At 60.6% G+C, this 54,171-nt stretch carries 61 protein-coding genes and 1 tRNA gene (2 of these 62 cut by a window edge); 25 read left to right on the top strand and 37 right to left on the bottom strand.

From position 1 onward, the window contains the following. The 3 genes from Q0677_RS06480 to Q0677_RS06470 form a co-directional block, all read left to right on the top strand. A protein-coding gene (locus tag Q0677_RS06480) for an alpha/beta hydrolase (RefSeq protein WP_298907330.1) crosses the window boundary here: on the top strand, positions 1-416 show its 3' portion. The gene continues 340 nt to the left of window position 1, outside the view; only the last 416 of its 756 coding nucleotides appear in the window; its start codon lies beyond the left edge, outside the window; its stop codon occupies positions 414-416. A 20-nt stretch (positions 417-436) separates the two neighbouring features. Continuing rightward, a complete protein-coding gene (locus tag Q0677_RS06475) occupies positions 437-1,381 on the top strand; it encodes an alpha/beta fold hydrolase (RefSeq protein ID WP_298907328.1) in 945 nt (314 codons plus the stop codon). 65 nt (positions 1,382-1,446) lie between these two features. Then, positions 1,447-2,172 (top strand): alpha/beta fold hydrolase, encoded by a 726-nt coding sequence (locus Q0677_RS06470; protein ID WP_298907325.1) that lies wholly within the window; start codon positions 1,447-1,449, stop codon positions 2,170-2,172. A 75-nt stretch (positions 2,173-2,247) separates the two neighbouring features. Here Q0677_RS06470 and phaZ read toward each other — a convergent pair whose 3' ends face one another. Further along, complete coding sequence (phaZ, locus tag Q0677_RS06465; protein WP_298907322.1) at positions 2,248-3,564, bottom strand: polyhydroxyalkanoate depolymerase; 1,317 nt, start codon at positions 3,562-3,564, stop codon at positions 2,248-2,250. 111 nt (positions 3,565-3,675) lie between these two features. On the opposite strand from phaZ, the gene phaC reads away from it, so the two are divergent. The 3 genes from phaC (at position 3,676) to phaR (ending at position 6,812) form a co-directional block, all read left to right on the top strand. Beyond that, a complete protein-coding gene (gene phaC / locus Q0677_RS06460; protein WP_298907319.1) occupies positions 3,676-5,481 on the top strand; it encodes a class I poly(R)-hydroxyalkanoic acid synthase in 1,806 nt (601 codons plus the stop codon). 151 nt (positions 5,482-5,632) lie between these two features. Next, positions 5,633-6,076, top strand: a complete 444-nt coding sequence (locus Q0677_RS06455) for a phasin family protein (RefSeq protein ID WP_133486283.1) — start codon at positions 5,633-5,635, stop codon at positions 6,074-6,076. Positions 6,077-6,251: 175 nt separating this feature from the next. Further along, the gene (phaR, locus tag Q0677_RS06450) at positions 6,252-6,812 is read left to right on the top strand and encodes a polyhydroxyalkanoate synthesis repressor PhaR (protein WP_298907314.1); all 561 of its coding nucleotides are present in this window, start codon (positions 6,252-6,254) and stop codon (positions 6,810-6,812) included. Positions 6,813-6,886: 74 nt separating this feature from the next. Here the strand turns inward: phaR and lexA are convergent, their stop codons facing one another. The 6 genes from lexA to Q0677_RS06420 form a co-directional block, all read right to left on the bottom strand. Then, positions 6,887-7,585 (bottom strand): transcriptional repressor LexA, encoded by a 699-nt coding sequence (gene lexA / locus Q0677_RS06445; RefSeq protein ID WP_298907312.1) that lies wholly within the window; start codon positions 7,583-7,585, stop codon positions 6,887-6,889. Between the two features lie 143 nt (positions 7,586-7,728). Beyond that, positions 7,729-8,901 (bottom strand): gephyrin-like molybdotransferase Glp, encoded by a 1,173-nt coding sequence (glp, locus tag Q0677_RS06440; protein WP_298907309.1) that lies wholly within the window; start codon positions 8,899-8,901, stop codon positions 7,729-7,731. Then, positions 8,901-9,383 carry a cyclic pyranopterin monophosphate synthase MoaC gene (gene moaC, locus Q0677_RS06435; protein WP_298907308.1) on the bottom strand — a complete coding sequence of 161 codons (483 nt, stop codon included), beginning with the start codon at positions 9,381-9,383 and terminating at the stop codon, positions 8,901-8,903. Before moaC ends, glp begins: the two co-directional genes overlap by 1 nt. Continuing rightward, positions 9,380-10,180: an indole-3-glycerol phosphate synthase TrpC gene (trpC, locus tag Q0677_RS06430; protein ID WP_298907305.1), complete on the bottom strand. Its 801-nt coding sequence runs from the start codon at positions 10,178-10,180 to the stop codon at positions 9,380-9,382. The genes moaC and trpC overlap by 4 nt, the downstream gene beginning before the upstream one ends. 150 nt (positions 10,181-10,330) lie before the next feature. Then, positions 10,331-11,347 carry an anthranilate phosphoribosyltransferase gene (gene trpD / locus Q0677_RS06425; protein WP_298907302.1) on the bottom strand — a complete coding sequence of 339 codons (1,017 nt, stop codon included), beginning with the start codon at positions 11,345-11,347 and terminating at the stop codon, positions 10,331-10,333. After that, positions 11,344-11,925 carry an aminodeoxychorismate/anthranilate synthase component II gene (locus tag Q0677_RS06420; protein ID WP_163035433.1) on the bottom strand — a complete coding sequence of 194 codons (582 nt, stop codon included), beginning with the start codon at positions 11,923-11,925 and terminating at the stop codon, positions 11,344-11,346. Before Q0677_RS06420 ends, trpD begins: the two co-directional genes overlap by 4 nt. A 130-nt stretch (positions 11,926-12,055) precedes the next feature. Here Q0677_RS06420 and Q0677_RS06415 point away from each other — a divergent pair, with 130 nt between their 5' ends. Next, complete coding sequence (locus Q0677_RS06415; RefSeq protein ID WP_298907297.1) at positions 12,056-13,435, top strand: polysaccharide deacteylase family 2 protein; 1,380 nt, start codon at positions 12,056-12,058, stop codon at positions 13,433-13,435. Here the strand turns inward: Q0677_RS06415 and Q0677_RS06410 are convergent, their stop codons facing one another. Further along, the gene (locus Q0677_RS06410; protein WP_298907294.1) at positions 13,436-13,861 is read right to left on the bottom strand and encodes a cupin domain-containing protein; all 426 of its coding nucleotides are present in this window, start codon (positions 13,859-13,861) and stop codon (positions 13,436-13,438) included. A 123-nt stretch (positions 13,862-13,984) separates the two neighbouring features. Here Q0677_RS06410 and Q0677_RS06405 point away from each other — a divergent pair, with 123 nt between their 5' ends. Beyond that, entirely contained in the window at positions 13,985-14,311 is a 327-nt protein-coding gene (locus Q0677_RS06405; RefSeq protein ID WP_298907291.1) for a GYD domain-containing protein, read from the top strand. An 81-nt stretch (positions 14,312-14,392) separates the two neighbouring features. Here the strand turns inward: Q0677_RS06405 and Q0677_RS06400 are convergent, their stop codons facing one another. The 5 genes from Q0677_RS06400 to Q0677_RS06380 all read right to left on the bottom strand — a co-directional run bounded on the left by Q0677_RS06400 (position 14,393) and on the right by Q0677_RS06380 (position 18,372). Continuing rightward, positions 14,393-14,545 carry a hypothetical protein gene (locus Q0677_RS06400; RefSeq protein ID WP_166636203.1) on the bottom strand — a complete coding sequence of 51 codons (153 nt, stop codon included), beginning with the start codon at positions 14,543-14,545 and terminating at the stop codon, positions 14,393-14,395. 170 nt (positions 14,546-14,715) lie between these two features. Next, the gene (eno, locus tag Q0677_RS06395; protein ID WP_298907285.1) at positions 14,716-15,990 is read right to left on the bottom strand and encodes a phosphopyruvate hydratase; all 1,275 of its coding nucleotides are present in this window, start codon (positions 15,988-15,990) and stop codon (positions 14,716-14,718) included. Positions 15,991-16,074: 84 nt separating this feature from the next. Next, on the bottom strand, positions 16,075-16,947 hold the full coding sequence (locus tag Q0677_RS06390; protein WP_298907282.1) for a DMT family transporter: 873 nt from the start codon (positions 16,945-16,947) through the stop codon (positions 16,075-16,077). Positions 16,948-17,055: 108 nt separating this feature from the next. Continuing rightward, positions 17,056-17,472: a Fur family transcriptional regulator gene (locus tag Q0677_RS06385; RefSeq protein ID WP_298907279.1), complete on the bottom strand. Its 417-nt coding sequence runs from the start codon at positions 17,470-17,472 to the stop codon at positions 17,056-17,058. A 78-nt stretch (positions 17,473-17,550) separates the two neighbouring features. After that, positions 17,551-18,372 (bottom strand): oxidoreductase, encoded by an 822-nt coding sequence (locus Q0677_RS06380; RefSeq protein WP_298907276.1) that lies wholly within the window; start codon positions 18,370-18,372, stop codon positions 17,551-17,553. 119 nt (positions 18,373-18,491) lie between these two features. Here Q0677_RS06380 and Q0677_RS06375 point away from each other — a divergent pair, with 119 nt between their 5' ends. After that, on the top strand, positions 18,492-19,154 hold the full coding sequence (locus Q0677_RS06375) for a TetR/AcrR family transcriptional regulator (RefSeq protein WP_298907273.1): 663 nt from the start codon (positions 18,492-18,494) through the stop codon (positions 19,152-19,154). Here Q0677_RS06375 and Q0677_RS06370 read toward each other — a convergent pair. The 7 genes from Q0677_RS06370 to Q0677_RS06340 all read right to left on the bottom strand — a co-directional run bounded on the left by Q0677_RS06370 (position 19,151) and on the right by Q0677_RS06340 (position 25,472). Next, the gene (locus Q0677_RS06370; protein ID WP_298907270.1) at positions 19,151-19,987 is read right to left on the bottom strand and encodes a PhzF family phenazine biosynthesis protein; all 837 of its coding nucleotides are present in this window, start codon (positions 19,985-19,987) and stop codon (positions 19,151-19,153) included. The genes Q0677_RS06375 and Q0677_RS06370 overlap by 4 nt on opposite strands. After that, positions 19,987-21,249 carry a sodium:proton antiporter gene (locus tag Q0677_RS06365; protein WP_298907267.1) on the bottom strand — a complete coding sequence of 421 codons (1,263 nt, stop codon included), beginning with the start codon at positions 21,247-21,249 and terminating at the stop codon, positions 19,987-19,989. Before Q0677_RS06365 ends, Q0677_RS06370 begins: the two co-directional genes overlap by 1 nt. A 91-nt stretch (positions 21,250-21,340) precedes the next feature. Next, a complete protein-coding gene (locus Q0677_RS06360; RefSeq protein WP_298907264.1) occupies positions 21,341-22,024 on the bottom strand; it encodes an endonuclease/exonuclease/phosphatase family protein in 684 nt (227 codons plus the stop codon). A gap of 24 nt (positions 22,025-22,048) precedes the next feature. Next, positions 22,049-22,495 carry an N-acetyltransferase gene (locus Q0677_RS06355; protein WP_298907262.1) on the bottom strand — a complete coding sequence of 149 codons (447 nt, stop codon included), beginning with the start codon at positions 22,493-22,495 and terminating at the stop codon, positions 22,049-22,051. Next, entirely contained in the window at positions 22,492-23,430 is a 939-nt protein-coding gene (locus Q0677_RS06350) for a nucleoside hydrolase (protein WP_298907259.1), read from the bottom strand. Before Q0677_RS06350 ends, Q0677_RS06355 begins: the two co-directional genes overlap by 4 nt. Positions 23,431-23,439: 9 nt before the next feature. Then, positions 23,440-24,219, bottom strand: a complete 780-nt coding sequence (xth, locus tag Q0677_RS06345; protein WP_298907257.1) for an exodeoxyribonuclease III — start codon at positions 24,217-24,219, stop codon at positions 23,440-23,442. A gap of 62 nt (positions 24,220-24,281) precedes the next feature. Beyond that, entirely contained in the window at positions 24,282-25,472 is a 1,191-nt protein-coding gene (locus tag Q0677_RS06340; RefSeq protein ID WP_298907254.1) for an NAD(P)/FAD-dependent oxidoreductase, read from the bottom strand. A 141-nt stretch (positions 25,473-25,613) separates the two neighbouring features. Here Q0677_RS06340 and Q0677_RS06335 point away from each other — a divergent pair, with 141 nt between their 5' ends. Beyond that, positions 25,614-26,030 carry a hypothetical protein gene (locus Q0677_RS06335; protein ID WP_298907252.1) on the top strand — a complete coding sequence of 139 codons (417 nt, stop codon included), beginning with the start codon at positions 25,614-25,616 and terminating at the stop codon, positions 26,028-26,030. A 3-nt stretch (positions 26,031-26,033) separates the two neighbouring features. On the opposite strand, the gene Q0677_RS06330 is transcribed toward Q0677_RS06335, so the two are convergent. Next, positions 26,034-26,357: an iron-sulfur cluster assembly accessory protein gene (locus Q0677_RS06330; RefSeq protein ID WP_298907524.1), complete on the bottom strand. Its 324-nt coding sequence runs from the start codon at positions 26,355-26,357 to the stop codon at positions 26,034-26,036. 139 nt (positions 26,358-26,496) lie between these two features. Between Q0677_RS06330 and Q0677_RS06325 the strand changes: the two genes are divergently transcribed. The 7 genes from Q0677_RS06325 to Q0677_RS06295 all read left to right on the top strand — a co-directional run bounded on the left by Q0677_RS06325 (position 26,497) and on the right by Q0677_RS06295 (position 33,598). Continuing rightward, positions 26,497-27,720 (top strand): deoxyguanosinetriphosphate triphosphohydrolase, encoded by a 1,224-nt coding sequence (locus Q0677_RS06325; protein WP_298907250.1) that lies wholly within the window; start codon positions 26,497-26,499, stop codon positions 27,718-27,720. Positions 27,721-27,885: 165 nt separating this feature from the next. Further along, a complete protein-coding gene (gene argS, locus Q0677_RS06320) occupies positions 27,886-29,607 on the top strand; it encodes an arginine--tRNA ligase (RefSeq protein ID WP_298907248.1) in 1,722 nt (573 codons plus the stop codon). A 187-nt stretch (positions 29,608-29,794) separates the two neighbouring features. After that, on the top strand, positions 29,795-30,898 hold the full coding sequence (locus Q0677_RS06315) for an SPOR domain-containing protein (protein WP_298907246.1): 1,104 nt from the start codon (positions 29,795-29,797) through the stop codon (positions 30,896-30,898). 3 nt (positions 30,899-30,901) lie between these two features. Then, a complete protein-coding gene (locus Q0677_RS06310) occupies positions 30,902-31,933 on the top strand; it encodes a glycoside hydrolase family 3 N-terminal domain-containing protein (protein WP_298907244.1) in 1,032 nt (343 codons plus the stop codon). After that, the gene (locus Q0677_RS06305) at positions 31,920-32,714 is read left to right on the top strand and encodes a ScpA family protein (RefSeq protein WP_298907241.1); all 795 of its coding nucleotides are present in this window, start codon (positions 31,920-31,922) and stop codon (positions 32,712-32,714) included. Before Q0677_RS06310 ends, Q0677_RS06305 begins: the two co-directional genes overlap by 14 nt. Next, positions 32,704-33,384 carry an SMC-Scp complex subunit ScpB gene (gene scpB / locus Q0677_RS06300; protein ID WP_298907238.1) on the top strand — a complete coding sequence of 227 codons (681 nt, stop codon included), beginning with the start codon at positions 32,704-32,706 and terminating at the stop codon, positions 33,382-33,384. The genes Q0677_RS06305 and scpB overlap by 11 nt, the downstream gene beginning before the upstream one ends. A gap of 4 nt (positions 33,385-33,388) precedes the next feature. Continuing rightward, complete coding sequence (locus Q0677_RS06295; protein WP_298907235.1) at positions 33,389-33,598, top strand: hypothetical protein; 210 nt, start codon at positions 33,389-33,391, stop codon at positions 33,596-33,598. Between the two features lie 31 nt (positions 33,599-33,629). On the opposite strand, the gene Q0677_RS06290 is transcribed toward Q0677_RS06295, so the two are convergent. The 8 genes from Q0677_RS06290 to Q0677_RS06255 form a co-directional block, all read right to left on the bottom strand. Beyond that, the gene (locus Q0677_RS06290; RefSeq protein WP_298907232.1) at positions 33,630-34,703 is read right to left on the bottom strand and encodes a 2'-deoxycytidine 5'-triphosphate deaminase; all 1,074 of its coding nucleotides are present in this window, start codon (positions 34,701-34,703) and stop codon (positions 33,630-33,632) included. Between the two features lie 97 nt (positions 34,704-34,800). After that, a tRNA-Pro gene (locus tag Q0677_RS06285) sits at positions 34,801-34,877 on the bottom strand. A 100-nt stretch (positions 34,878-34,977) separates the two neighbouring features. Continuing rightward, positions 34,978-36,003: a MerR family transcriptional regulator gene (locus tag Q0677_RS06280; RefSeq protein WP_298907229.1), complete on the bottom strand. Its 1,026-nt coding sequence runs from the start codon at positions 36,001-36,003 to the stop codon at positions 34,978-34,980. 52 nt (positions 36,004-36,055) lie between these two features. Further along, a complete protein-coding gene (gene ihfA, locus Q0677_RS06275; protein ID WP_133486348.1) occupies positions 36,056-36,358 on the bottom strand; it encodes an integration host factor subunit alpha in 303 nt (100 codons plus the stop codon). Between the two features lie 185 nt (positions 36,359-36,543). Further along, complete coding sequence (locus Q0677_RS06270; RefSeq protein WP_298907226.1) at positions 36,544-37,518, bottom strand: beta-ketoacyl-ACP synthase III; 975 nt, start codon at positions 37,516-37,518, stop codon at positions 36,544-36,546. After that, complete coding sequence (plsX, locus tag Q0677_RS06265) at positions 37,515-38,603, bottom strand: phosphate acyltransferase PlsX (RefSeq protein ID WP_298907223.1); 1,089 nt, start codon at positions 38,601-38,603, stop codon at positions 37,515-37,517. Before plsX ends, Q0677_RS06270 begins: the two co-directional genes overlap by 4 nt. Before the next feature lie 56 nt (positions 38,604-38,659). Then, the gene (rpmF, locus tag Q0677_RS06260; protein WP_108856658.1) at positions 38,660-38,869 is read right to left on the bottom strand and encodes a 50S ribosomal protein L32; all 210 of its coding nucleotides are present in this window, start codon (positions 38,867-38,869) and stop codon (positions 38,660-38,662) included. A gap of 244 nt (positions 38,870-39,113) precedes the next feature. Next, positions 39,114-39,710 carry a DUF177 domain-containing protein gene (locus Q0677_RS06255; RefSeq protein ID WP_298907220.1) on the bottom strand — a complete coding sequence of 199 codons (597 nt, stop codon included), beginning with the start codon at positions 39,708-39,710 and terminating at the stop codon, positions 39,114-39,116. Positions 39,711-39,853: 143 nt separating this feature from the next. Between Q0677_RS06255 and bamE the strand changes: the two genes are divergently transcribed. From bamE to Q0677_RS06240, 3 genes are all read left to right on the top strand, one after another. Beyond that, a complete protein-coding gene (bamE, locus tag Q0677_RS06250) occupies positions 39,854-40,324 on the top strand; it encodes an outer membrane protein assembly factor BamE (protein WP_298907218.1) in 471 nt (156 codons plus the stop codon). Between the two features lie 172 nt (positions 40,325-40,496). Next, the gene (locus Q0677_RS06245) at positions 40,497-41,237 is read left to right on the top strand and encodes a GNAT family N-acetyltransferase (RefSeq protein ID WP_298907216.1); all 741 of its coding nucleotides are present in this window, start codon (positions 40,497-40,499) and stop codon (positions 41,235-41,237) included. 31 nt (positions 41,238-41,268) lie between these two features. Further along, the gene (locus Q0677_RS06240) at positions 41,269-43,089 is read left to right on the top strand and encodes an ABC-F family ATP-binding cassette domain-containing protein (RefSeq protein WP_298907214.1); all 1,821 of its coding nucleotides are present in this window, start codon (positions 41,269-41,271) and stop codon (positions 43,087-43,089) included. Between the two features lie 77 nt (positions 43,090-43,166). Here the strand turns inward: Q0677_RS06240 and Q0677_RS06235 are convergent, their stop codons facing one another. From Q0677_RS06235 to tpiA, 4 genes are all read right to left on the bottom strand, one after another. Next, positions 43,167-44,705, bottom strand: a complete 1,539-nt coding sequence (locus tag Q0677_RS06235) for a trimethylamine methyltransferase family protein (protein WP_298907211.1) — start codon at positions 44,703-44,705, stop codon at positions 43,167-43,169. A gap of 242 nt (positions 44,706-44,947) precedes the next feature. Further along, positions 44,948-45,682 (bottom strand): hemolysin III family protein, encoded by a 735-nt coding sequence (locus Q0677_RS06230; protein WP_298907208.1) that lies wholly within the window; start codon positions 45,680-45,682, stop codon positions 44,948-44,950. 146 nt (positions 45,683-45,828) lie between these two features. Then, positions 45,829-47,226, bottom strand: coding sequence for a pyridoxal-dependent decarboxylase (locus tag Q0677_RS06225; protein WP_298907205.1), 1,398 nt, complete (start codon positions 47,224-47,226; stop codon positions 45,829-45,831). Positions 47,227-47,337: 111 nt separating this feature from the next. Further along, positions 47,338-48,084, bottom strand: a complete 747-nt coding sequence (tpiA, locus tag Q0677_RS06220; protein WP_298907202.1) for a triose-phosphate isomerase — start codon at positions 48,082-48,084, stop codon at positions 47,338-47,340. Between the two features lie 131 nt (positions 48,085-48,215). Between tpiA and Q0677_RS06215 the strand changes: the two genes are divergently transcribed. Then, entirely contained in the window at positions 48,216-49,133 is a 918-nt protein-coding gene (locus Q0677_RS06215) for a 2-oxoglutarate and iron-dependent oxygenase domain-containing protein (protein WP_298907199.1), read from the top strand. A gap of 100 nt (positions 49,134-49,233) precedes the next feature. Here Q0677_RS06215 and Q0677_RS06210 read toward each other — a convergent pair whose 3' ends face one another. The 4 genes from Q0677_RS06210 to Q0677_RS06195 all read right to left on the bottom strand — a co-directional run bounded on the left by Q0677_RS06210 (position 49,234) and on the right by Q0677_RS06195 (position 51,529). Next, positions 49,234-49,626, bottom strand: coding sequence for an iron-sulfur cluster assembly accessory protein (locus tag Q0677_RS06210; protein WP_163035468.1), 393 nt, complete (start codon positions 49,624-49,626; stop codon positions 49,234-49,236). A 29-nt stretch (positions 49,627-49,655) separates the two neighbouring features. Further along, positions 49,656-50,366 carry a DUF3307 domain-containing protein gene (locus Q0677_RS06205; protein ID WP_298907190.1) on the bottom strand — a complete coding sequence of 237 codons (711 nt, stop codon included), beginning with the start codon at positions 50,364-50,366 and terminating at the stop codon, positions 49,656-49,658. Beyond that, on the bottom strand, positions 50,356-51,009 hold the full coding sequence (locus Q0677_RS06200; RefSeq protein ID WP_298907187.1) for a MarR family transcriptional regulator: 654 nt from the start codon (positions 51,007-51,009) through the stop codon (positions 50,356-50,358). The genes Q0677_RS06205 and Q0677_RS06200 overlap by 11 nt, the downstream gene beginning before the upstream one ends. A 154-nt stretch (positions 51,010-51,163) precedes the next feature. Beyond that, on the bottom strand, positions 51,164-51,529 hold the full coding sequence (locus Q0677_RS06195) for an SUF system Fe-S cluster assembly protein (RefSeq protein ID WP_163035471.1): 366 nt from the start codon (positions 51,527-51,529) through the stop codon (positions 51,164-51,166). Positions 51,530-51,780: 251 nt separating this feature from the next. On the opposite strand from Q0677_RS06195, the gene Q0677_RS06190 reads away from it, so the two are divergent. The 4 genes from Q0677_RS06190 to lon all read left to right on the top strand — a co-directional run. After that, positions 51,781-52,032 carry a hypothetical protein gene (locus Q0677_RS06190; protein ID WP_298907184.1) on the top strand — a complete coding sequence of 84 codons (252 nt, stop codon included), beginning with the start codon at positions 51,781-51,783 and terminating at the stop codon, positions 52,030-52,032. Between the two features lie 54 nt (positions 52,033-52,086). Continuing rightward, positions 52,087-53,229 (top strand): tRNA guanosine(34) transglycosylase Tgt, encoded by a 1,143-nt coding sequence (gene tgt, locus Q0677_RS06185; protein WP_298907181.1) that lies wholly within the window; start codon positions 52,087-52,089, stop codon positions 53,227-53,229. Between the two features lie 125 nt (positions 53,230-53,354). Continuing rightward, on the top strand, positions 53,355-53,840 hold the full coding sequence (locus tag Q0677_RS06180; RefSeq protein WP_298907178.1) for an NAD(P)H-dependent oxidoreductase: 486 nt from the start codon (positions 53,355-53,357) through the stop codon (positions 53,838-53,840). A gap of 219 nt (positions 53,841-54,059) precedes the next feature. Then, positions 54,060-54,171, top strand: partial view of an endopeptidase La gene (gene lon / locus Q0677_RS06175; RefSeq protein ID WP_298907176.1) — the beginning only. 2,294 nt of this gene lie beyond the right edge of the window; the window shows 112 of its 2,406 coding nt (coding positions 1-112); its start codon is at positions 54,060-54,062; the stop codon falls past the right edge of the window.

Genomic DNA, 54,171 nt, shown 5'->3' with positions numbered 1-54,171 from the left:
GGCCCGAGCGGATCATGGGGCTGGTGACCATCGCCGCCGCCCCGGATTTCACCGAGGACGGGTACTGGGCTGGGTTCACCAACGCACAGAAAGACGAGATGGAGCGCGAAGGCTTCCTGACGCTCCCCTCGGATTATGACGAGGAGTACATCATCACCCAACGCCTGATCGAAGATGGGCGCGAGAACTTCGTCCTGCGCTCGCCGCTTCGGTTGGATATGCCGGTGCGCTTCCTGCAGGGGACGGAAGATGACGCAGTGCCGACCTCGCAAGCCGTGAAATTGCTGGAGCATGTCGAAGGCGACGACATCCGCTTGATCCTTGTGAAAGGGGCAGACCACCGGTTCTCGGATGACGAATGCCTGCGGACGATCCAGAAAATGGTCAAGGTCGTTCTGGCCCGAGGTGCAGCATGAAGGGCCCGTTGCGTACCGCCATGGCCGTTTCCGCAGTTGTTGCGGCCCTGTTCGTGATCGGCCCGTACGAGCCGGTCGACCTGAACGTTCAATTTGACGAGACCGCAATCGGTCCCGATCCAGAAGCCTATCTGGCGCAGCGGGAAGCTGTGTTTGATGATCTGGTCGAGGGAGCCGAGAAACAGATCGTCTGGGCAGGCGAGGCAGGGGAAAAAACACCTTTGTCCGTCGTCTATATCCACGGTTTCTCGGCCACCCATCAGGAAATCAGCCCGGTCCAGCAGAAGGTGGCGGAAGGGTTGGGCGCCAACCTCTATAACGCCCGTCTGGCCGGTCACGGTCGCAGTGCCGAGGCGATGGCGGGGCCGACCGTCAATGACTGGATGGTCGATTTCGCAGAAGCGATGGCCATCGGACGCGCCATCGGGGACGAGGTTCTGATCATCGCGACCTCGACGGGCGGCACCGTCGCGGCGCTCGGGATGTTTGATGACGCGTCCGCAAGAGATGTCAAAGGGATCACCTTCATCTCGCCCAATTTCGGGATCAAGAATTCCAAAGCCGCGCTGCTGACTTTCCCTGCCGCGCGCCATTGGGTGCCATTGGTGAACGGGGCAACCCGTGGCTTCACGCCGCTGAATGATGCGCAGGCCAAATATTGGACCGAAAGCTACCCGACCACCGCACTGATGCCGATGGCGGCGATGGTGAAGGTCGCGGCGAACTCGGGCTATGGGATCGTCGATGTGCCGGCGCTGTTCATCTATGCGAAAGAGGATCAAGTGGTGTCCGCCGACGCGACCGAAAAGGTCGCTGCAGGCTGGGGCGGGATCGTGCATCGGCACGTCGTGTCCCCCGGGGCGGTCGAAGATCCGATGGCGCATGTGTTGGCAGGCGACATTGTCAGCCCGAATGGCACAGATCCCACGGTCGCGAAAATTCTGGACTGGGCGCGCGGGTTATAACTTGCGCCCATCCGGGGCAGCCCTCAAAGTTCTGCTAACGATATAAAAAAATATACGAGGCAGGCATGAGGGAACCTTTGGTTTTGATCCCGGGGATGATGTGCGACGCACGCGTTTTCGGACCGCAAATCAACGACTTATCACGCGACCACACAGTGATTGTGGCCGCACCCACGCAAGGCGACACCGTCCGCGAGATGGCGTCGCGTTTGCTGGATCAACTGCCTTCGCGTTTTGCGTTGGCGGGGCTAAGCCTTGGCGGGATCGTCGCGATGGAGATGGCGCGTCGCGCGCCCGACCGGGTGAACCGGCTGGCGCTGATCTCGACCTCGCCCTTGGCAGACACGCCCGCGCAGGCCGCGTGGCGCGAGCCGCAGATCGTGCACGCCAACATTGGTCGGCTGGATCAAGCGATGTCCGAGGCATTCTCGCCCAATGTTCTGGCACCCGGCCCCAAGCGGGACGAAATCATGGATTTGGTGTTTCAAATGGCCCGCGATATCGGGCCCGAGGTCTTCGTGCGCCAGTCCCGCGCGCTTCAACGCCGTCCAGACGCGCAGCGCGCGCTGCAGCGGTTGAAGGTGCCGACGATGGTAATGTGTGGGGCGCATGACACGCTGACCCCACCCAAGCGCCACGAGACCATGGCCGAACTGATTCAAGACGCCGAGCTGGTCATCCTGCCTGATGCAGGGCACCTGCCGACACTCGAAACGCCCGAGCATGTGAATATCGGTTTGCGCGCATGGATGGAACTGCCATTGCAGCTGAGGGTCCGCGCCATTGCGTGATGCCTGACCCCAAGGCATGAAAAAACGCGCCATGCCGGTGGGCAGGCGCGTTTTTCAGTGTTTGTCGCGGTTGGCTTAGCCGGCGGCTTTCTTCACAGCCTTCAAAGCAACCGGCTTGCCCTTCTTTGCAGCCTTCTTCTTCGCTGCCTGCGCGGCGTGGCGTCCGGCATTCTGGTCAATGAAGTCCAGAACCAGCGGGCGAATGTTGTTGCGCCAGCTTTTGCCCGCGAAAATGCCATAGTGACCGGCACCTTCCTCCAGGTGGCTGGCCTTTTTGTCGTCCGACAGGCCGGTCAGTAGGTCCAGAGCAGCGATACACTGGCCCGGGGCGGTGATGTCGTCTTTGGTACCTTCAACGGTTTTCACGGCAACATCGGTGATCTTGCCGATGTCGATCTTATGGCCGTCGACCACGAATTCGTTCTTCGCGATTTCACAGTTTTTAAACAGACGTTCGACGGTTGACAGATAGAACTCGGCGGTCATGTCCATAACAGCCAGATATTCATCATAGAAACGGTTGTGTTTGTCGTGGTCCGAGGCTTCGCCCTTGGCGACGCGCATGATCTGGTCGGCAAAGGCTTTCGAGTGGGTCTCGGAGTTCATCGACATGAAGCCGGCAAGTTGCAGCAGGCCCGGATAGACCATGCGGCCCGCGCCGTCATATTTAAAGCCAACGCGCTGGATCGCCAGTTCTTCCAACTGACCCATGGTCACGCGACGACCAAAGTCGGTCACGTCGGTGGCGGCAGCGTCCGGATTGATCGGGCCACCGATCAGGGTCAGGGTCTGCGGCTGTGCTTCAGGGTCAATCTCGGCCAGATAGGCGGTGGCGGCCAGCGTCAGCGGGGCCGGTTGGCACACAGCCACGACGTTGATGTCCGGGCCAAGGGCGCGCATGAAGTCGACAAGATAGAGGGTGTAGTCTTCGACGTCGAACTTGCCTTCGCTGACGGGGATGTCGCGGGCATTGTGCCAGTCGGTGACATATACTTCGGCGTCGGGCAGAAGGCTGGCAACGGTCGAGTGCAGCAGCGTTGCATAGTGGCCCGACATGGGGGCAACCAGCATCACGCGGCGCGCTTTTTCCGGACGGCCCAGAACTTTGAACTGGATCAGGTCACCAAAGGGACGCTCAACCAGCTTCTCGATCTGCACCACATGATCACGCCCGTCTTCGGCCACTACGCTGGTGATGCCCCAGTCGGGCTTCACAATCATACGGTGAAAGCTGCGCTCGGTAACTTCGCCCCAGGCGGCCATCATTTGAAACACAGGGCTGGGGAACAATGCTGTCGCCGGGTAGGAACCCATCGCTGCGGCCGTGGCTCCAAGCCACTGATTCGTATTCCGGATGGTCTCCATCAGGTCGTAGGTCGCCATATAGCGCATGCACAATCCCCTAATTAGCCTTTGCTTTTTCGGTGCTGCGTTTGCATAGTCCTTAACACATGCGGTTTTTGATATGCTGCAGTAGCGAAATGATAGGGGGGAATTCGTCTTATGACAACTGATCAAAAAGAAACTTCGGCAGGATTGGTGCCGGATACCAGCGAATTGGGCGCGAATCTTGCTAAGATTGAAGAGCTGTCCACCCGTCTGGGCGAGATCATGTCACACCGAAAACCCGTACGTCCCAGCCTTCAGGGCCCGGGGCAGGAGTTCTATATCAAGGCCGCCAATTCGATGTGGTCTGACATGATGGCGAACCCCGCCAAAATGATCGAACAGCAGGCCGCCTTCTGGGGCAAAACGCTGGAGCACGCCGTCGAAGCACAATCCGCCCTGATGTCTGGCGATTTCAAAGCCCCCGAAGACACCGGCCCCAAGGATCGCCGTTTTTCGAACCCCCTATGGGAAACGCATCCTTACTTTAACTATCTGAAGCGTCAGTACCAGATCACCTCGGGGGCGATGACCGAAGCTCTGAACGGTGTGGAAGGGCTGGACGACGACGAACGCAAGCGGCTGGACTTCTTTACGCAGCAAATGATCGACATGATGAGCCCGACCAACTTTCTGGGCACCAACCCCGACGCGATGGAACGCGCGATCGAGACGAACGGTCAGTCGCTGGTCGATGGGCTGGAGAACCTCGTATCAGATCTGGAAGCCAATGACGGCGAGCTTTTGGTCAAGCTGGTCGACGAAAGTGCCTTCGAGGTCGGTGGCAACATCGCAACCACACCGGGCGAAGTCGTCTATCGCAACCGCATGATCGAGCTGATTCAATACACGCCCACGACCGAAAAGGTCTATGCGCGGCCTCTGATCATCTTCCCGCCCTGGATCAACAAGTTCTACATCATGGACCTGAAAGAACAGAACAGCCTGATCAAATGGATCGTTGATCAGGGCTATACGCTGTTTGTTGTCAGTTGGGTCAACCCGGATGCTACATATAGTGATGTAGGGTTGGGGGATTACGTGGAAGACGGCTATATGGCTGCGATCCGCGAGGTGAAAGCGATCACAGGTCAGCAGAAGGTAAACGTTGTTGGCTATTGTATTGCGGGCACCACGTTGTCCCTGACGCTGGCGCTGATGAAGAAGCGTGGCGACAAGTCGGTGAACTCGGCCACATTCTTTACCACGCTGACCGATTTCGCGGATCAGGGCGAGGTTGGTGTGTTCCTGGATGAGGATTTCGTCGACGGAATCGAAGAAGAGGTGACCGAACGCGGTTATCTGGATAGCTTCTTCATGTCGCGCACCTTCTCGTACTTGCGCCCAAATGACCTGATCTATGGTCCGGCAATCAACAGCTACATGCTGGGTAAGACGCCACCGGCCTTTGATCTGCTCTACTGGAATGGCGATAGCACCAACCTGCCAGCCAAGATGACAGTCGAGTATCTGCGCGGGCTGTGTGTGGGCAACGAATTCGCCGAGGATGGATTTAACCTGCTGGGTGAAACCCTGAAGCTGTCGGATGTCGAAACTCCGATCTGCGCCATCGCCTGCGAGACCGATCACATCGCGGCGTGGAAGTCTTCTTATAATGGGATGCGGCAGATGTCCGGTAAGGACAAGACGTTCATCCTGTCTGAAAGCGGCCATATTGCAGGGATCGTGAACCCGCCGTCGAAGAAGAAATACGGGCACTACACCAACGATGATTGGCTTGAGGTGCCCGAAGACTGGCAGCAAGGCGCCAGCTTCCACGAGGGATCGTGGTGGGGCCGTTGGGACAAATGGTTGTCGAAGAAGTCCGGCAAGAAGGTCGATGCGCGCGAGCCCGGTGATTCGTCGCACAAGCCAATTGCGCCGGCACCCGGCACCTACGTAAAGGCGGTTCCGGGCACTTAGAGCCGTCTAAAGACTTGGAAACCAACAACTTAAAAGTGTTATATGCTGCAGTGCAGAAAAAACTTGATTTGCTGCGCTGCAGCATGCATATTGTTCCCAGAAACAGACCGGCGCATCCTCCCAGCGCCCCCGCTACTCTAGGAGCTTTAAAATGACTAAGACTCAAGACTACACCAAGATGTTCCAAGACATGATGGCCAACTTCCCGATGGACATGTCGATTGCTCAAGACGCTTTCAAAAACCAGGCCGCCCTGGGCGAGAAAATGTCGAAAGTAGCCCTGCAGGCTGCTGACAAATCGGCCGAGATCTCGACCAAATGGACCAAAGAAACCCTGGCCAAAATGGGTGACGTTGCTGCTGCCAAAGACGAAGCAACCGACTACACCAAAGCCATGACCGACTTCGCTTCGGCTCAGGCTGAACTGGCTGCTGAAAACATGGCTGCTTTCGCTGAAGTTGCTAAAAAAGTTCAAGCTGAAACCGTTGAGCTGATGATGGCTGCCGGCAAAGAGCTGGGCGAAGAAGCTCAGGCTGCAGTTAAAAAAGCAACCGACGAAGTTTCGAAAGCTGCCAAAAAGGCAACCTCGAAATAAGTAAGGATATATGCCGGAGCACTCCTCCCCCCGGCAACTTCCTGAAGGACGGGTCATTGACCCGTCCTTTTCTTTTTGAGGGTTCCGCACGGAATTTGAGCAAAAGTCTTGCCTTTACGCCCCGCGCTGTTAGGATTTTGCAGTGCAGAAAGACAAATTTCTGCGGGGAGGTAACATGAACAAGTCTCAGGACGCGCTGCTGATCAAGCGATATGCAAGCCGGCGGCTCTATAATACGGAAACGTCCGATTACGTCACCTTGGACGACATTGCGGGGTTCATCCGTGATGGGCGCGAGGTGCAGATCATTGACCTGAAATCCGGTGATGACCTGACGCGTCAGTATCTACTGCAAATTATTGCGGAACACGAAAGCCGCGGCGAAAACGTCTTGCCGGTGGATGTGCTGACCGATCTGGTCCGTTCCTATACCACGCAGGCCCAAAGCATTGTGCCGCAGTTTCTTGCGGCCAGCTTCGAGATGCTGCGTGATGGTCAGTCGAAGATGATGGAAAATTTTGGCGGCATCGGCAATCCCATGGCGAACATGCCGGGGTTCGAGGCCATGCAAGCCCAGCAGGAAGCCTTCATGAAAGCGATGATGAGCGGCTTCTCCGGATCTTCGGGACCAACGCAGGATAGCGAAACGGAAGCGAAGTCAGGTGATGCCGACGAGCTGGATAAGATAAAGAAGCAATTGGTCGAGCTTCAGTCGAAGCTGTCTAAACTCAGCTAAGACAAACGTCACTGACTAAATGGAAAAGCCCGGCACAGACCGGGCTTTCTTCGTTTCGCGTAGTACTTAACGGCTTAGTAGGTCCGGATCAGCCCGACCAGCTTACCCTGCACTTTCACCTGACCTTCAGGCAAAAGGCGGGTTTCATAGGCAGGGTTTGCCGCCTCAAGCGCGATCATATCGCCGTTCTTGCGGTAGCGTTTCAGCGTTGCCTCGTAGCCATCAACCTGTGCAACCACGATGTCGCCATTGTCAGCTTGATTGGTTTCGCGGATCACAACGACATCTCCGTTGTTGATCCCGGCGTCAATCATCGAGTCGCCTTTCACTTCAAGCGCATAGTGGCGTCCGCCAGAACCCAGCATCGCGCCGGGTACAGACACATGTTGTGCCCCATCGGTGATGGCTTCGATCGGCTCGCCTGCAGCAATCCGGCCCAGAAGCGGAAGCTCGTTCACGCCGAGCGCGTCCAAGGGCATCGCGGTATTTGGCGTGCTTTCAGGGCGTCCACCTTCAACCACCCGCGGTTCGAACCCGGCACGGCCGCCAGTTTCCATGGTCTCGGGCAGTTTTACGATCTCGATCGCGCGGGCGCGATGGGCGAGGCGGCGGATGAAGCCGCGTTCCTCAAGCGCTGTGATCAGGCGGTGAATGCCGGATTTGGAGCGCAGGTCCAGCGCCTCTTTCATCTCGTCAAAAGAGGGGGATACCCCATCCTTTTGCATACGCTTGTGGATAAATTCCAGAAGTTCCAACTGCTTGCGGGTCAGCATCTGCGTTCCTCCATCCTCGTTTGCGGGGCGAAAGGAGACATTTTCGACCTTCAGCCCAAGGCCCTCGTCGCGGGGCGTTCAAGTTCTGTTCTATCCATGTTCTCTTTTTGTGTCAACTGCGGGCCGATGTGCGGCCACAAGGGTCAGATCGGCAGATACTCAACCTGCGCACCGGCTTCCAGCGCGGGCGCTGAAACCGAGCGCACCAGCAATGCGTTGGCTTGGGCCAGCACGCTCAGAAGGGCGCTGTCTTGGCTGTCGAAGACAGTGATTTCGCCATTCTCAACACGGGCACGCATATAGTGTTCGCGGGGGCCGTTCGGGCCGATATTGGCAGCAAGAGCGGCGTGGTGACGGGGCGCGGCCGCTTCACCCAGCCCCTGCATGGCGCGCAGGGCTGGAACAAGGAACACATGGCCGCAAACCATTGAGGACACAGGATTTCCGGGCAGGCCAATCATCACCGCATCGCCCATCCGTCCGGCCATCAGAGGTTTCCCCGGGCGCATCAGGACTTTGTAGAAGCTCTGATCCATGCCCATCTCAGCGGCCACATCTCCAACGATGTCGTGATCTCCGACCGAGGCGCCGCCGATCGTGACGATCAGGTCCGCATCCGCCGCCAGATCCAACGCGGTGCGCAAGCTGTCAGCATTGTCGCGCGCGATGGGGAGCATGCGAGCGTGGCCTCCGTTCGCTTCGATCAGGGCTTTCAGGCCGAAACTGTTCGAGGCGATAATCTGATCTGGACCCGGCTCCTCGCCGGGCATGACCAGTTCGTCCCCTGTGGCCAGAAGGGCCACTACAGGTTTGCGGGACACGGTCAGGGTGGGCACGTTCATCGCCGCAGCCAGCGCCAGATCGGCAGGCGTCAGAACTCGGGGCGCAGGGATCGTGTCACCGGGTTTGAAATCGGCACCCGCCGGACGCACATGCGGGCCTTTGTCCAGCTTACGGGCCAGCGTGACCAGATTGCCTTTGCGGGTCACATCTTCCTGAATGATGACGCGATTTGTGCCTTCGGGCAGGGGGGCGCCGGTAAAGATGCGCACGCATTCTCCGGGGCCGACGCGGCCATCGAATCCATGCCCGGCAGCACTTTCGCCAATCACGCGGAACATCGCTTCGGGGTCGGCTTCCACGCCGTTCAGAGCGTATCCATCCATCGCCGAGGCAGCGAAGGGCGGTTGCAGGCGGGTGGCAGTGACAGGGGCGGCAAGGGCGCGGCCTGCGGCCTCGGCCAGCGGCACCTCTTCGGTTCCACAAGGCGTGACCAGCTCAAAGATTGCGTCCAACGCCTCGTTCACCGTGATCATCAGTCTGCCTCGTATAGTCCTGATTTCCCGCCTTCCTTGCGCAGAAGGCGAATGCCCGTGATTTCCATGCCCTTCTCGGCCGCTTTCAGCATGTCATAGACCGTCAGGCAGGCAGTCGACACGGCGGTCAGGGCCTCCATTTCCACGCCGGTCTGGCCGCCGGTTTTCACCGTGGCGGTGATACGCACGCCGGGCAAGTCAGGCTGGGGTTCAAGCTCCAGCGCGACCTTGGTGATCGGCAGCGGATGGCAGAGCGGGATCAGGTCGGACGTCTTCTTGGCCCCCATGATCCCGGCCAAACGCGCAATGCTCAGCACGTCACCTTTCTTGGCCGTGCCCGAGGTGACGAGCGACAATGTTTCGGGCGTCATGCGCACGAAGCCTTCTGCTAGCGCAACGCGATCGGTTACAGCCTTGTCCGAGACATCGACCATATGGGCCTGTCCCTCGGCGTCGAAATGGGTCAGGGGGCTATCGCTCATGCGGGCACCGGATTGGCGAGGATGGCGCGGGTGGCGGCCTCGACATCGTCTTGACGCATCAGGCTTTCGCCGATCAGGAAGCTGCGGGCGCCGTGCGCGGCCATGTCGGCCAGATCCTGCGGGGTGAAAAGGCCACTTTCGCAGACCAGATGACGCTCAGACCCGGCCAGTTTCGACAGGCGACGGGTGGTGTCGAGCGAGGTCTCGAAGGTCTTCAGGTTGCGGTTGTTCACGCCCAGAAGCGGCGACTTCAGGATCGTCGCGCGTTCCAGTTCTTCTTCGTCATGCACTTCGACCAGAACGTCCATGCCCCAGGAAAAAGCTGCGTCTTCAAGCTCTTGCGCTTGGCTGTCTTCGACCGAAGCCATGATGATCAGGATGCAGTCGGCCCCCAAAGCGCGCGCCTCGGCGACCTGATAGGTGTCATACATGAAGTCCTTGCGCAGCGCGGGCAGCGACACGGCAGAACGCGCGGCGACAAGGAACTCATCGGCGCCTTGGAAGGATGGGGCGTCAGTCAAAACGGACAGGCACGAAGCGCCGCCGGTCTCGTAGGCTTTGGCGATCGCGGGCGGATCGAAATCCGGGCGGATCAGGCCCTTGGACGGGCTGGCCTTCTTGACCTCGGCGATCAGGCCATAGCCGGTCTCGGCGTCTTTCATCAGGGATGCTGCGAAGCCACGGGTGGGGCTTGCGGCGCGGGCGGCGGCCTCGACCTCGGACAGGGGGCGGGCGGCTTTGCACGCGGCCACATGTTCGAGTTTGTAGGCTTTGATTTTATCCAGAACAGTGCTCATGCGCTGGTTCTAGCGCGGGCAGGGGGCGGATGGAAGGCGGAATGCGTGCAGGATTTGCGCGAAGGGCATCGACCGTCCGTCGGGTGGGCGTATAACGCCCGCCCGGTGGGGGCGGACGGGCGTTGCCCGGCGTGCCGCCGGGCGAAAGGTTTATGCTGCCGAGGTTAGGGCGGCCAGCGCCTCGATCTTGGCTTTCGCCGCACCGCTGTCGATGCTTTCGGCGGCCATCTCGACGCCGGATTTCAGATCGCCCACCTTGTCGGCCACAATCAGTGCGGCGGCGGCGTTGAACAGCACCGCATCGCGATAGGCGGAGGGCGCACCATCCAGCAGTGCGCGGAAGGCGACGGCGTTCTCGGCGGGCTCGCCGCCAAGGATCGAGGCCAGCGGGTGCACCGGCAGGCCCGCGTCCTCGGGGTGGATTTCGCGGGTGTGCACTGCGCCATCCTCGACTGCGGCCACGGCTGTCGTCCCGGTGATCGAGATCTCGTCCATCCCCTCGGACCCATGCACCAGCCATGCTTTCTCGGACCCAAGCGCCAACAGCGTCTCGGCCATCGGGTGGATCAGGTCAGCGGCAAACGCGCCGGTCAGCTGGCGTTTCACGCCTGCGGGGTTGGTCAGCGGACCAAGGATGTTGAAGATCGTTTTGCAGCCCATTTCCTGACGGACTGGCATGACGTGTTTGATCGCCGGGTGGTGCATCGGGGCCATCATGAAGCCGATCCCGACCTCGTTGATCGCGCGTTCGGCAACGTCTGCGCCGACCATCACGTTCACGCCCATCTCGGTCAGCGCGTCCGCAGCACCCGATTTCGACGACAGGTTGCGGTTGCCATGCTTGGCAACAGTCACGCCAGCACCCGCCACAACGAAGGCCGTCGCGGTCGAGATGTTCAGGGTGCCCAACGCGTCGCCGCCAGTGCCGACGATGTCCATCGCACCCTCAGGCGCGTTCACCGCGTTGCACTTGGCGCGCATGACGGCGGCAGCGGCGGAGTATTCCGCAACGCTTTCCCCGCGCGTGCGCATGGCGGCCAGCAATGCACCCATCTGGGCAGGCGTGGCGCGGCCTTCAAACAGCTCTTCAAATGCATCTTCGGCCTGTCCGCGCGACAGCGGGCCTTCGGTGGCCGCAAAAATCAGAGGTTTCATCGCGTCGCTCATGCCGCCACCTTTGTTTTCTTCAGGAAGTTTTCCAGCATCGCGTGGCCGTGCTCGGACCGGATGCTTTCGGGGTGGAACTGCACGCCCTCGATCTCAAGCTCTTTGTGGCGCAGGCCCATGATCAGACCGTTGTCCAGCTCGGCCGTAATCTCAAGGCAGTCGGGCAGGGTGGCGCGATCCACCACCAGCGAGTGATAGCGCGTGGCTTGCAGCGGCGAGGGCAGTCCTTCGAACACACCTTTGCCTTCGTGCAGGACGGTGCCCATCTTGCCGTGTACGATTTCAGGCGCGCGGACGACATCGCCGCCGAACGCCTCGCCAATCGTCTGGTGGCCAAGGCAGACACCAAAGAGCGGTACCTTTGCTTCGGCGGCAGCCAGCGTCAGGGGCAGACAGATGCCCGCCTGTGCCGGATCACAGGGGCCGGGGGACAGCACGATCCCATCCGCGCCCATGCCCATCGCCTCTTGCACATCCAGCGCATCATTGCGCCGCACAACCACATCGGCCCCAAGCTCGCCAAAGTAATGGACGAGGTTGTAGGTAAAGCTGTCATAGTTATCGATCAGCAGGATCATCTCGCGGCCTTTCGCCAAAGTTGTATCAGAAGGGGTTACGTAACGCCCTTGTCGGGCTATACATGGTCTAGGCAAGCGCCGAGGGTCAAGAGCGGCGCGGGATCAATCGAGTATTCAGGGGGTAAAAGCCATGGCAAAAGGCTTCCTTTCAGGCGTAATTGTGGGCGGAGTTGTCTCGGCAGTCGGTTTGGCGTTCGTGTCACCGATGTTGCCACCCATCAAGACGACCCCTGCGCCAGTTGTCCAGATCGAGGCACCGACCCCGACAGAGGCCCCTGAAGTTGTGGAAGCACCCGCTGAAGTTACTGCGCCCGAAGCCGAGGCCGCACCCGTTGCTGAGGTCGCAGAAGAGCCTGCGGTTGAGGAAGAGGCCGCACCCGCTGCGCCGGTGGAGGCCCCAGAAACGCCAACCGCAGAAGCGGTTGAAGATGATATGGCCGAAGACGCGGTTGAAGAAGATACGCCCCCCGAGGGCAACGCGGTCGAGACCGACACCCCCGTCGTTGAACCCGAAGACGACGCACCAGAAGTCGAAGAACAGCCTGAACCCGCAGCACCTGAAGCCGAGACCTCTGACGCCGAAATCGTAGAACCCCAACCCGAGGCCGCCGCCCCTGAAGTGGCCGAAGCCATCGCACCTGCTCCCCAAGACCCCGAGGTGACCACAGATCAGCGCAGCGGCTTTGGCACTGCGGTGGCCCCTCTGACAGATCAGGCGCCCGGCGTGACCACCAATCGTCTGCCCAGCATTGGCACGGACGACGCCGCAGAAGAGGGACCCGTGATCGATCTGGCGCAGCCGCTTGAAACGGCGCTGCTCGATCTGTCTTCGTCGCCTATGGCGATCGAGCGCAACGCGGTTCCTGCGTTGGACCTTGGGGGACGTCCTTTGATGGCGGTTGTGCTGAAGGATATGGGGCCAGAGCGCACCAAGCTGGAAGGCTTCGACAAGCTGCCTTTCCCGGTTAGCGTCATTCTGGATGTCACGGCGCCCGATCTGGACGATGCCATCGCGTTCTATCGCGCGGCTGGGGCCGAGCTTGTGATGCAGGCGGATCTGCCGCCCAACGCGACCCCAACGGACGCCGAGGTGAACCTGCAGGTCCAACAGCCCAAGCTGGACATGGGGGTTGCCGTCTATATGGCGCCCGACAGCGGCTTTCAGACCAACGCGCCCCTGTCACGTCAGGTGTCGGAAATTCTTGTGGCATCTGGTCACGGCCTGATCACTCAGCCCGAAGGGTTGAATACCGGCCATAAGAACGCGTTGAAAACCGGCGTTCCGGCTGGGGTGGTGTTCCGTGATTTGGATGGAAACGGGCAGGACAACAAGGTTATCCGCCGCTTTCTGGACAACGCAGCCTTCAAGGCGGATCAGCAAGACGGCGTGATCCTGATGGGCCGCGCGGTGCCGGAAACGCTGGCGGCTCTGGTCGAGTGGAGCGTGGGCAACCGTGTCGGCTCGGTCGCGATGGTGCCGGTATCCACGGTGCTGCTGGGCGGTTCCTGATCAGGCGCGCGGAATGTCAAAGCCGGGGGCGGCCAGTGTGAAGCCCTCGAATTGAAATCCCGGTGAAACGGTGCAGCTGACCAGCGTATAGGCTCCGGTCGTGCGCGCTGCTTGCCAGTGATCCTTTGGCACGATGATTTGCGGGGCCTGTCCCGCTGCAAGGTCGGGGCCAAGCATGTGGTCAGTGGCGGGGCCTTCGTCGGTCTTAGACATCGACAGCACCAAGGGCGCGCCTGCGTGATACAGCCAGATCTCGCCTGCATCGACCCGGTGCCAATGGCTTTGCTCACCCGCTTTCAGCAGGAAATAGATACAGGTGCCGCTGGGGCGCCCGTCGGCATCCGTATCCACCCATGTCTGGCGATAATGCCCACCTTCGGGATGCGGGGCGAGGTCGAGGTGCTGAATGATCTGGTCTGGGGTCATGGGGCAGGACTATAGCCTTTCGACGGATACGCGCCATCTGCAATTTGTGGTAAAATCCGGCCCATTCACGAGTGGCCGAGGCAGGGCAGGGACCTATCATCCATTTCCAATCAGGAGGTTGATATGTCTTTTTATCTATTTCGGGGCCGCTACAGCACGGACAGTTTGCGTGCGCTTGTCGACAAGCCGCAGGACCGCGAAGCCGCGGCTGGGGCGATGATCGACAGCATGGGGGCCAAGTTGCATCACCTGTTTTTCTGTTTCGGAGACGATGATGTCGTGGCGCTGATCGAAGCGCCGGATGACGAAACCATGGCCGCTTGCGCCTTGGTGGTCGGGGCGTCGGGCATGATGTCTGGCGGGTCCACGACCAAGCTGATGACCAGCGCAGAGGCGATGAATGCGATGAAGGCCGCCGCCAGGGGGCGTGCCAGCTATCAAACCGTATGATGCAAATGAAATACTGAGCGGGGAGGCAAGGTGCCCCCGCCCTTAAAATGGAGCCTTAACTCGGCAAAGATGCGTGCGTGTTTATACGCCCGGCACGGTGCAGTCTGCAGCATCCAGATCCAGAACCGGATCATTCGCCGTGCATTCCTCGCCTGACAACGGATAGGTCTCGGTGTCGGCACAAGCGACCAATAGAGTGGAGGACGCAAGGAGGGCAAAAAACAATCTAAGCATTTAGGTATCTCCTTCTTTGTTGGACAACTTCATTCTGCTCGTAATGCCGTTCCCGGGGCCATGACGTGGATCAACCTGCCCAGAAGCCCAAATTTGCTCGGGGTGCTTGGCCCCAAAAGCAAAAAGCCCCGCCGTTTCCAGCAGGGCTTTCCAGTCGTTCTGGGGACTGATCACTTCAGGATCGAACGCCCCGCATATTCCGCAGTCGTGCCCAGGCTTTCTTCAATGCGGATCAGCTGGTTGTATTTCGCCAACCGGTCCGAACGGGCCAGCGAGCCGGTTTTGATCTGGCCGCAGTTGGTGGCGACAGCGAGGTCGGCAATGGTGGCGTCCTCGGTCTCGCCCGAGCGGTGCGACATCACGTTGGTCATGCGTGCGCGGTGGGCCATGTCGACGGCTTTCAGCGTTTCCGACAGCGAACCGATCTGGTTCACCTTGACCAGCATCGAGTTGGCAGCGCCCTTTTCGATACCTTCGGCCAGACGGGCCGGGTTGGTCACGAACAGATCGTCACCCACCAGCTGCACCTTGTCGCCGATGGCGTTGGTCAGGGCGACCCAGCCGTCCCAGTCATCTTCCGACATGCCGTCTTCGATCGAGATGATCGGATAGTCGTCGCACAGGGCGGCCAGATAGGCGGCGTTTTCTTCCGAGCTCAGCGATTTGCCTTCGCCCGACAGAACGTATTTGCCGTCCTTGTAGTATTCGGTCGCGGCGCAATCGAGGGCCAGATAGATGTCTTCGCCGGGGGTGTAGCCAGCTTTCTCGATCGAGCTCATGATGAAGTCCAGAGCGTCGCGGGTCGAGGCGATGTTCGGGGCAAAGCCGCCTTCGTCACCGATGCCGGTGGACAGACCTGCGGCCGACAGCTCTTTCTTCAGGGTGTGGAACACTTCAGCGCCCATGCGGACAGCTTCGCGGATGTTTTCCGCAGCGACCGGCATGATCATGAATTCCTGAATGTCGATCGGGTTGTCGGCGTGCTCGCCGCCATTGATGATGTTCATCATGGGAACCGGCAGAACGCGGGCCGAGGCGCCACCCACATAGCGATACAGCGGCAAGGCCGAAGCGTCGGCAGCGGCTTTGGCAACGGCCAGCGACACGCCCAGAATGGCGTTGGCGCCCAGACGGCCCTTGTTCGGGGTGCCGTCCAGCTCGATCATGGCGGCGTCGATGGCTTCCTGCTCGGTCGCATCGAAACCGATCAGCATTTCCGCGATCTCGCCGTTCACAGCTTCAACAGCGGCCAGAACGCCCTTACCCATGTAGCGCGCCTTGTCGCCGTCACGCTTTTCCACGGCCTCGTGGGCACCGGTCGACGCGCCCGAGGGCACAGCGGCGCGGCCCAGCGTGCCGTCTTCCAAGATCACGTCCACCTCGACGGTGGGGTTGCCCCGGCTGTCCAGAATCTCGCGGGCGAGAATATCGATGATGGTGCTCATGTTAGCGCTCCCAATAAGAAGAAAACTTCAGTTGAGGCGTCTTTAGCGCGTTCCGCGCGACACGACAACAGGGCAGGTGAGATGTTAGCGCGCGCGGGCCTGCTGTTCGCGCAAGAACATGTAGATTCCGGTGCCAATGACGATGGCCGCCCCCAGATAGGTCCAGCTGTCGGGGCGTTCGGCAAAGATCAGCATCCCAAGGATCATCGAGAAGATCAGCCGCATATAGCGAAACGGCATGATGATCGCCGTTTCCGCGATCCGCATCGCCTGCACGATTGCGTAATAGCCCGACACGCCACAGATCACGGCCCCCAGCATATAGGCCCATTCGACGCCCTGTGGCATGACAAACGGATCGTTGATTGGCGCCAGGATAAGCCCAGCGGGTACGACCGATGCAAAGCCATAGAAGGCCACGCTGACCGACGGGATCGAGGGATCCATCTGCCGGGTCAGAAGATCGCGCACAGCGATGGTGATGACCGCGCCGAGCGGAAGAAGGGCCGCCAGTTGAAACGTGTCGCTGCCCGGGCGGATGATGATCAGCACACCGATGAAACCAATGCCAATGGCACTCCACCGGCGCCAGCCGACCTGTTCACCCAGAAACAGCGCTGCCCCGGCGGTGATTGCCAGCGGAGTGGCTTGGAACACGGCGGCGACGGTCGACAGCGGCACCAGCGACAGGGCGGTGATGAAGAACATTGCGGCGATGGCCTCGGACGCGTTGCGCCACAGCATGAGCGGCGAGCGCATGTCGCGATGTACCAGCGGGGCCAGCGTTCCGCGCTGTATATACGTCATGATGCCGAACGCGATCATCCCGCCGATCCCCAAGAAGACCAGCACTTCAGACACGGGAATGCCACGCGACATCGATTTGATGAACGTGTCTTCCCCGGCGAAAACCGCCATCGAGAATGTCACAAGAATGATGCCGCGAATGTTTTGCATGTTCCGATCCGTTCAGTGCGTCCGGCGACAGAAACCGATTTGCAGAACTGCGGCAAGGGGGGATTCGGTGATGTGACCAATCACAGGACGTGATGGATGGCGCCTGCGTCAGTCTTTTTTGCGTACGCCGTAAAGTTCCAGCCGATGGCCTTTCAGCTCATACCCCAGCTTGGCGGCGATCTTTTCCTGAAGCGCTTCGATTTCCGGGTCGAGGAATTCGATCACCTCGCCGGTGGTCAGGTCGATCAGGTGGTCGTGATGGTCACGATCCGCGCTTTCGTAGCGCGCGCGGCCATCGCCGAACTCGTTCTTCACCAGAATGCCGGCCTCTTCAAACAGCTTCACGGTGCGGTACACGGTCGCCAGCGAGATGCGATTGTCTACGGCAGAGGCGCGGGCATGCAGCTCTTCCACATCCGGATGGTCGTGATGGGCATCTTCCAGCACACGTGCAATCACGCGGCGCTGATCGGTCATGCGCAGCCCCATATCTTCACAACGTTTCAAAATGGATGCGCCTGACATATGCCCCTCGGTGTTTTGATGCCCGCCCCCTTATGCCGTGAAAATTCGGGCAGGCAAAGGGGTGACGGCAGGGCTGCCTTAGCTGATCGCGAATTTCATCATCCGGTCGAACATACGATGCGGCAGAAGGCGGCGCAGAAGCGGCAGAAGGCGGCCAAACTTACCCGCGCGATAGATGGTGCGAGGCTTGGCGTCCTCGATCCCGCGGCGGATCGCGTCTGAAATCACCTTGGGATGCGAGCCTTTCAGCGCGGCCGAGGGGCTTTGCGCCGCACTGATCATCTTCTTGACTATATCGGCATAGGGTCCGGTGCCCGAATGGCGGGTGATCCCTTCACCCAGCACATCGCCAAAGCCGGTGTCGATGATGCCGGGGGCCACGACGACCATGAAAATACCCCGATCCTCGACCTCAAGCCGCATGGTGTTGGTGAAGCCTTCGACGAAGAATTTGGTGCCGTGATAGTAAGCGCCAAGTGGGGTGTGGATTGTGCCGCCCACGGACGAGATGTTGATGATCCGCCCGCTGCCTTGTTCCCGCATACCCGGCAGGACCAGTTGGGTCATGCGCGCCAGCCCGATGATGTTGGTGTCGATCTGCTGGCGCACGGCCTCCATCGGGATGTCCTCAACCGCGCCATAAAGGCCGTAACCGGCGTTGTTGACCAGCGCGTCGATCCGGCCCTCAGCCTCAAGCACCTTTTTGACAGCGGCCTGCATCGACGCATCGTCGGTCACGTCCAGCGACAGCGCATGCCCACCGGCGGCGGTGATATCGGACATGGCGTCCACCCGACGCGCGCCGCCATAGACGGTGTAGCCCGCGGCCAAAAGATCCAGCGCGGTCTGCTTGCCAATCCCCGAGGATGCACCGGTGATCAGGATAACTTTCTTTTTCATGGCATTTGCCTTTCACTAAGAAGAAGGGGTACTCAGAGCAAGTGACCGACGGTCAGTTAAATAAATGACCGGTGGTCAGCTATCAAGAGGAACGTGGCGATTTCGTCGCATGATGGGCTATGGTATTGGAAGATAACGCAAAACGGGCGCGGTCCGAGGATCAGAAGGCCGAGCGGCAGGCTGGCATTCTGGCGGCTGCGCGCGAAATCATCGACGAATCAGGCTTTGACGGTGTGACGATGAGCGCGCTGGCAAAGCGGGCGGGCTTGGCCAAGGGCACGCTGTATCTTTATGTTCGCTCGAAGGAAGAGCTGTTCTTGCTGTTGTTTCTTGAAGCGATGGATGAGGTGGTTGACCGGTTCAAAGCCAACGCCAAGCTTGGCGACAGTGCCGCGCATTTGGCGCATCTGATGACAGAAAACGCCCTGACCACGCCGCTGTTTTTGCCGCTTTTCGCGCGGCTGGTCGCGGTGATCGAAGCCAATGTGGCCGATGAACCCCTGTTCACGGCCAAACGCCGGTTGCTCGCCCTGGGTCACGAGTGGTCCATGCATTTGGCCTATGTCACTGGCGTAGGCCCCGATCAGATCGAGGCGCTGGCCCGTACCTTGATGATGACGATGCAGGGGGCCGCGCAGTTCGACATCTCGGCGCAGCGTGACCCCGAGGGATTGCCCGACGACATGCGCGAGGCGTTCGGAGCCTACGCGTTCGCCCCCAGTTTTGAACCTTCGGCGCGGTTGATCCTTGAGGCGGTGATGGCCCCGGCCCTAGAAGGCTAAAGGATCAGTTTTCCTGACATGGTGCGCACGGCGGATCCGGCTACGGTGACCCGCCCGGGCTCGGCCTTCAGATGAATTTGCGACGGGCGACCCATGTCATCGCCCTGATGGATGGTCAGGCTTTGGGGTTCCCCACGATCGGCACACAGAAGCGCGGCCAAGGGCGCGGCGGCTGACCCTGTGGCCGGGTCTTCCGGGATGCCATCCAAGGGCGCGAACATGCGGGCATGGATAGTGCCGCCAGCGCCCTCGACCCACGCATAGACCGCAAAGTCATGGTTGCCGGGAAAAAGTTGTGTCCCTTCGCGCATGGCGTCGGTGTTGGGTGAGAGGGCGGACAGTGTCTCGCGACTGTCCAGTTGTGCATAGACGAAATCTCCGCCCAGCGAGGCGATCTCGGGCTGGGCGATGATGTTTTTGGGCGTGCAGCCAATGGCACGGGCGACCAGATCGACCTCGGGTTTGCCTTTGCGCTCCAGCGGCACCTCGGTCACAAAGCTGGCCTGACCGGCTTGGGCATAGGCGGGCAGGGGGCCGACGCCCAGCTCCAGCACCATGTCGGGGCCATATCCCATGTCGGCCAGCATCACGGCCGTTCCGATGGTGGGATGCCCCGCAAAGGGCAGCTCGCGCATCGGGGTGAAAATGCGAATGCGGGCGGTGTGGGCCGGGTCCTCGGGCGGTAAGACGAAGGTGGTTTCCGAGAAGTTGAACTCGCGCGCGATGGTCTGCATCTGCGCGTCCGTCAGCCCCTCGGCATCCGGGATCACGGCCAGTTGGTTACCCCCAAAGGCCGTGTCGGTGAACACATCATAGACGGCATAGTCGCGCATCACATCAGCTCCGGTTCGCGGCCGATCCGTTTTGCCATCGGGGCGACGGTCAGGCCTTGCACAATGATCGAGAAGATTACGACGATATAGGTCGCGGTCAGGATCAGCGGTTTCCATTCATTGTCAGGCAGGGATAGGGCCAGCGCAACCGAAATGCCGCCTTTCAATCCGCCCCACGTCATGATCGGGATCACCCCGCGCGAGAAGTTGCGGAAGGGTTTCAGGATCATCACAGGCACGGCCACGGCGGTCAGACGCGCGACCAGTGCCAGTGCGATGGCCATGGTGCCCGCCATGACAGCGTCCATGGTGAAGGCAACGGCGAAGACCTCGAACCCGATCATCAGGAACAGGACCGCGTTCAGGATCTCGTCAATCAGTTTCCAGAAGGCGTCGACATAGTTGCGGGTCTCTTCGCTCATCCCGTGTTTGGCGCCCACATCACCGATCAAAAGGCCCGCACAGACCGCCATGATTGGGGCCGAGAAATGCAGCGCTACCGCCAGTTCATAGCCCCCGAAAGCAAGGCCAAGGGTCAGCAGAACCTCAAGCGAGTAGTCGTCGATCTGGCGCATGATGCGGAAGGTCAGCCAGCCCAAGACCACGCCCAGAACTGCGCCTCCGACGGCTTCTTGCAGGAACAACATCACCGCGCCCATGGCCGCACTTTCTTCGTGCCCGCCGCCGTGGCTGCCGTGATGCGGGAAAGCCAGGCCCACCAGCACCAGAAACACCACATAGCCCACGCCATCGTTGAATAGGCTTTCGCCCGCGATCTTGGTTTCCAGCGATTTCTGAAGGTTTGCCTCGCGCAAGACGCCCAGCACCGCGACAGGATCTGTGGGGGTAATCAGCGACCCAAACACCAGCGCGATCAGCAGCGGCATCCCGGTGATCCAGCTGAAGCCCACGCCGACCACGGCGGTCGACAGGGCCACGCCCATTGTCGCCATCAGGAAGACCAGCCGCCATTGCTGGCGCAGGTCCGAGATCTTCACGTGCAGTGCACCGGCAAACAGCAATAGCCCCAGCATGCCTTCCAGCAGCGCGTCCGAGAAGTCGATGCTGGTCACTTGCGTACGCACCTGATCGGCGACGCCAAGGCCGGGGGCGACAAGGTCCAGCAGCAGGATCGCAACGGACGCAAACAGCGAGACCACAAGGATCCCGATGGCCGAGGGTAGTTTCAGGAAAAGATAGTTAATGGCGCCGAAGAGGCCGGCCAAAACGATCAAAAGTGATGCAATTTGCAGAAAAGTCATTGTCGGTCCTAAGTGATCCGTAAGTCATGTTTGTGCGCCTCATAGCATGGGCGCGGGTATAGACAAATATCGGAAATCGCGACGGATTTACTTACTCCGTGATGCGCAGCTTGGCCCAGACCGGCAGGTGGTCCGAGGCGATGCGCGCCAGTTTGGACTGGTCGACGCCCGCATCCCGCAGCTCGACGCCCTCGGATGTCGCAATCCGGTCCAGCGCTGCCATCGGGCGTGACGCGTGATAGGAGCGGCCGGGCGAGTGAATGTCGAAATGCTGCTCAAGCGGTTCGAATCCGCGCCGTGGGGACCATTCGTTGAAATCGCCAAGGATGACGGTGGGCAGCTCGATATGGTCGAAATGCTTCGCGAGCGCGCGCATTTGCTGATGGCGATAGGGGCGCAAGAGGCCCAGATGGGTGCCGATCACCTGCATCTTGCCCTCAATCCCGACCGATACCGCGCCGCGTGGTTCGAGTCCCGGAAGCTCCACTGTGCGCGCGTCGTGGAAGGTCAGCCCTTTGCGGACCAGCACCGCGTTACCATGACTGCCCAACGACAGCCCGTTCGAAGCAAACGGGACGGGTACAAAATCCGTCTCGTCTTCGATCAGTTTGAAGGGCAGGGCCGTGGGGCGAGGGCCAAGGCGGCGGTCCGCCTCTTGCAGGACCAGCACATCTGCATTCAATTCGTTCAGCACATGCAGAATGCGATGCGGATCACGTCTGCGGTCCAGCCCAATGGCCTTGCGCATGTTGTATGTGGCGAGTTTCAGGTCCATAGCCATGCCGCCCGCGCGGGCGCGTCAGAAGAGATGTGTCATCAAATGATAGCGGTTCCGCGACTGAAAGCCCATGCGTTCATAAAGCGCACGCGCGCGCTCGTTATCGGCGTCGACCTCAAGGTTCATGGCTTTTACGCCCTGCCCAGACAGGGCGCGGGACAATGCGGCCAAGGCTTCCGATCCCATGCCACGCCCGCGCACTCGCTCGCGGACATAGATCTCATCAAGGAATGCGTCGATGCCGCCGAACTCGATCGACCAGCCGAAGCTGACTGCGACGTAGCCCACCGGGGCCACGCGGGGGCCGATCATCCAGATTGCGCCATGGGGCGAGCCTTCCAGAAGCGGGGTCAGGGCACCGCGCCGCGTGGCGTCGTCCTGTTCGATGCCGGCCTCGGCATGGAACCCGGCCACCAAGGGCAGAAGTCGGTCCAGATCGTCCAGAGTGGCAAGGCGCAGGCTGCTCATAGGCGGGCGATCCTTTCGGTTAGAAGGGCAAAGAAACCATCCGCATCGAGGTCTCCGATGAACATGGCGTTGGGGGGATGATCGGTCACGCCCCACCAATCGGCGACGGTCATGCCCATGGTCAGCTCGGATGCGGTTTCGATCTGCACATTGATGTGGCGGCCGGTGAACAGATCCGGGCGGATCAGATAGGCGATCACGGTCGGGTCGTGCAGGGGCGCGCCTTCGGATCCGTATTTGTGGATGTCGAAGCGCTCGAAGAAATCCGTCATCTCGGCCACCGCGTGGCCGACGTCACCGGGCAGAGCGCGGAAGGCGTCGTTGCGGGGTTTGGTGACCAGAGCCTTGTGGGTCACGTCCAGCGGCATGACGACAAGCGGAACGCCAGAAGTAAACAGGATATCAGCGGCTTGCGGGTCGACATAGATGTTGAACTCGGCCGCCGGGGTGACATTGCCGACCTCAAAATAGGCGCCGCCCATCAGGACGATCTCTTGCACGCGGTCCACAATATCGGGCGCCCGTTCAAAGGCTGTGGCGATGTTGGTGAGCGGCCCCAACGGGCAGAGCGTGACCGTGCCCCTGGGTTCCGCACGCAGGGAGTCGATGATGAAGTCGACCGCATGCTGGTCCTGAAGCGGCATGGTGGGATCGGGCAGGTCTGGCCCGTCCAGCCCGGTTTTTCCGTGCACATATTCCGCTGTGACCAGATCACGGCGGAGCGGGCGGTCGCAGCCGGCAAACACGCGGGTGTCGGGCTTTCCGGCCAGCTCGCACACGATGCGGGCATTCTTGGCGGTCAGCTCCAATGGAACGTTGCCCGCAACCGCTGTGATGCCCAAAACCTCGATATCCTCGGGGCTGGCCAGCGCCAAAAGAATAGCGACCGCGTCGTCCTGACCGGGGTCGGTATCGATGATGATCTTACGTGTCATTCCAACCTCTTACGCGGCCAACTTCACCCAAATCGGCACGTGATCCGAGGGCTTTTCACGCCCGCGCACCTCTTTATCAATCTGGCAATCCTGCAGCATATCCGCGCATTCCGGGGACAGCAGGAAATGGTCGATCCGAATGCCGTCATTGCGCTGCCACGACCCGCGCTGGAAGTCCCAGAACGAATACTGCTCGGGCGCTTGGTTGCGGGCGCGGAAGGCCTCGGTCATGCCAAGGTTCAGGATCCTGCGCCATGCCTCGCGGCTCTCTGGGCGATAGAGCGCGTCTTCTACCCAATCCTGCGGACGCGCGGCGTCCTCGGCCTGCGGGATGATGTTGTAATCACCCGCCATCAGGAAAGGAATTTCCTCGGCCAGCAACTCCTCGGCACGGGCGCGCAGACGCTCCATCCACGCGAGCTTGTAGTCGTATTTTGGACCCGGTACGGGGTTGCCGTTGGGCAGGTACAGCCCGCAGATCCGCACCGCGTGATCCCCCACCACCGTCGCCTCGATGTAACGGGCCTGTTCGTCATCGTCGTCACCGGGCAGACCGCGCGTCACATCCTCAAGCGGCAGTTTGGAGAGCAGCGCCACGCCGTTGAAGCTTTTCTGCCCGTGGGTTTCGACGTTATACCCTTTGTCTTCAAAGGCTTCGCGGGGGAAGTTCTCGTCAATTGATTTGATTTCCTGCAAGATCGCCACGTCCGGCTGCGCCTCGTCCAGCCAGTCCATCAGGGCGGGCAAACGGGCCTTGATGCCATTGATGTTGAAGCTGGCGATTTTCATGAGGCTCTCCTGTTGTTGGGGTCACTGTGGGGGCAAACGCGGGTGGGCGCAAGCATAGCTGCTCAGGCTTCGGCGATATGCCGCCCGGCGGCATGGGCGCTGGCCCAAGCCCACTGGAAATTGAACCCGCCCAGCCAGCCGGTGACGTCGACACATTCGCCGATGAAGTAGAGGCCGGGGATGGTTTTCGACATCATGGATTTGCTGTCGAGCCCATCGGTCGAGACGCCGCCCAACGTGACCTCGGCGGTGCGATAACCTTCGGTGCCAGAGGGGGTGAGCTGCCAGTCGGACAGCTGATCCAACAGCGCATCCAGCGCCTTGTCGGACTGGTCCGCCAGCCGCTGGGTCAGGTCGAACCGATCCGCCCATTCGGTGGCGAGGTGATCGACCAGCTTTCCGGGTAGGTGGCGCGAGAGTTCCGTCGACAGTTGTCGCCGTCCTTCGGTCTGACGTTGGGTGCGCAGCGCCTCGCGCAGGTTCAACCCGTGGGTCAGGTCGATATGCACGGGTTCTCCAGGCTGCCAGTAGGAAGAGATTTGCAGGATCGCGGGGCCGGACAATCCACGGTGCGTGAACAGCAGCGCCTCTTCAAAGCTGGCGCGGTCGTTCCAAACGCGCACAGGCAGGGACACGCCGGATAGCGCGGCGAACCGCCCGTCGGGGAAGGTGAAGGGGACAAGCCCCGCGCTGGTCTCGATGATCTGGTGGCCGAATTGTCGCGCGATATCATAGGCAAGGCCTGTCGCGCCCATCTTGGGGATCGACTTGCCGCCCGTCGCGATGATCAGGTTTTTGCAGGTGAGCCGGCCTTGCGACGTTTCAAACTGGAAGCCGCTTTCGATCTTCGCGACCGCGCTGATCGAAGTGTTCAGCGCCAGTTCTGCCCCGGCCTTTGCCAGCCGGTCCGTCAGCATCTGAACAATCTGCGTCGATTTTTCATCGCAAAAGAGCTGCCCCAGCGTTTTCTCATGCCACGCAATCCCCGCCTGATCGACCAACTCGACAAAGTCCCACTGGCTGAACCGGGCCAGCGCCGATTTGTGGAAATGCGGGTTCTGGCCCACGAAATTCTTCGGCTCGGCATACATGTTGGTGAAATTACAGCGCCCGCCGCCGGAAATCCGGATCTTCTCGCCGGGCTTTTTGGCGTGGTCGATGACCAGCGTGGGGCCTGCCTTGGCCGCATAGGGGGCCGCAAACAGCCCCGCCGCGCCTGCGCCAATGATGATCGTATGCCATTCCGTTTTCATGCGCGCGTCGTACCCTGTTCGCCGAGTGGGGGGAAGAAAAATGCGCGGCTTGGTGGTTTTCTGCAGACGCAGTCAGAAATTGTTAACCGAGACCGGTCAAGTTTGAGGCAAATCTGACGTTTCTCTGGAGGGATCACTGTCATGGACCATCTGACCCGCGCACAATGCCTGCATAGTCTGGACCTTCTGGTCGGGCAGGAAGACGCGTTCGCCCAGGCGTTTTTCCCGCTTCTGTTTCAGCGTGCCCCCGAGCTGCGGGTGGTGTTTCCCGCAGGCATTGATGATCACGCCGAACAGGTGCGGGTGCTCTATCGACTGATGATGTGTTTTGCTGGGAACGAGGTGACGATGACCGCCGGGTTGCGCTTGATTGGGTTCCGCATGGCGATGCGGGGGCTGGGCGCAGATCATGCCGAGCTGCTGGCCAACACACTTATAGGGACGCTGAAGCGTCAGCTGAGCAATTCGTGGCAAGCGGATTTCGCTTACTCTTGGCGGATTGCCAAGGAAGAGGCGTTGGACGCGATGGCGCTTGGCGCAGAGTTGATGGCCGCGTGAGGCTTAGATCGAGAACGAGGTGCCGCAGCCGCAAGAGGCCGTGGCATTCGGGTTGTCGATCACGAAGCGCGCGCCGATCAGTTCCTCGGTGAAGTCGATCACGGCATCGGCAAGGAAGGGCAGGGATACCTCGTCCACCACCACCTGTTCGCCGCCCCCCGAAAGAACCAAGTCGCCCTCGGCCGGATCATCCAGCGAAATCTCGTATTGAAAGCCCGAACAGCCGCCGCCTTCAACAGCCACACGCAGTGCTTTACCCTGCGCGCTTGCGCCGATTTCGGACAAGCGGGCGAAAGCTCGGTCAGTGACTTTGGGGGGCAGGTTCAGGTCCATCGGGAAATCCGTTTCATGTTCACGCAAAACGCAATATAGGTTGGCCTGACGGGCGCGACAAGACGCCCCGGACACGCGCGCGCGGACGGGACATCCGCAAGAGGCCAGACATGACAGGCGGAAAGGGGCAGCCATGCTTGCCAGCTTTGCAACCCATCCCGGTGGCAGCCGGGGGCGACTGTACCCGGAAGGGGAAAGCGAATTTCGCGAGCCGTATCAACGGGATCGCGACCGGATCATCCACTCCTCGGGTTTTCGTAGGCTGAAACACAAGACGCAGGTGTTCGTTGAGCACGAGGGCGATTATTTCCGCACCCGCCTGACCCATTCTATCGAGGTGGCGCAGGTGGCGCGGACCATCGCGGGGGCGCTTGGGTTGAATAGTCATCTGACCGAGGCCGTGGCGCTGGCCCATGACCTAGGCCACACGCCTTTTGGCCATACGGGCGAAGATAAGCTGGACGAGTTGATGGCCCCCTTTGGTGGGTTTGACCACAATGCGCAGGCACTGAAAATCGTCACCTCGTTGGAGCGGCACTATGCCAAATGGGACGGGCTGAACCTGACATGGGAGACGCTAGAGGGCATTGCCAAGCACAATGGCCCAGTGACCGGCGATCTGCCCTATGCGCTGGCCGAGTACAACGCCAAGCATGATCTGGAACTGTCCACGCATGCGGGTGCCGAGGCACAGGTGGCCGCGCTGGCCGATGACATCGCCTATAACAACCACGATCTGCATGACGGGCTGCGGGCGGGACTGTTCACCATGGAAGAGATCGCCGAGCTCCCTATCGTGGGCGCTGCAATTGCCGAGGTGGACGGACTCTATCCCGGTCTGGATGCAGGCCGTCGCCGCCACGAGGCGCTGCGGCGGGTCTTTGGCGTGATGGTCGAGGATGTGTTGGACACGTCGAAGAGGTTGTTGACAGAGGCCGATCCGCAGTCGGTTGAAGATATTCGCGCGCTGGATCACGCGGTGATCCGGTTTTCGCCGGAACTGTGGGCCGATCTGAAAGTGATCCGCAAGTTTCTGTTCACTCGCATGTATCGTGCACCGTCCGTGGTTGAAATGCGCACGCGCGTCACCGCAGTGGTCGGCGATCTGTTTGGGCATTTCTTGGCGCATCCAATGGAGTTACCAGAGGAGTGGTGCCGCGAGATTGAGGCGGCCGAGGGTGAGACCGCGCTGGCGCGGTTGGTGTCGGATTACATCGCCGGGATGACGGATCGTTTCGCGCTTCAGGAACATGCGCGTTTGGGGTTGGGCGGGTTGGGGCTTTGCCCCTCTGCGCTGCGCGCATTCACCCCAAGGTATTTAGGGCAAGAGGAAGGGGCGGGCGCCTGCATCGCTTGACCTTTGGGGTGGGGGTGCTAAAGCGTTTCGAGATCAAGTTGGCTCACAGCTTGAATTCGAAACGCCCTCGAGATTGGTAAGGTCCGGGCGTTTCGCCATACTATTGTGGTTCAATAGTATGCCGAAACGCTTTAGGAGTGCGCCTGAGAGAAAAGGACCAGACCGATGAACCTGTTTGCCGATATTCGCGCGCTTGTGATTGATGCCCTGACCCAGATGGTCAGCGAAGGAGCTTTGCCCGAGGGGCTGAGCTTTGACAACGTGGCGGTCGAACCACCGCGCGATGCGGCGCATGGGGATATGGCGACGAATGCGGCGATGGTTCTGGCGAAGCCTGCCAAGATGAAGCCCCGCGACATTGCCGATGTTCTGGCCGGAAAGCTGGCCGAGGATGCGCGCATTGACGTGGCCGAGGTGGCAGGTCCCGGGTTCTTGAACCTGCGTCTGGCGGCGACGGTTTGGGCTGGTCTGGTCGAAGGCGTGTTGGCGGATGCGAATTACGGTCGTTCAACGATGGGTGCCGGGCAGAAAACGAACGTGGAATATGTATCGGCCAACCCGACGGGGCCGCTGCATGTGGGACACACGCGCGGCGCGGTTTTTGGCGATGCGCTGGCGAGCCTGTTGGACTTCGCTGGTTATGACGTGACCCGTGAATATTACATCAATGACGGTGGCGCGCAGGTCGATGTGTTGGCCCGTTCGGTTTACCTGCGCTATCTGGAAGCGCATGGCCAAGAGGTTGCGTTCGAAGACGGCACCTATCCCGGCGACTATCTGGTCCCGGTGGGCGAGGCGCTGAAAGCCAAGGTGGGCGATGCTTTTGTGGGCAAGCCGGAAGCCGATTGGTTGGTTGAAATCCGCGAGTTCGCGACCGAGGCCATGATGGACCTGATCCGCGAGGATCTGGCCCAGCTGGGCGTGAAGATGGATGTCTTCTTCTCGGAAAAATCTCTGTATGGCACTGGCCGGATTGAAGGCGCGCTTGAGACTCTTCAGAACAACGGCCTGATCTATGAAGGCGTGCTGGAGCCGCCCAAGGGCAAGACGCCCGAGGATTGGGAGCCGCGTGAGCAGACCTTGTTCAAATCGACCGAGCATGGCGATGACGTCGACCGTCCGGTGAAAAAATCGGACGGCAGCTGGACCTATTTCGCGCCGGACATTGCCTATCACTATGACAAGGTCGAGCGCGGTTTTGACGCGTTGATCGACGTCTTTGGCGCCGACCACGGGGGCTATGTGAAGCGGATGAAAGCGGCTGTGTCGGCGCTGTCTGACGGCAAGGTGCCGCTGGACATCAAGCTGACCCAGCTGGTGAAGCTGTGGAAAAATGGCGAGCCGTTTAAAATGTCGAAGCGGGCAGGCAACTTCGTCACCCTGCGCGATGTGGTCGAGCAGGTGGGTTCGGACGTGACACGTTTCGTGATGCTGACCCGCAAGAACGACGCGCCGTTGGACTTCGATTTCGACAAAGTGTTGGAGCAGTCCAAGGACAACCCGGTCTTCTATGTGCAGTATGCCCACGCGCGCGTGCGCTCGGTTCTGCGCAAGGCGGAAGAGCAGGGCGTGACCCTGTCTGACACGCCAGATCTGCAGGATGAGGCCGAGCTGGCGGTGGCCAAGAAGCTGGCCGAATGGCCGCGTCTGGTCGAGATCGCCGCACGCACCCATGAACCACACCGGATCGCGTTCTATCTGTATGAGTTGGCCTCGGAATTCCACGCGCTGTGGAACCGTGGCAATGACAAGCCGGAACTGCGTTTCCTTCAGGATGGCAATAATGACTCATCGGCGGCAAAAATTGCCCTACCGCGTGCAGTCGCCGTTGTCATTTCGTCGGGATTGGGTATTTTGGGCGTAACTCCGGCCGAGGAAATGCGCTGACAAAATGCGCCCCGGTCGAGTGCGAGTAGAGCAGTTTGACCGGTGCAGGGTGTGGAAAGAGCCATAAAGGCCAAGCCCCTGGAGATACCGGGTGTGAGGCAAGATGGCAGAAGCAAATTGGGGGCATGGCGCCCCGCATCCGGCGTATCAAAATCATCCCGACTATGGGCATCGCCCTGAACCTGTGATGCGTTCTGCAGCGGCAGGCGCGTCTGCCTATGTGCATCCGGCTCATGGTGGGCCAGAGGTGCAACAGGCGCCGATGCAGGCCGATTATGCGGGCTATCAGGACGCGCCTTATGCGGATCAGGGATACTACGCCCAACCTGCTGAACCGACTGCGCCGCGTGGTGGTGGGGCTGGCGGGCTTTTGAACTATGCAGGCGCCGCCGTTTCACTGGCGCTGATCGTGGGTCTTGGCGTCTGGGGCTACAAGCTGGCCGTGCGCGATGTGACCGGCATTCCGGTCGTGCGTGCGCTGGAAGGTCCGATGCGCGTGCAGCCCGAAAATCCCGGTGGCCAATCGGCGGACCACCAAGGTCTGGCCGTGAATGCTGTGCAGGCGGAAGGCGAGGCCTCGGCCCCTGCTGATCGCCTTGTTCTGGCGCCCGAGCCTGCGTCGCTGACCGACGAAGATGCCTCGGTCGCCGAGGTTGCCCGCGCCGATACGGACCTGTCCCTTCCGGCTGCCGCCATTCAGGCCTACGTGACCGAGACCGCGGCCGACGTGGACCCGATCGCCGCCGCGCTGGCCATCGCCGAGCAGATCGCCGCCGACAGCCCCTTGCTGGGCGCTGAGACCAAGATCGAGCCGACCGAGGTTGTTGCCTCGCTTGCGGCCACCGTGCTTCCAACGCCCTCGGCACCCGCAGTTGAAGAACCGGCAACACCCGGTGTGAAAATCATCCCGGCCTCGGTCCCCGGTGTCAGCACGTCGTTGCGCCCGGTTGTCCGTCCCGCCGATCTGAACACCAAAGTCGCGGCCCCCGTGCCGTCCGCCCCCGCAGCCGCGAAAGAGGTCGATCCCTCGACCCTCGCCCCCGGTACGCGTCTGGTGCAACTTGGGGCCTTTGACAGCGCCGAGGTTGCCCGCGAACAGTGGGACGTTCTGTCGGCCCGGTTCGAGGACTATATGGGCGGCAAAACCCGCGTGATCGAGAAAGCCCAGACCGGTGGCAAGACCTTCTATCGCTTGCGTGTGATGGGCTTTGCCGATCTGGCGGACTCGCGCCGGTTCTGTTCGGTGCTGATGGCTGACAAAGCCGCCTGCATCCCGGTTGTGACCCGGTAAACTATGTCCCGCGTTGGCGCATATATTCTGGGCTGCGAGGGCACCACGCTGTCGCGGGCCGAACGGGATTTCTTTGAACGCGCGCAGCCGTGGGGGTTCATCCTGTTCGCGCGGAATGTGGACACGCCTGACCAGCTACGCGCATTGACCAGCGAGTTGCGCGGCGCCGTCGGGCGGGACGCACCCATCTTTATTGATCAAGAAGGGGGCCGAGTGGCCCGTATGGGCGCGCCCTATTGGCGCGAGTGGCTGCCCGCTTTGGATCAGGTCAAGCTGAACCCCAAAGCCTCGGTCCGCAGCCTCTACATCCGCTATCGCCTGATCGCGGATGAACTTTTGTCGGTCGGAATCGACGGCAACTGTGCGCCGCTGGCCGACATTGCCATGGGTGAGACCCATCCGATCCTGCATAACCGCTGCTACGGCGAAGACGTGGTGAAGGTGGCCGAACGCGCCGCCAGTGTGGCACAAGCCCTGCTGGATGGCGGTGTGTTGCCGGTGGTGAAACACATCCCCGGCCATGGGCGATCAACGCTGGACACGCATCTGGAGCTTCCACGCGTGAAGACCAAAGCGAAGGAACTCGGCTGGACCGATTTCATGGCGTTCGAGCCGCTGGCCGGGCTTCCCCTTGGCATGTCCGCCCATATCATCTTTGAGGATATCGACCCTGACCATCCCGCCACCCAAAGCCCGGATATGATCGCGCTGATCCGCAACAAAATCGGCTTTGGCGGACTTCTGATGACGGATGACATCTCGATGAAGGCGCTGTCGGGTGCGCTATCCGTGCGGTCCCGCGCCGCACTTCGGGCGGGCTGTGACATCGTTCTGCACTGCAATGGCGTGCTTGAGCAGATGGAAGAGGTCGCCGACGCCTGCGGAGATCTGACCGGAGAGGCGCTTTCGCGCGCCGAAACCGCGCTTTCCTGGCGCAAACCACCCGTTCCCATTGACATTGATGCCTTGGACGCTGAATTTCAAAGCCTGATGACTGGTGAGACAGTAATACAGGCAGGTGATGAGCGAGACTGAAGAGTTTCAAGAAGATACAATGTCAGTGTCCGAGCGGTTGGCCGCCGAGGCGCTGATCGTTGACGTCGAGGGGTTTGAAGGCCCGCTCGATCTGCTTCTGACTCTGTCTCGCACGCAAAAGGTAGATCTGCGCAAGATCTCGGTTCTGGAACTGTCGGTGCAATATCTGGCTTTTGTGGAACGCGCGCGGCATCTGCGGATTGAACTCGCCGCCGACTATCTGGTGATGGCGGCGTGGCTGGCCTTCCTGAAATCGCGCCTGTTGTTGCCCCCCGATCCCACCGAAGAAGGCCCGTCTGGTGAAGAACTCGCCGCCCACCTTGCCTTCCAGCTGGAGCGCCTTCAGGGCATGCGCGATGCCGCCGCCAAGCTGATGGCGCGGGATCAATTGGGACGTGATTTCTTTGCCCGGGGCCTGCCCGAGGACGTGACCCGTGTGCGCCGCGTGACCTATACCGCGACGCTTCTGGACCTGATGCAGGGCTATGCGCGCATCCGCACCAAAGACGAATTCCGCCCCTTTGTCATGGACCGCGACGCGGTGATGACGATGGAGCAGGCGCTGGACCGCATGCGCGGTCTGATCAACTATGCGGGTGACTGGACCGAGTTGACGTCCTACCTGCCCGAAGGGTGGGAGGTCGACCCCGCCAAGCGCCGCTCGGCCATGGCCGCAAATTTTGCCGCCACGTTGGAAATGGCCAAACGGGGCGAACTTGAACTCAGACAGGGCGACACGTTTTCGCCCATTCAAATCCGCAGGAAAACGCATGACGGATGATGTGATCAGTGACACGCCCCAAGAAGGGCAGGACGCGCGCGAGGAAAGCCTGTTCGAGGCCCCACCAATGGGCGAACAGGAACGCATGGTGGAAGCCATCCTTTTTGCCTCTACCGAGGCCGTCAGCGTGAAAGAGCTGGAAGACCGGATGCCCCACGGCTGCGACGCCGCCGAGGCGCTGGTCCATCTGCGCAAGCGCTATGAAGGCCGCGGCGTGACCGTTGTCAAAGTGGGGGATGCCTGGGCCATTCGCACCGCGCCCGACCTTGGCTATCTGATGCAGAAAGAAACGGTCGAGCAGCGCAAACTGTCCCGTGCCGCGATCGAGACTTTGGCAATTATCGCCTATCATCAACCGGTTACGCGGGCCGAGATCGAAGAGATCCGCGGCGTGTCCGTCAGTCGCGGCACCATCGACCAGCTGATCGAGATGGAGTGGATCCGTTTTGGCCGCCGCCGCATGACACCGGGCCGCCCGGTCACCTTCGTGGTCACACCGGGCTTCCTGGATCACTTCGGTCTGGAAAGCGCACGCGATCTGCCGGGCCTGAAAGAACTGCGCTCGGCCGGTCTGCTGGAAAGCCGTCCGCCCCCCGGCGCGATGCCCGGACCCAACAGTGATGACGAGGACGAAAGCCCCGAGGGCCAGTCCGAACTATTCGAGGATTAACTCTATGAATGCCAATCAGCTGATTAATATGGTCATCCGTATGGTGACGCGCCGCCTCATCAACAAAGGTGTGAACACCGGGATCGACATGGCCACCCGGAAAGGTCGACGCGAAGAAGATATGACCCCGGCACAACGCGAAGAGGCCAATAAAGCCAAAGAACTTGCCAAGCGCGGGCGCAAGACCATGCGGATCGGACGGCGATTGTTTTAATTCGCGCCTCGCGACGATGGTCCGCGCGTGATTACTTAAAATGCTTCGACAGCTTCAGCCCTTGGCCCTGATAGTTCGACTTGATGTCGACACCATAAAGCGCTTCGGGGATTTCGCTCATCTTCTCATAGACAAGGCGGCCGACGACCTGTCCGTGTTCCAAGACGAACGGGGCCTCGTGGCAGCGGACTTCCAGCACCCCGCGCGACCCGGACCCGCCAGCGGCGTCATATCCGAAACCGGGATCGAAGAAGCCCGCGTAATGCACTCGAAATTCGCCGACCATCGCCAGATAGGGGGCCATTTCGGCAGCGCAATCGGGCGGGATGGCAATCGCTTCGCGGCTGACGAGGATATAAAACGCACCGGGGTCTAGGATGATGCGGCCTTCGGTGGTGCGGACCTCTTCCCAGTACTCGGATGGGTCGTAATGGGCCAGCTTCGACAGGTCCACGACGCCCGTGTGACGCTTGGCGCGATAGCCGACCAGATCGCCGTCAGCAGGCTTCAGATCGACCGAAAAGCCCAACCCGTCGGAAATCACCGGCTCGCCCGAGACGATGGGGCTGCGGGCATGCACATCGCGCAGTTCATCATCGGACAGAATCGTTTTGCCCTGACGGAAAATGATCTGGTTCAACAGTTGGCCGGGCTGGGCGACGACGGAAAAGCTCTGTGGGCAAAGCTCGGCATAAAGCGGGCCGTCATAGCCTTCGGGGACGCGGTCAAACTCGATCCCTTGATCGGTGATCACGCGGGTCATTAGGTCGACCCGGCCAATTGAACTTTTGGCGCTGGCGGCGGCGGTCATGCCTTCAGGCAGGTTCAACTGCTCCATCAGGGGAATCACATAGACGCAGCCTTTTTCCAGCACGGCGCCACCGGTCAGCGACAGCTCGTGCATGGTCAGTTCCGACAGGCGGTCGGCCACGGTGGCGTCTTTGCCGGGCAGGAAAGACGCGCGCACGCGGTAAGCTTTTTCCCCCAAACGCAGATCAAGCGAGGCCGGTTGGACCTGTTCGTTCAGGATGGGCGAGGACGCGGAAATACCGCCTTCCGTGATCATCTGCCGGATCTGATGATCGGCCAGCACACCGGATTTCATGGCGTTCCTCCTTCGGCGCAGGCCGCCGGGATGCCGCCCGCGCTGCCTGTTAGATACAAAAACACCCGCCCGAAACCCGGGCGGGCGTTTTTTGAATTGGTCGGGCTAGCAGGACTCGAACCTGCGACCTTCCGTCCCCCAGACGGACGCGCTACCAGGCTGCGCCATAGCCCGACTGAGGCCCTTACATAGTGATTTTCACGGGCAGGGCAAGCGAGAAAAGAGCGGAAAATGCGCATTCTTTCCAAAGACGTTGCCCAAGCCTGTTGCAGGGTCATTCTGCCTGCCCATTGTCCGACGGGGCAGGGGCCATGCGCGCCGCCAGATCGGACAGGCGCGCGGTCAGATTGCGCAGGGCGTCTTCCGGCAGCGACGTGCCTGCGGCGCGGAGCGCACGAAGGCGGGCGCTGGCCAGAGCATCCGGCGCGGGGGTGAAGGCGTCGTCTGACACGTCCGCCGCAACATGCGAGATGTCGATGGGGGCTGGCGCTTCAGGGACGGGATCAGGCTCTGCTACGAGCTCGGCTTCCGTTGGCTCTGCGACCTCGGGCTCAGGCGTATCTTGCGACACTGCAGCGTCGAAAACCGTGTTGTCGTCGACCGGGCTCGAGACGTCTTCTTCCGGGTGCGACGCGGCGATGTCGGCATCAAGCTCAGTCGGTTCGATATGGTGTTCGGGCGTCGTAGGTTCCGGTTCTGGTGGTGTTTCTTCAATCTTTTCAGCCACCTGTATGAACTCTGCTGCGAACAGATCCGGTTCGGCAGGGGCGTCTTCAACGGGGTCTTCGGGGGCCGCATCCATGCTGGCTGCGTCTTCTGCCGCATCGGTCAAAGTCGGCGGCGACTCGTCAATGGCGGCGTCCTGCGGTACTTCCGTAGCCTCTTGCGGCGCGGGCGGTGTTTCTTCAACCGCAGGCTCCGCAGAGGTCAGCGCGTCATTTGTCGCTGGTTCTTCGACAGCCTTGGATGGCGGTGTCAGCGGGACGACATTCGACCCGTCAGAATTCCGCATTTCGTTGCTGTCCAGCCGAGGCGACATGGCCGCCACATGCTTCACGCCTTTTTCGCGCAGCAGTTTCTGGACGCCGCGAATGGTCATGCCGTCTTCGTGCAAAAGCTTCCGAATGCCGCCCAGAAGCTCCATATCCGCGGGGCGATAATACCGCCGCCCCCCGGCACGTTTGACAGGTTTGACTTGGGTAAACCGGCTTTCCCAGAAGCGCAGAACATGCGTGGGCACACCCAACCAATCGGCCACTTCGCTGATGGTGCGAAACGCGTCCGGAGACTTCTTGTCCATGCGTGTGCCTGCCTTCTATTCTGTACCGCGTGGGTGCCGTCAGGGACCCCGTTTAGCGCTTGTTGCCATCCGCAACGCGATCTTTCATCAGATGCGAGGGGCGGAAGGTCAAGACGCGCCGCGGCAGGATCGGCACTTCTTCCCCGGTCTTGGGGTTGCGGCCAACGCGCGCCGCTTTATCGCGGACGGAAAATGTGCCGAATGACGAGATTTTGACGCTTTGGCCAGATACCAGCGCGTCCGAGATGTGGTTCAAGACGTTTTCAACCAGTTGCGCGCTTTCGTTGCGCGACAGGCCGACCTCGCGAAACACGGACTCGCTAAGGTCCATGCGGGTCAAAGTCTTTTCACTCATATTGTCCCCCTGAATGGCTTTAACTGCCCTTTTTATGGGTGCGTGGGCACCGGGCATGATCAGTTATTGAAGCGAGCATGGAATTTTTGAAATTCCGAGTCAATATCAATGGCTTGCGAAAGCAGAAGCTTGCCTGCGCAATTCAGGGGGAAAATGGGGATGTGGTACGCAGGCAGGTAGGTGCCTTACCAACGGATAACCACGGCACCCCACGCCAAACCGCCACCAATGGCTTCGGCGACCAGAAGATCTCCGTCCTTGATCTTACCTTCAGCGCGCGCCACAGACATGGCCAGTGGGATCGACGCGGCCGAGGTGTTGCCGTGATCCTGAACAGTCACCACGACGCGCTCCATCGGGACGCCAAGTTTCTTCGCGGTGCCTTGGATGATCCGGATATTGGCCTGGTGAGGCACAATCCAGTTCACATCGTCGTCGGTCAGGCCCACTTTGGACAAGGCGGTTTCCGCGGTCTGGGCCAGCTTGCCAACGGCCTGACGGAACAGCGGGTTGCCTTGCATGCGCAGGTGGCCCGAGGTCTGCGTGGTCGACACGCCGCCGTCTACATACAGCATCTCGCGCAGGCGACCGTCGGAATTCAGGTCCGCTGACAGGATGCCGCGATCGGTGTTTTCTCCGGCGCCTTCTTCAGCTTCCAGCACCAGCGCACCCGCGCCGTCGCCAAACAGCACACAGGTCGCGCGGTCTTTCATGTCCAGAATGCGCGAGAATGTCTCGGCGCCGATGACCAGAACGCGTTTGGCCTGACCCGATACGATCAGCGCATTGGCGTTGGTCAGGGCAAATACGAAGCCTGCGCAGACAGCCTGCACGTCAAAGCCGAAGCCGCGCGTCATGCCCAGCTCGTTCTGGATCATGGTGGCGACCGACGGGAAGGTCAGGTCCGGGGTCGAGGTGGCGACGACGATGGCGTCGATGTCATCCGGCTCCAACCCCGCATCCGCAAGCGCTGCCCGCGCTGCGTCGGCGCCCATTTTCGAGGTGGTTTCGTCTTCTGCAGCGAAATGACGACGTTCAATCCCCGAGCGGGTGCGAATCCATTCGTCCGATGTGTCTACGATGTCTTCGAAATACGAGTTCGGAACCACGCGTTCGGGCAGATAGTGCCCGACGCCTTTGACCACGGCGCGAAGTGTCATTCTGGCTGCTTACCTTCCGGTTCTTGAGTTTTTTGATCTTGGCTTGGCGTACCGGCGGATGCAACCCGCGCGGCCAGCTTCTGCGTGAAGCCGCTTTCAGCCAAGCGGAAGGCCAGTTTGACGGCGGCAGACATGCCCGTCGCGTCTGCCGAGCCATGGCTTTTGACCACGGTGCCGTTCAGGCCAAGGAACACGCCGCCATTGTTGCGGCGCGGATCCACACGTTTGCTAAGACGCCGCAGCGAGGTCAGCGACAGAAGCGCTGACAGCTTGGACAGCAGGGTCGCGTTGAACGCATCGCGCAAAAGGCCCGAGACAAGGCTGGCCGTGCCTTCGGCGGTTTTCAGCGCCACGTTGCCGGTGAAGCCATCGGTGACAATCACGTCCACGCGGTCCGAGGGGATATCGCCCCCTTCGACAAAGCCGACATAGTCGATATTGGCGCGATCCGCGGCCTCTGCGATCAGTTCATTGGCGCTTTTCAGCTCGGGACGGCCTTTGTGCTCTTCGGTGCCGACGTTCAGCAGGCCAACACGAGGACGTTCCAGCCCAAGACCGTTGCGCGCATAGGACGCGCCCATCATCGCATATTGCAGAAGGTCGGTGTCATCGGCGCGAATATCCGCGCCCACATCCAGCATTACGTTGAAGCCTTCAGGGTTGCGCGAGGGCCAGAGGCAGGCAATCGCCGGACGGTTCACGCCGGGCAACTTGCGCAGGCGGACCATCGACAAAAGCATCAGCGCGCCGGTGTTGCCGCAGCTGACGGCCACATCGGCCTCGCCATTGCGCACCGCGTCAATGGTCGACCACATCGAGGTGTTCTGACCGTTGCGCATCACAAAGCTGGGCTTGGCGTCCATGGTCACGACCTCGTCGGCGTGACGAATGTCACAGACCTCGGCCAGACCTTTGGTCCGTGCGACCAGTTTTTCCAGTTCGGGTTTATTGCCATGCAGAATGAACCCGATGTTCGGGTTCTTGTCTGCAGACAGCGCAAGACCGGCAACCACGGCTGCCGGTCCAAGATCTCCGCCCATAGCGTCGACCGATACGATTGTGCGTTTGGGGGCGTTCATTGTCATTCTTTATCCCATGCTCGGGGATTTTCTGACATGCCCACCCGCGCGGGGCAAGTGCCTTACGCTGCGTCCTCGTCGTCCAGGTCGATTTCATCGGCCATGGCAACAACTTCACGGTCGTCATAGTGACCGCAGGACGGGCACACGTGGTGGGGGCGCTTCAGCTCGCCGCAGTTCGAACATTCGTTCGGGTTCGCAGCAACCAGAGCGTCATGTGCGCGGCGGTTGTTGCGGCGCGACTTGGATACTTTGTTCTGTTGGACGGCCATGGTCTCAACCTTCGATTTTGGGGGCACATGGCCCGGTGAATTCTTTAGACTTCGGGGAAGCCTGCTTATCCTCGTGTCTGAGTCTGGCGCCTCATACGCTGTTTGCGGGGCGCTGTCCAACCCATCTTGTGGAAGAAGCCGGGAAAATACTGGGATTCTTCTTTCTTGCAAGTGCAGATTGGGCCGATTTCGCCGAAAACTGCGGTTTTCCGGGGGTATTTCCGCGTGATACGCCCCAATCGGCTTATTTTCCGTCGTCGTCCGAGTCGCTTTTGCCCGCCAGTTGATCGCGCAGGGCAGACAGTCCCGCAAACGGCCTTGCGTCCTCATCGCTCATTGGGGCTACGCCCGGGGCTGCAAAGTTGCGCTGGTCCAGTTCTGCGCCGTCTACACGCGGAAAAAGCGGCAGGGCGAGCGCAAGGGATTCGGTCAGAACCTCGCCCAGATCGATCTCTGGCCCAAGCTGTTCCAAGGTTTCATCGTCCGGCATTTCGATCTCATCGCCGGCCTCAAGCTCGGGCAGATCACGGACCCAGCGGCGGCTGACGGGTTCTTCGATCCGGGTGGTGACGGGATCAAGTGTCACAACGCAGTCCTGCACCACGGTCGCGCCCAGCTGCGCTTTCAGCTGCCAGTCCCGCTTGCCACGTGCCACCAACGTGCCCTTGAACCGGACCTTGCGCAGAGCCGGTAACCCAAGATCATCGGCAATCGCTTTGCACTCTGCCGCTGTCGGGATCAGTTCGAACGAGGTCTCTGCGCTGGTCGACAGATCTGCCACGCGCAACACGTGCTGATACACAGGCGCGTCTTGGCCAGTGTTGGGCGTATCGGTGCTCATGGCGGTGTCTCCTGACATTAAGTTGCGCGGTATATGGTGGGAATCCCCACCGCTGGATACAAGATGAGTATCGTTTCTTGAACCAAAGCCGTTCCTGAGATAAGCCGATACCCAGAAGCAAGGGAAGAACGCAAGGGGAGCATATGTCTTATCTTTCGGATAGGGTGAAACGCGTCGGCCAAGTTACTGTCGCCATCACGCTTGCCATCGCCTTGACGGCATGTTCCGCAACCTACCGCAATCACGGCTACATGCCGGTGAAAGAAGACGTCGATCTTCTGGTGGTTGGCAAAGATACTCGCGAATCCGTGACCGAGGCTATCGGCAAGCCCGGAACGCAGGGGCTTCTCTCTGACAGTGGTTATTATTATGTCCGCTCGCGCTTCGAGCACTACCTGTACAATGCCCCGAAAGAGATCGACCGCGAAGTTCTTGCAATCAGTTTTGACAGCAAGGGACGCGTTGAGAATATCGAGCGTTTTGGGCTGGAAGACGGTCAGGTCGTCGTGCTTGAGCGCCGCGTGACCGCAAGCAACATCAAGGGCGTCAGCTTCCTGCGTCAGCTCTTTGGCTCGTTTGGCCGAATCAATCTGGCGGATCAACTGGGCGGCTAAGTCTGCCTGAAATCTTGGAATTTGGCGTCGGTTCCTCCGGCGCCTTTTTCGTTTTTGGGGAGGGGGCGCAGCTTTCGCTTTCGCGACGTCACCTGCCTGTCATATCTTGTTGGCAGAAGGGCTCAGGCGCACATGACCACTATGACAGTCGCGCAAATGGCGGAGGCACCAGATGCCGAACGGGACGACACCGCGCTTTCACGCACGGTTTAACGACACACAGGCCGATATTCGGGCTGCCCAAGCCTTGCGCCACCGGTGTTTTCGCGGGGGCGAGGGGCTGGACGCGGACCCCTATGACGATATGTGCCGTCACATGCTGGTGGAAGAGGTCTCTACTGGCAAACTTGTGGCCTGCTTTCGCCTGATGCCTTTTCAGGATGGCACATCCATCGGTGACAGCTATTCTGCCCAGTTCTACGAGCTGTCGGCCCTGCGCGACTATGCCAGTCCGATGATCGAGATGGGCCGCTTCTGTATCGACCCAGACGCCCAAGACGGCGCAGATATCCTGCGCGTCGCATGGGGGGCCATGACGCATTACGTGGATCAAGAAAACATCGGGCTGATGTTCGGCTGTTCGTCTTTTCAGGGCACGGACGAGGCGCGCTATCTGGACACATTCGCGCTTCTACGAGATCGCCATATCGCCCCTAAACGCTGGCTACCGCGTGTCAAAGCCCCCAAGGTGTTTCGCTTTGCGCAACGCCTGCGCCGCACCCCTGACGCCAAACGCGCCATGCTGGGCCTGCCGCCGCTTCTGCGCACCTATCTGATGATGGGCGGCTGGGTCTCGGACCACGCTGTTGTAGATCACGACCTGAACACGCTGCATGTGTTTACAGGGGTCGAGATCGCCTCGGTCCCGCCTGCACGCGCCCGACTTTTGCGCGCGGTGGCCACGCCCGCTTGACCCCAAAGGCGCAAGCCCGTAACCCGGCCCTATGGCACGTATACCCCTTTTGCAGATGAACGATATCGCCCTGACCTTCGGCGGCGATCCTATCTTTGACGGTTTGGACCTTGTGGTGCAGCCCGGCGACCGCGTGGCGCTGGTTGGGCGCAACGGGTCGGGCAAGTCGACCCTGATGAAGATCATGGCTGGCATGGTCGAGCCCGACACCGGCACCCGCGTTCTGTCGCCCGGTGTCACGGTTGGCTATATGGACCAGCACCCCGATCTGTCCGCCTTTGAGACATTGGGCGAGTTCGCCGCCTCGGGCCTTGAGCCGGGACATGACTATCTGGTCGAGCGTGTCGCCGAAGGGCTGAAAATGAAGCTTGATACGCCGGTCGCGACCGCCTCGGGCGGGGAACGCCGCCGCGCCGCACTGGCCAAACTGCTGGCGGAAGCGCCGGAACTCATGCTTCTGGATGAACCGACCAACCACCTCGACATTCAGGCCATCGAATGGTTGGAAAACGAGCTGCAACAAACCCGCGCGGGCTTTGTCCTGATTAGCCACGACCGAGCCTTCCTGCGCGCTCTCACCCGCGCCACGCTCTGGGTCGACCGGGGGCAGGTGCGCCGTCAGGAAAAAGGCTTCGAGCACTTCGAGGCGTGGCGTGACAAGGTCTGGGAAGAGGAAGACCTGAACCGCCACAAGCTGAACCGCAAGATTAAATCCGAAGCCCGCTGGGCGGTCGAAGGCATCTCGGCCCGCCGCAAACGCAACCAAGGCCGCCTGCGCGCGCTGCACGCGATGAAGGACGAGCGCGCGGCGCAGATCAAACGGCAGGGCACCGCGGAAATGGCGCTTGAGGCAGGGCCGAAATCTGGACGCAAGGTGATCGAGGCCAAGGGGATTTCAAAGACGTATGGCGACAAGGTCATCCTGAAGCCCTTCGATCTGCGCGTCATGCGCGGCGAAACCATCGCCTTTGTCGGACCCAACGGCGCGGGCAAAACCACGCTTTTGAAAATGCTGACGGGGCAGGAAGACCCCGACACGGGCAGCGTCACGCACGGCACGGGCATCGAAATGGCGGTGTTTGACCAGAACCGGTCCACCTTGGATGAAAATGCCAGCCTGTGGGAGAACCTGACCTCGGACCCGGAAATGCGTATCTCGGGCAAATCCGATCAGGTGATGGTGCGGGGCAACCCGAAACATGTGGTTGGCTACCTGAAAGAGTTCCTGTTCTCGGACGAACAAGCCCGCGCGCCCGTGCGCTCGCTGTCCGGTGGCGAAAAAGCCCGCCTGATCCTTGCCCGCATCATGGCGCGGCAGTCGAACCTTCTGGTGCTCGACGAACCGACCAACGATCTGGACGTGGAAACGCTGGACCTGCTGCAAGAGCTGATCTCGGGCTTTGATGGCACCGTGCTGGTCGTCAGCCACGACCGTGACTTCCTGGACCGCGTGGCTGAGCGTACGATTGCAATGGAAGGCAACGGGGTCGCCGCAGCCTATGCGGGCGGCTGGTCAGATTACCGTGCGCAACGGCAGGAAGATGAGGCTCCGGCAGCGAAGAAATCTGAGAAACCCAAAGCGCCTGCGAAAGACAAACCCAAGATCCAGCAAGCCGCGTCTGGCCTCAGCTTCACCGAAAAACACCGGCTGGAAGCGCTGCCCGACGAAATGGACCGCCTGTCGGCCGAGATCGCCAAGCTGGAAGAGTTCCTGATGGACCCGGATCTATTCACCAAGGAACCCGTGAAATTCAAGAAAGCCTCGGAAGGTCTGGCCGAGCGGCAACAAAAACTTGCCGCCGCTGAGGAAGAATGGCTGGAGCTGGAAGAAAAAGCCGAAGTCGCCAGCTAACGCATTTTCTTGTCAAAAATATCCTGCGGGGGTCCGGGGGTGCAAAACCCCCGGTCCTGATCTTGCATATTTGGCGCTTATTTCGGCAGATGGATATTGAACCGCGCCCGGATCGCCGCGTCCACAACCGGATCCAAATGCGCGCGCGACGTTTCGGCCAGAATGGCCTCTTTGCGCGCCTTGGCCGCCTGCACCAGATCGGGCTTGCCGACCTCGGCCCATTCCTTGGGCGATGTGCGGTCGCCAAGGGTGGGATAGACATATTCCGTCTGCATCAGGCTCAGCGTCTGATCCTCGCCCAGGTAATGCCCCGGCCCGCCCAGACAGACTGACCGCATCATATCCAGACTAACCGCATCCTCGGTCACCTCGATCCCACGCACACAGCGCAGGGCCTGCCCGATGATGTCATCCCCAAGGATCAGGCTTTCATGGCAGAATCCCAGCAGGGACGCATGCATGCCCGCGGCCTCGTAGACCATGTTCAGCCCCGACAGACCGGCCATCACGTTCGAGCACATCTGCTCCCACCCGGCTTGCATGTCGGGAAGTTTCGAGTCCGAGAACCCGGCAGCCGCGCCGCCCGGCAGGCCATAGAATTGATGCATCTGCGCGCAACCCGCGGTCATCAACGCCTGTTCGCCCGATCCCCCCGACATCGCGCCAGAGCGCAGATCGACCACGAAGGGCCAGGTGCCGAAGATCGCAGGATGCCCCGGTTTGATCGCATTCACATAGACCACGCCCGCCAAGCACTCCGCCACGGCCTGCACGATCGCGCCTGCCAGCGTGGGCGGGGCGGTGGCGGTGGCCATACCTGCCGACAGCAGCAAGACAGGCATGCCTGCGGCGATGACTTTCTCCATCACCTCGCAGCTTTCGGTGGCGAATTTCATCGGCGGCACGACAAAACAGTTGGAATTCGACACGAAGGGGCGCGCGCGCCATGCGTCCTCGCCCCCGGCCATCATGTGCAACAGCTCGATCCCGTCATCGACGAAATCCGGCTCGGTGAAGGACACGCCGATGTGTTTCTTGGTCCCGGTCACGCTGGCATAAATCGAGTTCAGGTCCATCTCGCGGTTGTCGGGAATGTCGCGGCACACCATCGGGCGCTGCAGGAAATGGATGTTGTCCAGCTGGTCCACGATCCGGGCCGCATCATGCAGATCCTGCACGGTGCTGTCGCGGTATTCGCGCCCGTCCACATCGACCATATGCACCGCTGCCCCCGCCGTGCCGTAATGCACGCGAGACCCTGCAAGGTTCAGGTCATGCTGCGGATCGCGCGCGCAGAGCGTGATGTCCTTGGCTGCCTTGGCCAGCATGTCCTCGACCAAGGCGCGGGGGAAGCGTAGACGCCCGTCATCGCCCAGAATGGCGCCGGCTTTGGTCATGATCTCGACGCCGGACGGGGGGGCGTCGGCCAGACCGATCTGCTCCAATGCGTCCAAGGCGGCTTGGTGAATGCGCTCCATGCCTTCCGGGGTGAGGGGCTTATATGTGCCGCCTTCAAGGCCGGCGCGTACGGGGCGCGAATCCTTGGCCAAAGGCGCTGCGCGAAGGGCTTGGCGGGCCTGACGGCCGCCCGCGCGGCGCGAAGTTCTTGCTGTCATATGTGGGATGTCCTTCCTGCTGTCGTGTCAATTTCTGAGAAATGACATCAGCAGGGGCGGCCACGTGCTGCACGACCACGCTCGGCGCCAATGGTGCGCACAACGAGCGAGATTTTCCAATCCAGTCGATCCATAGGGTTCCTCCACAGTGTTAACTATCGAAGACGAAAGCCGGGGATTCTATTCCGTTTGCGTCATTCAATATGCCGCTTTCTGAACCCAATCGGGTGGTGAGGAAGTGGTCAGGACCACGCCACCATCACGACGGCGGCGTAGTGCGCCGCGGCCCCCAGAAGCACATGAACATGCCAGATCGCCCGGTTAAAAGGCCAATGCTCGCGCAGGTGAAACAGCGTGCCGATGGTGAACAGGAACCCCCCACCCACCAAAAGGATCAGCACCCCAAGGCTGACGCTGGCCAGAAGAGGACCGATCATCAGAACGCCCATCCAGCCCAGCATCAAGGTCAGCATGAAGCCCGTGCGTTCGAACCGACACAGGAAGAAAAGCTTCAGCGTCATGCCAAATAGCGCCACCGTCCAGATAAGGGCGGCCCAGGCCAAGCCGGTGGTCCCTCCGATCCCGATCAGGGCGATGGGCGTATAGGTCGCCGCGATAAAAAGAAAAATCGCCGCATGATCAAAGCGGCGAAGGACGGAACGGGCAGATGTGTGCAGGGTCATGTTGTAGGCCGCGGACAGGCCAAAGCTGGCGACCATCCCGATGCCATAGACCAAAAGCGGTGGCAGATGCCCCATTGGTGCGTCGCCCGAGGCCCAAAGGATCAAGGTGATCGACCCGATCAACGCAGCGATCACCCCCAGCCCATGCACGACCCCATCGGCCACGTATTCGTGATAGGTGAAGTGCTGCCCGAAACCATGACGCTCGGGCAGAGTGTCAGTGTGATGGGCGGTACAGCTGTCCGACAGGTTTTCAGTGTAGCGGCCCAGAAAATGTTCACGGAAACGATCCATGTGAATACCCTCTCTCGCTTGCCTCTAATATAAGGGGCGATACAGGCTTAGGTGTGCCGGGCTTTGGTCAATAAAATGTCAGATGCCCGTGACACCAGCCTCTATAGGATAGAGTATATTCACGAAAATGTAAAGATTTCCTGACCTTACAGATCGTGCGCGAGTTCGGACAGCACGTCTGGGATAGTCATCACGTCCTCTCGCGTGCAGGTGAACTGTCCTACAGAAACGCGAATGACGAATTGTCCGTCGTGATGTGTCTGGGTCAGATAGATGCGCCCATCGCGGTTCACGCGCTCCAACAACTCGGCGGTTTTGGCGTCGTCTTGAAAGCGGAAAGAGAACAGCGACAGGATCGGGGGCGTGGTGATCTCGAACCCGGGTAGGGCGGAGATGGCCTTGCTCGCTTCGTTCGCCCAAGCGACGTGATTGCGGATGCGGGTGCGCAGGCCGGACAGGCCCTCGGCCCGCAGTAGGAACCAGATTTTCAATGCGCGAAAGCGGCGGCCAAGGGGCAGGGTCCATTCGTTGTAATTCACGATCTCATCCGCGCCCTGCGTCTTCAGGTACTCCGGGCGCAGACCCATCGCCCCGATTTGCGGGCCGGGGTCGCGCAAAAACTGGACGGCGCAATCGAACTGCGCGCCCAGCCATTTGTGCGGGTTGAAGATGATGCTGTCGGCATCCTCGATCCCGGCCCACAGATTCCGGAATTCCTCGCAGATCATGGCGGACCCGGCCCACGCCGCATCTACATGCACCGTCAGCCCGTGGCTGCGGGCCACCTTGATGCAGGCCGCAATGTCATCGCATGCACCAATCGAAGTGCCGCCGACGCAAAGCACGACGCCCGCTGGCTTGCGCCCGGCAGTAATATCCTCGCGGATCAGGCGGTCGAGCGCCTCGGGGTCCATCGACCATGTGGGGTGGCCGGGAATGGTGGGCACTTTCACCAGATTGTCCTGCCCGATCCCCGACAGGCGCACCGCCTTGTCGACGCTGGAATGGGTCTGCGCGCTGGCATAGATGCGCAGCTGCGGCGCGCCCGACAGGCCTTTGGTGATGCCCGTGTGGTCCAGCGCCAGCTCGCGCATCGTGGTGATTGCCGAGAACGTTGCAGTCGTCGCGCTGTCATGGATGGTGCCGGTGAAATCTTCCGGCAATCCAAGCCCGTCGCGCAGCCAGCGGATCACCAGATCCTCCATCTCATTGGCGGCGGGGGCGGTTTGCCACAGCATGGCTTGGGCGGACATGGCGTTGGCCAGTTGCTCGGCCAGCATCGAGGCAGGGGCCGCATTGGCCGGGAAATAGGCAAAGAAACGCGGGTGCTGCCAATGGGTCATGGCGTCGGGCACAAGCCGGGTGAAATCGTCGAAAATGGTCTCGATCGCTTCGGGGGCTTCGGGGGCAGGGGCTTCGATCTTGGACAGAAACTCCCCTGGCGCAATGTCCGGGCGCACCGGGCGATCACGCAGGCCTGCATGATAGTCGCGTGCCCAATCGGCGGCGCGTTTTTGCCAGTCGGCCAGATCATCGTAGTTCATCGGGGGCTCCTGCGATATTTAATTGCGATGTTAAATATAAGGGCAAGTCTGTCAAGATACGAAAACCCCGGCGCGAGGGCCGGGGCTTGGACATCTGATGTGTGTCGCGGATCAGGCTGCGGACAACGCCGTGATGATCTGGCCAAAATCCTCGGCCTTCAGGCTGGCCCCGCCGACAAGCGCGCCGTCTACGTTCGAGACACCAAAGATCTCGGCCGCGTTGCTGGGCTTCACCGAGCCACCATAAAGGATCCGGGTCGACAGGCCGACGCCATCGCCAAAGCGGCGGACCAGACGATCACGGATGAAGTCATGCACCTCGCCAATCTGATCCAGCGTGGGCACCTTGCCGGTGCCAATCGCCCAAATAGGTTCATAGGCGACAATCAGGTTCTCGGCTGTCACCTGATCCGGGATCGAGCCCGCCAGTTGACCGCCGATGATGTCGAGCGTGTTGTTCGCCTCGCGCTCTTCCAGGCTTTCGCCGCAGCAGATCACTGCCTTCAGGCCGGCCTCAATGGCTGCGCGGGCTTTCTGGCGCACGTCTGTATCGCTTTCGTGGTGATCTTCACGGCGTTCCGAATGCCCGAGGATCACATAGCTCGCGCCCGCGTCCTTCAGCATTTGGGCCGAGATGTCGCCCGTATGCGCCCCGGTTTCTGCTGCGTGGCAATCCTGCCCGCCGATGGCGATGATGTCGCCGCTGGCCGAGGCTGCACGGTGGATCAATGTGGCAGGGGGGCAGATCAGGATATCGCAATTGGCCTCCCCGAAGCCCTGCGCCAGCGCGTCCAGCTCGGCCAGGTTGCCCTGCAGGCCGTTCATTTTCCAATTGCCTGCTGCCAGTTTCCGCCGCATGTCGATCTCCCTCGTCTTGTTCGGTCCGTTTTCCATTGCGGCGCGCGGGGCGTCAAGCCCTGCGGCTATTTTGCCGTTGAACCGTGGGGAGTGTGCTGTAGAAGCGGACAAGTTTATTCACGAGGTCCCCGATGATCCCCAGATTGGACGCTGCCCTGATTGATGCCCGCGACCCCGCCACGATGGCCGAGCTGTTGCGCGGGGTGCAGGAAGTGGGTTTCCTGACCGTGCACAACACGGCGATCAGCACAGATGAGCTGTCTGAAACGATCGCGATGTACCGGAAGTTCTTTCATCAGCCCAAGGATGTGAAGGACGCGGTCAATATGGCCAAGACAGGGGCCAATCGCGGTTGGGGGGCTGCGGGAAGCGAACAAGTAGATCCCGAGGCAAACCCCGATTTCAAAGAGGTCTTCGATTGCGGTTTTGAACTTGCTTCCAATGACCCGCTTCGTGCGCTGAACCTGTCGGTCTATGGCGACAACCAATGGCCCGAGCTGGAGGGCTTTCGCACAGTCATTCAGGCCTACTATGCGAAGGCGCTGGGCGTTGCGATGGGGGTGCTTCGTGGGATTGCTGCCACGATTGGCGAGGATGAGACCTATTTCGACGCAGCCTTCACCCGCCCCATGGCGCTGCTGCGTGGGAACTATTATCCACCGCGACCGGGCTGGGCCGGGGATAAGGATTTCGGCATCGCCGCGCATACGGATTACGGCTGCGTGACGCTTCTGGCGTTAGACGGCGTGGCCGGGTTGGAGGTGCTGGGGGCGGGTGGTGACTGGCTTCCGGTCAATGCGCCGCTGGGTGACTTCGTCATCAATTTCGGCGAGATGCTGGAGATGTGGACGGAGGGCCGTGTAAGGGCCACCTTGCACCGTGTGGTTGGATCAGGGGATGAACGGATTTCGGTCCCGATGTTCTTTAACCCCAACCACGACACCAATGTGGCCCCGCGCGGATCTGGGCAGGTGATCTTGGCGGGTGATCATATGAAGAAGCGGTTTGACGAGACGTATCTGCACCTAATGGCGCAGACGGGAAGTTGAGCCTTTCGGTGGCTCACTGCGTGAGCCTGGGGGCGCTGCCCCCGCGCTGCGCGCTCCCCCGGGATATTTAGGACAAGAAAATGCGTGCGCTTGGGCGTGCTTAGAATTTGGGAGGCGCGTTCAGGTCGGTGGGCGCGGCCGAGAGGGTATCGTCGAACTTGATCGACTCGCCACAGCCGCAGGCCTCGGTCACGTTGGGGTTGTTGAACTTGAAGCCGCTTTCCAGAAGCGAGACCTCGTAGTCGATTTCGGTCCCGAACAGGAACATCTGCGCCATCGGGGCGATCATCACGCGGGCATCGCCCTGTTCGACGACCTCGTCATGGGGTTCGACCTCGTCCACGTAATCCATCGTGTATTCCATCCCCGCACAGCCGCCTTTCTTGACGCCGATGCGTAGGCCCTTGTGGCCGTCTTTCTCCATCAGCCGGGCAATCTGAGCCTCGGCCGCTGGGGTCATGGTGATGGGTGATTTGCCGGGAATACCGAACATGTCTGTGATCCTTGTCGCTTATCCCTAATTTAGGGAAGCCATGCGGCAATCTCAAGCGGGGGCAGAAGCGAAAGCAGGGCTTGAGTGGCAAAACCTGCAAGGATGGCCCAGCCGAAACTGGCGAGCGTGCCGATGATCACATATTCGGCGGTGCGCTGGTCGCGGCTGGCCGTGCCGAAGCGCAGGATGGATTTGGCGGCGACCAGAAAGCCCACGCCGAGGGGCAGGTCGGCAAGGATCAGAACGAAGACTAGCCCGCGTTCCAGAATGCCAATGGTCCAGCCGCCGCCCTTCAGCCCGTTGTTTCGAATGCGTAGGGAATGGGGCTGCATAAGGAGCCCGATGGCAAATCCGCCGGCGCGGGTGGCGACGATGGCGCCTGCGGCCACGGCCATGAGGGGCAAGGCGGTGTCTGGCCATGTGCCCCAGAGCGTCGGGGCATAGGCTGCGACGGCGATGATGGTCACAAGATGCGCGGCCTGATCCCAAAGAAAGCCCGAGAGCTTCCGAAATCCGCCAAATGACTTCACCGCGTCGATGATTAGGTGCGCGAGGGCGAGGACGAGCAGTTCGGGCGCGTCGTAGGTGCCCAGCGCGGCTTGTGCGGTGACAAGGACGATAAACGCGTGCAAAAACAGGACTTGGGGGCGCCGTTTGTTGTCGGTGATCCAATTGGTTTGAAAGACAAAATCAGCAAGCACATGGGCGAAGAGGAGGGCTGTGAAGGTTTCAATCATCATGGGCCTCATCTTTGATTTCGATCGCTGTCAATGCGATGACAATGGCTTCAAGCCCAGCTCCTTCTAAAGCTTTACTTACAGCCTGACGGGATTTGTTCAGCATGCGGGCAGTCTCAGAATGAGTTGGCATTCTACCCGTCGTCAACATTGGCAGCACTGCGGATGCTTGGGCTGGTGTCCAGTCTTGAGAGATATGATCAGCAAGGGCAAAAGCCGCACCGATGCCGCCGAGCCTCGAATGTCGCATTTGCCGTTTGAGGTGAGTTCCTTTTAGTTGGTCGAGAATGCGACCACTCAGCACAAAGGCATTGCTTGAGGACGCGTTTAGATCGCTATCTGGGGAAGGAGGAGGTGCCACACCCTCCGCCACCGCCATAATTGTCGAAAACTCTTTGCCTTCACACCTCAATGCAGCTCGAAAGGCGAGGGCGGAGCGCAACGCCAGTTCCGGGCGTGCAAGGCGTACCTGCCATCCATCCCCGCGTTGGCGGGTGAAGTGGAGGCTCTCTCCGTGCCAATCGGCCTGAACCTCGGCCGAGGCGGAAAGCGCGTCGAAGGCGCGTTCCAGATCCTCAGGCGGCATTTGGGTCGAGCCGATGATGTCCCCCGTCAGGACGGCGATATGGGATAGGGTTTTGCTCATGGTGCAACCATAATAGGTTGCGAATGATATAATGCAACCTTTTTAGGTTGCGTTGCTCTATCTGCACCCGAAAAGGGTTGCGAAACGAAAAACGCAACCCGATTGGGTTGCGCTGGGCCGATCTGCGTCGACAGAAGTTGCACCGGGTGAGGGCTTACATGAAGCCCAGCTCCAGCCGCGCCTCGTCAGACATCATTTCCATGCCCCAGGGCGGCTCCCATGTCAGTTCGACATTCACCTGCTTCACGCCTGCGACGGGCTCGATCGCTTCGACCAGCCAGCCGGGCATGTCGCCCGCAACGGGGCAGCCGGGGGCGGTCAGGGTCATGATCAGGTCGACCTCGTTCTGGTCGTTGATCTCGATCGTGTAGACGAGGCCCAGATCGAAGATATTTACCGGGATTTCCGGGTCATAGACGGTGCGGCAGGCCTCGACCACCGCGTCATAAAGCGGGTGCTCTACGCTGGACGGTTTGATCAGGGGTTCCCCTTCGATCCGAGTGTCGGCTGTATCGGTCATGCTGGTCTCGCTCTAATCCTGAGCGAACATATAGGGTTCTCGTGTCGCGAGGTCCAGAGGGGCAGTGAAAGACAATAAAAAATGCCGCAAAAAACCACCGTAAGGTGCGGGGGAGGTTACCACAAATACAGCTTTATATTGACGAAGTGGGGGCCAAATTTCGCCATAGTTGCGGGTCAGTCTCTGGTGCACGGCCCCTGTGGGGCTGTGCCCATTTTGGGTGAGGGGATCGACAAGGGGTGCGTGGCGCTATGACCGCGGAGAGTGAAGGCTTCCCGGAGCGGGAGGGCGCGAAAGACCGGATCGCACAGCTTTCCGATGCGGCGCGAATGGTGCAGGATTTCACCTATGACTTCGCTACGCATCTGGATCCGATCATCATGACCGAGCTGATGATCACCAGTCGCAGGTTGGAGCGTCTGGCTCAGCGGTTGGCCGAAGATGCTGATATCATGGCTGCCATTGCACGTGGAGATGACGGGGAAACACCGCCTGAAGGGTAGGGTGATCTGACAATAGCCCTTGGCTTTCGGGCCGTGTTGGGCCACATCTCGGCCATGACTGATCAAAGCACGACAAAGTTTTCGTATACGCTGAACGCAACCGATGGGCGCGCGCGTACCGGGGTGATTCACACGCCGCGTGGCGACATTCGTACGCCTGCCTTCATGCCTGTGGGGACCGCGGCCACTGTGAAGGCGATGATGCCCGAAAGCGTTGCCGCGACAGGCGCGGATATTCTGCTGGGCAACACCTATCATCTGATGCTGCGCCCGACGGCAGAACGGATCGACCGGCTGGGTGGGCTGCACAAGTTCATGAACTGGGACAAGCCGATCCTGACGGACAGTGGCGGGTTTCAGGTTATGTCTTTGGCAAGTCTGCGAAAGCTGACCGAGAAGGGCGTGACCTTCAAATCGCATATCGACGGGTCCAAGCACGAACTGACGCCGGAACGCTCGATGGAGATCCAGAAGCTTCTGGGGTCGGACATCGTAATGTGCTTTGACGAATGCCCCGCGCTGCCGGCCGACCGCAAACGGATTGCCGAAAGCATGCGCCTGTCGATGCGCTGGGCGCAGCGCTCGCGCGATGCGTTTGGGGATCGTCCGGGATATGCGCTCTTCGGCATCATGCAGGGCGGGCTTGAGGCCGATCTGCGCGAGGAATCAGCTCAAGCCCTGCGCGAGATCGAGTTCGACGGTTACGCCATTGGCGGCCTGGCCGTAGGCGAGGGGCAAGAGGCAATGTTCGATTGTCTCGACTATGCGCCCGGCTATCTGCCGGAAGACAAGCCGCGGTATCTGATGGGCGTGGGCAAGCCGGATGACATTGTGGGGGCCGTGAAGCGCGGTGTGGACATGATGGACTGTGTGCTGCCGTCTCGTTCGGGGCGCACGGGTCAGGTTTGGACCCGCATGGGGGTTATGAACATCAAGAACGCCCGGCACCAAGATGATCCGCGTCCGATCGACGAAAACTGCACCTGTCCGGCCTGTGCGAACTACTCGCGTGCCTATCTGCACCACGTGTTCCGCTCGAACGAGATGATCTCGGGCATGCTGCTGACCTGGCACAATCTGCATTACTTCCAAGAGATTATGCAGGGGATGCGCGATGCGATCTCCGAAGGGCGCTTTGACGCGTGGGAGGCTGAGTTCCACGCAGGGCGGGCGCAAGGGGATATCGAGCCGTTGTAATATGGTGTTTGGTGGCTCACTTCGTGAGCCTGTTGGGGCTCTGCCCCCGCATGATTTTCCTGCGGAAACTCATGCTCCCCCGGGATATTTTTGACAAGAAAATGCGTGGGTTGGTATTGAAGGGCATGGCTGAGCTTCTGATCATATGGCACTCGCGTACGGGCGGCTCTCGGCAGATGGCTGAGGCGGCGTATGACGCGGCCCGTGAAGAGGGGGCGGCGCGTATCTTGACGGCAGAAGAGGCCGGGCCTGACGATCTGCTGGGCGCGGCGGGGTATCTGTTCTGCGCACCGGAAAATCTGGCCAGCTTGTCCGGTCAGATGAAAGAGTTCTTTGATCGCTGCTATTACCCCGTTCTAGGGCAGATCGAGGGGCGGCCCTATGCCCAGATGATCTGTGCGGGGTCGGACGGGGAAGGGGCTGCGCGGCAGTTGGCTCGGATCGCCACCGGCTGGCGCCTGCGCGAAGTCCAGCCGCCCTTGATCCTCTGCACCCATGTCCAAACGCCCGAAGCCATTCTGGCCCCGAAACAGCTGGACACCGAGGCGTTGGCGCCCTGTCGCGAGCTTGGGGCGGCGCTGTCCGCGGGTCTTGCGCTGGGCGTCTTTTAAATCGGGCCCGAAATTCCTGTGGATAATTCCGGTCCCTGCCTTGTAGATCGCGAAATTGCTGGTCACTATGGGGTGAAGCGCGCGCTGAACGCGGTTGAAATACCAAATTCGCATCCCCATTTCGGCGTGACAGGTCTGTGACACAGGCCGAATTCCAGGAGGACGTGTGATCTGCCGAATATCGGGGACACGCTGACTGCCCAACCATAAGGAAGATCAATGAGTGAGCAACTGAGCCAATCCTTCCCGGTCCTGCCGCTGCGCGACATCGTGGTGTTCCCCCACATGATCGTGCCGCTGTTTGTTGGACGCGAGAAAAGCGTGCGTGCGC

This window comes from uncultured Aliiroseovarius sp., assembly GCF_947492455.1.
Taxonomy (GTDB): domain Bacteria; phylum Pseudomonadota; class Alphaproteobacteria; order Rhodobacterales; family Rhodobacteraceae; genus Aliiroseovarius.
The sequence above is the reverse complement of the archived record's forward strand: the minus strand, read 5'-3'. Positions and strand labels throughout refer to the sequence as shown.

Bases quoted from the DNA above. Each gene is read 5' to 3' on its own strand.
- phaC (WP_298907319.1), top strand. From the start codon at position 3,676: ATGACAACTGATCAAAAAGAAACTTCGGCAGGATTGGTGCCGGATACC.
- eno (WP_298907285.1), bottom strand. From the start codon at position 15,990: ATGAGCACCATCATCGATATTCTCGCCCGCGAGATTCTGGACAGCCGG.
- Q0677_RS06370 (WP_298907270.1), bottom strand. From the start codon at position 19,987: ATGCGCGACTATGCCGTCTATGATGTGTTCACCGACACGGCCTTTGGG.
- Q0677_RS06335 (WP_298907252.1), top strand. From the start codon at position 25,614: ATGGACCATCTGACCCGCGCACAATGCCTGCATAGTCTGGACCTTCTG.
- Q0677_RS06365 (WP_298907267.1), bottom strand. From the start codon at position 21,249: ATGACTTTTCTGCAAATTGCATCACTTTTGATCGTTTTGGCCGGCCTC.
- Q0677_RS06225 (WP_298907205.1), bottom strand. From the start codon at position 47,226: ATGAACTACGATGATCTGGCCGACTGGCAAAAACGCGCCGCCGATTGG.
- Q0677_RS06455 (WP_133486283.1), top strand. From the start codon at position 5,633: ATGACTAAGACTCAAGACTACACCAAGATGTTCCAAGACATGATGGCC.
- Q0677_RS06355 (WP_298907262.1), bottom strand. From the start codon at position 22,495: ATGAGCAGCCTGCGCCTTGCCACTCTGGACGATCTGGACCGACTTCTG.
- Q0677_RS06295 (WP_298907235.1), top strand. From the start codon at position 33,389: ATGAATGCCAATCAGCTGATTAATATGGTCATCCGTATGGTGACGCGC.
- Q0677_RS06200 (WP_298907187.1), bottom strand. From the start codon at position 51,009: ATGAGCAAAACCCTATCCCATATCGCCGTCCTGACGGGGGACATCATC.
- Q0677_RS06360 (WP_298907264.1), bottom strand. From the start codon at position 22,024: ATGGACCTGAAACTCGCCACATACAACATGCGCAAGGCCATTGGGCTG.
- Q0677_RS06190 (WP_298907184.1), top strand. From the start codon at position 51,781: ATGACCGCGGAGAGTGAAGGCTTCCCGGAGCGGGAGGGCGCGAAAGAC.
- Q0677_RS06210 (WP_163035468.1), bottom strand. From the start codon at position 49,626: ATGTTCGGTATTCCCGGCAAATCACCCATCACCATGACCCCAGCGGCC.
- trpD (WP_298907302.1), bottom strand. From the start codon at position 11,347: ATGAGCGACGCGATGAAACCTCTGATTTTTGCGGCCACCGAAGGCCCG.
- rpmF (WP_108856658.1), bottom strand. From the start codon at position 38,869: ATGGCCGTCCAACAGAACAAAGTATCCAAGTCGCGCCGCAACAACCGC.
- Q0677_RS06420 (WP_163035433.1), bottom strand. From the start codon at position 11,925: ATGATCCTGCTGATCGATAACTATGACAGCTTTACCTACAACCTCGTC.
- ihfA (WP_133486348.1), bottom strand. From the start codon at position 36,358: ATGAGTGAAAAGACTTTGACCCGCATGGACCTTAGCGAGTCCGTGTTT.
- Q0677_RS06180 (WP_298907178.1), top strand. From the start codon at position 53,355: ATGGCTGAGCTTCTGATCATATGGCACTCGCGTACGGGCGGCTCTCGG.
- Q0677_RS06415 (WP_298907297.1), top strand. From the start codon at position 12,056: ATGGCAAAAGGCTTCCTTTCAGGCGTAATTGTGGGCGGAGTTGTCTCG.
- Q0677_RS06270 (WP_298907226.1), bottom strand. From the start codon at position 37,518: ATGACACTTCGCGCCGTGGTCAAAGGCGTCGGGCACTATCTGCCCGAA.
- phaZ (WP_298907322.1), bottom strand. From the start codon at position 3,564: ATGCGCTATATGGCGACCTACGACCTGATGGAGACCATCCGGAATACG.
- Q0677_RS06350 (WP_298907259.1), bottom strand. From the start codon at position 23,430: ATGACACGTAAGATCATCATCGATACCGACCCCGGTCAGGACGACGCG.
- Q0677_RS06475 (WP_298907328.1), top strand. From the start codon at position 437: ATGGCCGTTTCCGCAGTTGTTGCGGCCCTGTTCGTGATCGGCCCGTAC.
- glp (WP_298907309.1), bottom strand. From the start codon at position 8,901: ATGATCACGGTGAACGAGGCGTTGGACGCAATCTTTGAGCTGGTCACG.
- Q0677_RS06390 (WP_298907282.1), bottom strand. From the start codon at position 16,947: ATGCAAAACATTCGCGGCATCATTCTTGTGACATTCTCGATGGCGGTT.
- Q0677_RS06405 (WP_298907291.1), top strand. From the start codon at position 13,985: ATGTCTTTTTATCTATTTCGGGGCCGCTACAGCACGGACAGTTTGCGT.
- moaC (WP_298907308.1), bottom strand. From the start codon at position 9,383: ATGAGCGATAGCCCCCTGACCCATTTCGACGCCGAGGGACAGGCCCAT.
- lexA (WP_298907312.1), bottom strand. From the start codon at position 7,585: ATGCTGACCCGCAAGCAGTTGGAACTTCTGGAATTTATCCACAAGCGT.
- bamE (WP_298907218.1), top strand. From the start codon at position 39,854: ATGTCTTATCTTTCGGATAGGGTGAAACGCGTCGGCCAAGTTACTGTC.
- Q0677_RS06215 (WP_298907199.1), top strand. From the start codon at position 48,216: ATGATCCCCAGATTGGACGCTGCCCTGATTGATGCCCGCGACCCCGCC.
- Q0677_RS06375 (WP_298907273.1), top strand. From the start codon at position 18,492: ATGGTATTGGAAGATAACGCAAAACGGGCGCGGTCCGAGGATCAGAAG.
- Q0677_RS06470 (WP_298907325.1), top strand. From the start codon at position 1,447: ATGAGGGAACCTTTGGTTTTGATCCCGGGGATGATGTGCGACGCACGC.
- Q0677_RS06305 (WP_298907241.1), top strand. From the start codon at position 31,920: ATGAGCGAGACTGAAGAGTTTCAAGAAGATACAATGTCAGTGTCCGAG.
- argS (WP_298907248.1), top strand. From the start codon at position 27,886: ATGAACCTGTTTGCCGATATTCGCGCGCTTGTGATTGATGCCCTGACC.
- Q0677_RS06325 (WP_298907250.1), top strand. From the start codon at position 26,497: ATGCTTGCCAGCTTTGCAACCCATCCCGGTGGCAGCCGGGGGCGACTG.
- plsX (WP_298907223.1), bottom strand. From the start codon at position 38,603: ATGACAATGAACGCCCCCAAACGCACAATCGTATCGGTCGACGCTATG.
- Q0677_RS06340 (WP_298907254.1), bottom strand. From the start codon at position 25,472: ATGAAAACGGAATGGCATACGATCATCATTGGCGCAGGCGCGGCGGGG.
- phaR (WP_298907314.1), top strand. From the start codon at position 6,252: ATGAACAAGTCTCAGGACGCGCTGCTGATCAAGCGATATGCAAGCCGG.
- Q0677_RS06315 (WP_298907246.1), top strand. From the start codon at position 29,795: ATGCGTTCTGCAGCGGCAGGCGCGTCTGCCTATGTGCATCCGGCTCAT.
- Q0677_RS06280 (WP_298907229.1), bottom strand. From the start codon at position 36,003: ATGGACAAGAAGTCTCCGGACGCGTTTCGCACCATCAGCGAAGTGGCC.
- Q0677_RS06410 (WP_298907294.1), bottom strand. From the start codon at position 13,861: ATGACCCCAGACCAGATCATTCAGCACCTCGACCTCGCCCCGCATCCC.
- Q0677_RS06400 (WP_166636203.1), bottom strand. From the start codon at position 14,545: ATGCTTAGATTGTTTTTTGCCCTCCTTGCGTCCTCCACTCTATTGGTC.
- xth (WP_298907257.1), bottom strand. From the start codon at position 24,219: ATGAAAATCGCCAGCTTCAACATCAATGGCATCAAGGCCCGTTTGCCC.
- Q0677_RS06195 (WP_163035471.1), bottom strand. From the start codon at position 51,529: ATGACCGATACAGCCGACACTCGGATCGAAGGGGAACCCCTGATCAAA.
- Q0677_RS06310 (WP_298907244.1), top strand. From the start codon at position 30,902: ATGTCCCGCGTTGGCGCATATATTCTGGGCTGCGAGGGCACCACGCTG.
- tgt (WP_298907181.1), top strand. From the start codon at position 52,087: ATGACTGATCAAAGCACGACAAAGTTTTCGTATACGCTGAACGCAACC.
- scpB (WP_298907238.1), top strand. From the start codon at position 32,704: ATGACGGATGATGTGATCAGTGACACGCCCCAAGAAGGGCAGGACGCG.
- Q0677_RS06255 (WP_298907220.1), bottom strand. From the start codon at position 39,710: ATGAGCACCGATACGCCCAACACTGGCCAAGACGCGCCTGTGTATCAG.
- Q0677_RS06380 (WP_298907276.1), bottom strand. From the start codon at position 18,372: ATGAAAAAGAAAGTTATCCTGATCACCGGTGCATCCTCGGGGATTGGC.
- trpC (WP_298907305.1), bottom strand. From the start codon at position 10,180: ATGAGCACTGTTCTGGATAAAATCAAAGCCTACAAACTCGAACATGTG.
- Q0677_RS06385 (WP_298907279.1), bottom strand. From the start codon at position 17,472: ATGTCAGGCGCATCCATTTTGAAACGTTGTGAAGATATGGGGCTGCGC.
- Q0677_RS06235 (WP_298907211.1), bottom strand. From the start codon at position 44,705: ATGACAGCAAGAACTTCGCGCCGCGCGGGCGGCCGTCAGGCCCGCCAA.
- Q0677_RS06240 (WP_298907214.1), top strand. From the start codon at position 41,269: ATGGCACGTATACCCCTTTTGCAGATGAACGATATCGCCCTGACCTTC.
- Q0677_RS06290 (WP_298907232.1), bottom strand. From the start codon at position 34,703: ATGAAATCCGGTGTGCTGGCCGATCATCAGATCCGGCAGATGATCACG.
- Q0677_RS06205 (WP_298907190.1), bottom strand. From the start codon at position 50,366: ATGATGATTGAAACCTTCACAGCCCTCCTCTTCGCCCATGTGCTTGCT.
- tpiA (WP_298907202.1), bottom strand. From the start codon at position 48,084: ATGCGGCGGAAACTGGCAGCAGGCAATTGGAAAATGAACGGCCTGCAG.
- Q0677_RS06230 (WP_298907208.1), bottom strand. From the start codon at position 45,682: ATGGATCGTTTCCGTGAACATTTTCTGGGCCGCTACACTGAAAACCTG.
- Q0677_RS06245 (WP_298907216.1), top strand. From the start codon at position 40,497: ATGCCGAACGGGACGACACCGCGCTTTCACGCACGGTTTAACGACACA.